Annotated in this window: 30 protein-coding genes; 13 read left to right on the forward strand and 17 right to left on the reverse strand. The window is 46.8% G+C overall.

The genetic code is table 11. The features are described 5' to 3' along the window. Positions 1 to 121: 121 nt before the first annotated feature. The 5 genes from QT990_RS23600 to rpoD all read left to right on the forward strand — a co-directional run bounded on the left by QT990_RS23600 (position 122) and on the right by rpoD (position 3,560). Positions 122 to 745: a DUF4276 family protein gene (locus QT990_RS23600; protein WP_333283523.1), complete on the forward strand. Its 624-nt coding sequence runs from the start codon at positions 122 to 124 to the stop codon at positions 743 to 745. A gap of 342 nt (positions 746 to 1,087) precedes the next feature. Next, positions 1,088 to 1,342, forward strand: a complete 255-nt coding sequence (locus QT990_RS23605; protein ID WP_333142346.1) for a hypothetical protein — start codon at positions 1,088 to 1,090, stop codon at positions 1,340 to 1,342. A 201-nt stretch (positions 1,343 to 1,543) separates the two neighbouring features. Beyond that, positions 1,544 to 1,708 carry a hypothetical protein gene (locus QT990_RS23610; protein WP_333054806.1) on the forward strand — a complete coding sequence of 55 codons (165 nt, stop codon included), beginning with the start codon at positions 1,544 to 1,546 and terminating at the stop codon, positions 1,706 to 1,708. 116 nt (positions 1,709 to 1,824) lie between these two features. Next, positions 1,825 to 2,118, forward strand: coding sequence for a hypothetical protein (locus tag QT990_RS23615; RefSeq protein ID WP_333142348.1), 294 nt, complete (start codon positions 1,825 to 1,827; stop codon positions 2,116 to 2,118). A 275-nt stretch (positions 2,119 to 2,393) separates the two neighbouring features. Beyond that, positions 2,394 to 3,560 (forward strand): RNA polymerase sigma factor RpoD, encoded by a 1,167-nt coding sequence (gene rpoD, locus QT990_RS23620; protein ID WP_333142349.1) that lies wholly within the window; start codon positions 2,394 to 2,396, stop codon positions 3,558 to 3,560. Positions 3,561 to 3,770: 210 nt separating this feature from the next. Here the strand turns inward: rpoD and QT990_RS23625 are convergent, their stop codons facing one another. The 3 genes from QT990_RS23625 to QT990_RS23635 all read right to left on the reverse strand — a co-directional run bounded on the left by QT990_RS23625 (position 3,771) and on the right by QT990_RS23635 (position 8,276). Continuing rightward, complete coding sequence (locus QT990_RS23625; RefSeq protein ID WP_190735352.1) at positions 3,771 to 3,923, reverse strand: chlorophyll A-B binding protein; 153 nt, start codon at positions 3,921 to 3,923, stop codon at positions 3,771 to 3,773. 125 nt (positions 3,924 to 4,048) lie between these two features. Beyond that, a complete protein-coding gene (locus QT990_RS23630) occupies positions 4,049 to 5,536 on the reverse strand; it encodes an ATP-binding cassette domain-containing protein (RefSeq protein ID WP_333142350.1) in 1,488 nt (495 codons plus the stop codon). A 187-nt stretch (positions 5,537 to 5,723) separates the two neighbouring features. Further along, the gene (locus tag QT990_RS23635) at positions 5,724 to 8,276 is read right to left on the reverse strand and encodes a DNA topoisomerase (ATP-hydrolyzing) (protein ID WP_333142351.1); all 2,553 of its coding nucleotides are present in this window, start codon (positions 8,274 to 8,276) and stop codon (positions 5,724 to 5,726) included. Positions 8,277 to 10,183: 1,907 nt separating this feature from the next. Between QT990_RS23635 and QT990_RS23640 the strand changes: the two genes are divergently transcribed. After that, entirely contained in the window at positions 10,184 to 10,579 is a 396-nt protein-coding gene (locus tag QT990_RS23640; RefSeq protein WP_006632892.1) for a response regulator, read from the forward strand. Between the two features lie 90 nt (positions 10,580 to 10,669). Here QT990_RS23640 and QT990_RS23645 read toward each other — a convergent pair whose 3' ends face one another. The 5 genes from QT990_RS23645 to rpoB form a co-directional block, all read right to left on the reverse strand. Continuing rightward, positions 10,670 to 10,864 (reverse strand): hypothetical protein, encoded by a 195-nt coding sequence (locus QT990_RS23645; RefSeq protein WP_333142352.1) that lies wholly within the window; start codon positions 10,862 to 10,864, stop codon positions 10,670 to 10,672. A gap of 18 nt (positions 10,865 to 10,882) precedes the next feature. Continuing rightward, positions 10,883 to 15,007, reverse strand: a complete 4,125-nt coding sequence (locus QT990_RS23650; protein WP_333465822.1) for a DNA-directed RNA polymerase subunit beta'' — start codon at positions 15,005 to 15,007, stop codon at positions 10,883 to 10,885. 277 nt (positions 15,008 to 15,284) lie between these two features. Then, positions 15,285 to 17,159, reverse strand: a complete 1,875-nt coding sequence (locus tag QT990_RS23655) for a DNA-directed RNA polymerase subunit gamma (RefSeq protein ID WP_333142354.1) — start codon at positions 17,157 to 17,159, stop codon at positions 15,285 to 15,287. Between the two features lie 83 nt (positions 17,160 to 17,242). Next, positions 17,243 to 18,331, reverse strand: a complete 1,089-nt coding sequence (locus tag QT990_RS23660; RefSeq protein WP_333142355.1) for an HNH endonuclease — start codon at positions 18,329 to 18,331, stop codon at positions 17,243 to 17,245. Between the two features lie 149 nt (positions 18,332 to 18,480). After that, a complete protein-coding gene (rpoB, locus tag QT990_RS23665; RefSeq protein WP_333054817.1) occupies positions 18,481 to 21,867 on the reverse strand; it encodes a DNA-directed RNA polymerase subunit beta in 3,387 nt (1,128 codons plus the stop codon). Positions 21,868 to 21,969: 102 nt separating this feature from the next. Between rpoB and QT990_RS23670 the strand changes: the two genes are divergently transcribed. Next, positions 21,970 to 22,113, forward strand: a complete 144-nt coding sequence (locus QT990_RS23670) for a hypothetical protein (protein WP_333305303.1) — start codon at positions 21,970 to 21,972, stop codon at positions 22,111 to 22,113. Positions 22,114 to 22,318: 205 nt separating this feature from the next. Here the strand turns inward: QT990_RS23670 and QT990_RS23675 are convergent, their stop codons facing one another. The 3 genes from QT990_RS23675 to rpsT all read right to left on the reverse strand — a co-directional run bounded on the left by QT990_RS23675 (position 22,319) and on the right by rpsT (position 23,908). Then, complete coding sequence (locus QT990_RS23675; protein ID WP_333305306.1) at positions 22,319 to 22,501, reverse strand: hypothetical protein; 183 nt, start codon at positions 22,499 to 22,501, stop codon at positions 22,319 to 22,321. Then, the gene (locus tag QT990_RS23680) at positions 22,470 to 23,249 is read right to left on the reverse strand and encodes a TatD family hydrolase (RefSeq protein WP_333411016.1); all 780 of its coding nucleotides are present in this window, start codon (positions 23,247 to 23,249) and stop codon (positions 22,470 to 22,472) included. Before QT990_RS23680 ends, QT990_RS23675 begins: the two co-directional genes overlap by 32 nt. Before the next feature lie 356 nt (positions 23,250 to 23,605). Further along, positions 23,606 to 23,908 (reverse strand): 30S ribosomal protein S20, encoded by a 303-nt coding sequence (rpsT, locus tag QT990_RS23685; RefSeq protein WP_333066838.1) that lies wholly within the window; start codon positions 23,906 to 23,908, stop codon positions 23,606 to 23,608. Positions 23,909 to 25,196: 1,288 nt separating this feature from the next. Here rpsT and hisD point away from each other — a divergent pair. The 3 genes from hisD to QT990_RS23700 all read left to right on the forward strand — a co-directional run bounded on the left by hisD (position 25,197) and on the right by QT990_RS23700 (position 29,670). After that, positions 25,197 to 26,510 carry a histidinol dehydrogenase gene (gene hisD / locus QT990_RS23690; protein ID WP_333305308.1) on the forward strand — a complete coding sequence of 438 codons (1,314 nt, stop codon included), beginning with the start codon at positions 25,197 to 25,199 and terminating at the stop codon, positions 26,508 to 26,510. 322 nt (positions 26,511 to 26,832) lie between these two features. Then, positions 26,833 to 27,261: a universal stress protein gene (locus QT990_RS23695; protein ID WP_333107034.1), complete on the forward strand. Its 429-nt coding sequence runs from the start codon at positions 26,833 to 26,835 to the stop codon at positions 27,259 to 27,261. Positions 27,262 to 27,627: 366 nt separating this feature from the next. After that, a complete protein-coding gene (locus QT990_RS23700) occupies positions 27,628 to 29,670 on the forward strand; it encodes an ATP-binding protein (RefSeq protein WP_333142360.1) in 2,043 nt (680 codons plus the stop codon). Between the two features lie 180 nt (positions 29,671 to 29,850). Here QT990_RS23700 and QT990_RS23705 read toward each other — a convergent pair whose 3' ends face one another. From QT990_RS23705 to QT990_RS23715, 3 genes are all read right to left on the reverse strand, one after another. Continuing rightward, on the reverse strand, positions 29,851 to 31,119 hold the full coding sequence (locus tag QT990_RS23705) for a carbamoylphosphate synthase large subunit (protein ID WP_333300890.1): 1,269 nt from the start codon (positions 31,117 to 31,119) through the stop codon (positions 29,851 to 29,853). 202 nt (positions 31,120 to 31,321) lie between these two features. Next, positions 31,322 to 32,215 carry an isoaspartyl peptidase/L-asparaginase family protein gene (locus QT990_RS23710; RefSeq protein ID WP_333142362.1) on the reverse strand — a complete coding sequence of 298 codons (894 nt, stop codon included), beginning with the start codon at positions 32,213 to 32,215 and terminating at the stop codon, positions 31,322 to 31,324. A 607-nt stretch (positions 32,216 to 32,822) separates the two neighbouring features. Then, positions 32,823 to 33,455 carry an alpha-ketoglutarate-dependent dioxygenase AlkB gene (locus QT990_RS23715; protein WP_333465823.1) on the reverse strand — a complete coding sequence of 211 codons (633 nt, stop codon included), beginning with the start codon at positions 33,453 to 33,455 and terminating at the stop codon, positions 32,823 to 32,825. A gap of 342 nt (positions 33,456 to 33,797) precedes the next feature. Between QT990_RS23715 and QT990_RS23720 the strand changes: the two genes are divergently transcribed. Beyond that, positions 33,798 to 34,070, forward strand: coding sequence for a hypothetical protein (locus tag QT990_RS23720; protein ID WP_333465824.1), 273 nt, complete (start codon positions 33,798 to 33,800; stop codon positions 34,068 to 34,070). On the opposite strand, the gene QT990_RS23725 is transcribed toward QT990_RS23720, so the two are convergent. The 3 genes from QT990_RS23725 to QT990_RS23735 all read right to left on the reverse strand — a co-directional run bounded on the left by QT990_RS23725 (position 34,042) and on the right by QT990_RS23735 (position 46,402). Continuing rightward, the gene (locus QT990_RS23725; protein WP_333465825.1) at positions 34,042 to 39,888 is read right to left on the reverse strand and encodes an AAA family ATPase; all 5,847 of its coding nucleotides are present in this window, start codon (positions 39,886 to 39,888) and stop codon (positions 34,042 to 34,044) included. The genes QT990_RS23720 and QT990_RS23725 overlap by 29 nt on opposite strands. A 138-nt stretch (positions 39,889 to 40,026) precedes the next feature. Then, positions 40,027 to 40,290, reverse strand: coding sequence for a hypothetical protein (locus QT990_RS23730; protein WP_333465826.1), 264 nt, complete (start codon positions 40,288 to 40,290; stop codon positions 40,027 to 40,029). Further along, positions 40,271 to 46,402 carry an AAA family ATPase gene (locus QT990_RS23735; RefSeq protein WP_333465827.1) on the reverse strand — a complete coding sequence of 2,044 codons (6,132 nt, stop codon included), beginning with the start codon at positions 46,400 to 46,402 and terminating at the stop codon, positions 40,271 to 40,273. Before QT990_RS23735 ends, QT990_RS23730 begins: the two co-directional genes overlap by 20 nt. Before the next feature lie 567 nt (positions 46,403 to 46,969). On the opposite strand from QT990_RS23735, the gene QT990_RS23740 reads away from it, so the two are divergent. Both QT990_RS23740 and QT990_RS23745 read left to right on the forward strand, forming a co-directional pair. Further along, on the forward strand, positions 46,970 to 50,890 hold the full coding sequence (locus tag QT990_RS23740) for a CHAT domain-containing protein (RefSeq protein WP_445305448.1): 3,921 nt from the start codon (positions 46,970 to 46,972) through the stop codon (positions 50,888 to 50,890). 419 nt (positions 50,891 to 51,309) lie between these two features. Further along, on the forward strand, positions 51,310 to 54,387 hold a 3,078-nt coding region (locus QT990_RS23745; protein ID WP_333465829.1), incomplete at its 3' end, for a DUF4347 domain-containing protein.

Here is a 54,387-nt window from a genome sequence, read left to right on the forward strand (position 1 = left end):
AATTAATAATTAAATGGGGTCGCAAAATCAAAAATAAGGGTAATGATTGTATCACAGTTTAAATGTGCAACAGCTTACACCGCAATGATTTTACACTTAAAATAAATAGAAGGTGAGGATTTTGCATCTTGAGCTTTTAGTAGAAGAAGCATCCCTAGAATCAGCTTTGACCCAGCTTTTGCCGAAAATAGTGCCATCGACTGTTAGCTCTAAGATTCATGCTTTTCGAGGAAAACCAGATTTACTTGCTAACTTGCCTAATCGTTTGAAAGGTTATCAAGCATGGCTTCCGCCTGATTGGAAAATTGTTATTTTAATAGATGAAGATCGAGAAGATTGTCTCAAATTAAAACAACAACTAGAAATAATGGCAATATCATCGGGATTAATCACTAAATCTTCCTGTCAAAAAGATAAATCATTCCAAGTCTTAAATCGAATTGTAGTTGAAGAATTAGAAGCGTGGTTTTTCGGCGATGTTGAAGCAATTCGCCAAGCTTACCCTAAAGTCTCTCCCAATTTAGCTACTCAACAACCGTATCGCGACCCCGATGCTATTAAAGGGGGTACATGGGAGGCTTTGGAAAGAGTCCTGAAAAAAGCTGGATATCATCCGGGAGGACTAGAAAAATATAAAGCCTCTAGCGAAATTTCTCAATATATGAATCCTGAATTGAATCGCTCTAAAAGCTTCAAAGTCTTTTATCAAGGTTTATTAGAAACCATCAATAGTAAGCAAGTATAATCAACTTTATAGACAATTTTCGCTCTCGTCATTGCTGAGCTAGGAGCCAGGAATGATTTAGAGATCAAACCTAGATCAGCGCTTTCTGATGACACGCTGTAAATAATAACAAAATTTTGAGCATCGCACCAGCGTCCTACCCCTCCACATCTTTAAGCGCATCCTGCTGTTTAGGCCTTCTATAACCATAGCAAGCACATCGCTAACTGGGTAAATTTTTCTTCCCGGGCGGAGTTATTATCTGCAGGTAGTTGCAGCAACGTCCGCTGGGGATTTTTTTGCGTCTGCTTGAAATTATCAAGACAATTCGGGAATGCTACCTAAAATTAATTAAAGGGCTTTATGGAATCTTTACGCTGTCACGATATATTTAAAGGAATCGTGAAGTTATACTTCCGGGAGATGTCTAATTGTATGGTTTGTGAGAACGTGCGATCGCGTAAGTGCGAACCGAAAGCCAAAAATTTTAGAGAAGTCCGCAGCCCAGAGTTGCGCGGCGGCTTAACTCTCAGTAGAATTTATCCGGGTGGTTTTTGCCACGGACGCGACAAACTCGTGTCGAACTGCTTAAATAAGAATGTGACGTTAAGAACTTAATGTGATTTAACGTGAAAATTAAACCCAATTTCTGAGATTTGAGCTAACTTAACAATTAAAGCCCCTGTTGCACTACTCAACCCGCAACGCTTCATTTGGGGTCAGAGTCGGTCTCTAATCCAGAGTTGCCGGCTTAAAACTAAAGCTACGAGCTTTATTCAATCGCAGATTGCGTATGATTCAATTCAGGGAAACAGGGTAATGATGGGTGTATCTACACGGATGGTATTGGTTCCAATTTGGGCAACTCAAAAATTGTCTGCTAACTGTCTGGCCAACTACGCCGCAGCCGTTCACCCAGATATACGCAGAAAACAGCGCCGTTCGATCGTGCCAAAGTTTTTGCGGGCCGTTCTCAGGATTTAGCAGAGCCGGACATGAGTTAGTATTGTCAAGCTAAGCTGACAGAGTTTTCCTAGTTCTTGACCAACAATGGAAAACAACTTCCATTTTTTGTGAGAAAGGCTACAATCGGAAAGGTCTTGGCAAGATCCGATTCTCCCCGTTTGGTGCTTCAACCCTCTGCTGTTGCATTTGAGGCAGCAGACCAGCATCCAAGGTGGCGAAAATTTGCCGTGCAACTGTCATGTCTGACAACCAGAGTGAAAGCAAGGCGCATCAAAAGTTCGACACCTCGAATACAAAAGTTAGAGGGTTCCGTGCCGAAAACTTGTACGGGTAAAAGCTCGAAGTACCGAGTAAAAAAGCCAGTATTTTTGGAAGTGCGATCGATCGCACTTCATGGTTTGCTTCTGGACGCCAGGTATCGCAGATGATGTGATAACTCGCTCCGAAAGAAAAAGCCTCAAGCTCAATTCAAGGTCGCGATGTTAAAATCTGCGATCGATTGAATGCCCTGGCTGCTTCAGACCAGAACTCGAACTGTGACTCATAAAACAGGTGCAGTTTCGGTAACAGATTCAGGTAGCCGACCGAAAATCCCACTATTTTTTCCTGCGGGAATGTCAATACTGGCTAACTTGTCTAAACTACAAACAGACACTATTCCACTGTTATTTATTCTTTAATTCAGGAGCATGAGGAAGACGGCATGATCCAGGCTAACACCGTACTCGCAACCACAATTACACCGGAAATGGAAACACTCGAGTTGCTTCGGGGCGCCGAAAGCGTTCTACCTGAGAGCGAGTTGGAACTCTTTATCGACGAAGAAGACGATCGAGAAGAATTCTTAGACTCTCAATCTGAGGAAGACCCTAAATCTGGCAAAGGCGCCAAAGCCCGCCGTCGGGCACAGGCAAAGAAAAAGCATTATACTGAAGACTCTATTCGTCTTTACCTGCAAGAAATCGGTCGGATTCGATTGCTGCGAGCTGACGAAGAGATTGAACTAGCGCGCAAGATTGCAGATTTGCTGGAATTAGAGCGAGTTCGAGAACAACTGCTCGAAGAGTATAACCGCGAACCCAAAGACAGCGAATGGGCTAATGCTGTAGATATGGCACTTCCTGCATTCCGTCACCGACTCCACGTCGGCCGTCGGGCCAAGGAGAAAATGGTGCAATCAAACCTGCGTTTGGTGGTGTCGATCGCCAAAAAATACATGAATCGCGGTTTGTCTTTCCAAGATTTGATTCAGGAAGGCTCTTTGGGTCTGATCCGGGCCGCTGAAAAATTCGATCATGAAAAAGGCTACAAGTTTTCTACCTACGCAACTTGGTGGATACGTCAGGCCATCACCCGAGCAATTGCCGACCAATCCCGCACTATCCGCCTGCCGGTTCACCTTTACGAAACCATTTCGCGGATCAAGAAAACTACCAAACTCCTGTCTCAGGAAATGGGCCGCAAGCCTACGGAAGAAGAAATCGCCACTAAGATGGAGATGACGATCGAGAAGTTGCGGTTCATTGCTAAGTCCGCACAGTTGCCCATCTCTCTAGAAACTCCGATCGGCAAAGAGGAAGACTCGCGTCTGGGAGACTTTATTGAATCTGACGGGGAAACGCCAGAAGATCAAGTCTCGAAAAACTTGCTCAGGGAAGATTTGGAAAGCGTTTTGGATACTCTCAGCCCCCGCGAACGGGATGTACTGCGACTGCGTTACGGCTTAGATGACGGACGGATGAAGACCTTGGAGGAAATTGGTCAAATCTTTAACGTCACCCGCGAGCGGATTCGCCAAATCGAGGCTAAAGCCCTGCGGAAGTTGCGCCATCCCAACCGGAACAGCATCTTAAAAGAATATATCCGCTAGAGTAATTTGCTAGCATCACCCGAAAGAGTGATTATCACTCTTTTGGGGGGGGAACCCCCCGACCCGGTTTGAGCTATAGCTGTTAAATTTTGTGCTGCTAACTGCAGGGAGCAATTGGCTATTTGTGGCCCAAATCGCGCTGTCAAAATTTTGGGAGTCCGTAACGGAACTCCCAAGCTTTGCATTGGCACAAAAATCTTAACTAGAAAATTACATCACGCCCCAAAAGTGAAGCAGACCTTGACCGGAAACCAATTCGATGATGACAGCGGCAGAAAAGCCAATCATAGCGAAACGACCGTTCCAATTTTCGGCTCCTTCGCTGAAGCCCCAGTTCCAAGCGTTGCGTTTTTGTTCTTGCATAGTGCGAACTCCTTTCGTTAACTTGTGTAAGGCTTATGTAAATAAATATAACATTCCTTGAAAAAAATGCAAGCTTGTGATTAGTGATATCGGTCACAACGGTCGATCGACCTTGATGATTTTGCCTAACGAGGAAAAATAGCCAACTCGGTATCAGGGTCGAACAAGTGAATCTTGTCATGGGCGATGGCCAACCAAAGCTCCTCGCCAACTCGGATCGATCGCTCCGGAGGAACCCGCACTTGCATCCGCACGGCCGGAGCATCCGTCAAACAAACTCCCAAATAAGTTTCGTGTCCCAAAGCCTCTACAATTTCCACTTGTACCGAAATATTTTTGGTAGCCGGAGGGTTAATGCTCAGATGTTCCGGCCGAATGCCCAAAATTAGCCCTCGCCCGTCATATTGTTGTAGACTTTTTGCCCAAATATCGGGTAAAGTAAAGCGAAATTGCGGGTGAGAAATCAACAAGGGGGCACTAAATTCCACCAACAAGAAATTCATCGGCGGAGAACCAATAAACTCAGCAACAAACAGATTAGCCGGCTTATTGTAAAGCTCTAGAGGTTGAGCTACTTGCTGAATCTGGCCGACCTTCATAATAGCAATCCGATCGCCCATAGTCATCGCCTCAGTTTGGTCGTGAGTTACATAAATAGTTGTAGTTCCCAACTGTCGCTGCAACTGCACAATTTGCGATCTCGTTTGGGCCCTCAATTTCGCATCCAGATTCGATAACGGTTCGTCCATCAAAAAAACTTCAGGATTTCTAGCCATCGCCCTACCCAAAGCTACCCGCTGCTTTTGCCCTCCCGAAAGTTGTTTCGGCAAGCGATTTAAAAGAGATTCTATTTGCAATAATTCAGCTACCTCCCGCACTCTTTTTCCTACAGCCTTTTCCCGTTCCGACAAGTAGCGCAAACCCGGAGGCAACTTGCGAGTCGCTCCTACCAAAAAATCCTCCCATAAAGCATATATTCGCTCGTTGTTTAAAGTATTAGAAGCTAAATAATTAATAAGCTCTTTTACCTGATTCCTGATTTTTTCTGCCTTCTCCCTGCTTCCTTTTTCTTTTTCTGTCTCTTCTCCCTTCTCTCTGCTCCCTTCTAGCTGCTTCCTTCTAGCTGCTCCCTTTTCCCTTGTTCCTTGTTCCTTCTTCCTTCTATCAGTTACATCCGTTACATCCGTTACAGAATCCGTTGCCGAACTTCCTTCTTCCTTCTCCCTTTCCGAGCGGCGCAATCCAAAGGCGAGATTATCGTAAACTGTTAAGTGAGGATAGAGAGCATAATTTTGAAATACCATAGCGATATCTCGGTCTTTAGGAGGCAAATCGTTAAGGAGCCGATCGCCAACCCAAATATTGCCGGCAGTCAAAACTTCCAAACCGGCGATCGATCGCAGCAAAGTGCTTTTTCCGCAGCCAGAAGGCCCCACCAGCACCATGAATTCCCCGTCTTCGACCGTTAGGTTAATGCGCCGCAAAACGCTGTTAGACGAAGGGCGATCGGCTATAGGCGAGACACTTTCTGCGACGGTGTTTGCTTCTTTTTCCTGTTCTCCTTGGCGGAGCGGAAAACTTTTGTAGATATTTTCTAATACAACTTGCGCCATTAAACAATTTTAGATTTTAGATTTTAGATTTTAGATTGGGGAATTGGAGGCAGAGCCTCCGGGTATGTATTCCCAGGCAGAGCCTGGGAACAAGGCTGAATGGGGAATAGAATTGGACGTAGACGCTCGAAGGCAACAAGGCCAAGTCTCAATCGAGGCACAGCGAATAATGACCAATGACTAATGACTATTGACTGCTGATAACTTTGATAATTTTTTCACCTGGATTGAGGTCAAAAACTCGATCGCCCGCAGCATCTTTCCCCCAAAAAGCTATAGCATCAATAGTCGATCGCAGCAGGCGGCCAGAATTAGTAAAAAGTTTGACATCCGTACCCGGAACAGCCTGCAGCAAGCCAACTAAAGCATCTTTAGGCTCTGAGAAACGAAAAGCTTGAGTGCCAATTTCGCCCCTGTTAGTAAGTCTGACAGAACCTGCAGGCATTCGTTTTGCCCAACCCAACTCGGAAAATAGTACCAGACTGTCGTTCGCGTCGAGAGTGATGCAACCCACCAACTCTTCCTGCTTCCGCAACCTGGTTACTTGAGATCCCTGGGCCGCGCGGCCCATTGGCGGCAGTTGTTCATCATCGATCTCAAACCGAAGGACTCGGCCTCCTGAAGTTGCGATCGCCACTTGCTCGCCGACTTTACCCAGACTCGCACAGCGCAGCCGATCGTCCTCCTTGAGTTTAACAACAGTAACGCCGCGATTAGTCAAATCAGCAAATTCCTGCATCGGCAAGCGCTTAATTTTCCCTTGCTGAGTCAGAGTTACTAAATCTGCCGCTTCCGAATTTTCCGGCAAAATAAAGTGTGCAACTGTGATTTCCGACAAAGCGCGACCGGCACTTTCTTTAGTAGCACTCGGCGACAACAAACTAACGATCGGCGTTCCCCGGTCTTTGGCGCTACTACTAGGAATATCGGCCACTTTCAGCGGGTAAGCTTTGCCGTTAGGAGTTAAGACGACCAAAGTGCGATCGGTTTTCGTCAGATCTGCCGTCACAATAAAATCTTCATTTTTTTCTAAAGCTGAAACCGATTTTTCGCGACTTTTCGAGCGTGGTTTTTCCCCAGGCGGCAAGCGTCGCACGTACTGCTTGTGCGAAAATTCAACAATAGTTTCCTCTGCCTCTAGAACGGGCAATAAGTTAGGCTGAATCGTTGCCGGCGACAACTGCTTCACCCCAGAATTTTTCTTGCCCGCAAATTGTGATTCGGCGTTTGCTGCGCGTGCAGTTCCATTGGCGAATTTAGTGCGGCGGGGGTCAGCGTACTTGCGTTTGAGCGATCGAAATTCCTTCTTTAAAGCCTTCAAAAGTTCGCGTCTGTCGCTCAACAACCGCTGCAATTCTTGAATATTAGCCATCAACTCATCAAACTCAGACTGCAAATTTTGCCTTTCCAAACCAGTCAGCCTACGCATAGGCATCGCCAAAATCGCATCAGCTTGACTTTCGCTCAAATTGAGGCGAACTTGGAAAGTTTGCTTAGCAGTAGAGCCGTCAGGAGAATTTCTGAGAATGTCGATCGCGGTATCGAGATTTGTCAAAGCCAACATTAAGCCTTGGACAATATGACAGCGGCGTTCTGCAGCTTGCAACTCGTAATTGTAGCGGCGGGTAAGAGTCACTTCCCGGAAATCGAGAAATTCTTGCAACAATTGTCTCAGCGTCAACTGTCGCGGTTGACCGTTGACAATTGCCAGCAAAATCGCGCCAAAATTTGTTTGCAGGTCAGTTTGTTGGTAAAGACGAGCCAGAACCGCTTCAGGGGTAAATTCCCGCTTGAGTTCAATCACCACTCGAATGCCTTCGCGATCGCTCTCGTCACGCAAATCAGAAATACCGTCGAGGCGGCCAGCATTGACCAACTCCGCCACCTTTTCAATCCAAGCCGCCTTATTTACCTGAAACGGAAACTCCGTCACCACGATCGCCGTTTTAGTACGCACCTTGCGATTACCTGGCACTTCTTCCACCCCGGCCACACCCCTGACCGCAATGCTGCCTCGACCCTTAGTGTAGGCGTCAACAATGCCCTCTGTAGCGACGATTTCCCCTCCGGTTGGAAAATCAGGACCTGGAATCAGTTCTATCAACTTCTCGTCGGATAGTTCCGGGTTTTCAATCAAAGCAATTAAACCGTCTACCACCTCCCCCAAATTGTGCGGCGGGATATTAGTTGCCATCCCCACAGCAATGCCCGTACAGCCGTTGAGTAACAGAAACGGCAACTGAGCAGGCAGCGCCGTCGGTTCCTGCTGGGAACTGTCAAAGTTAGCAGTAAAATCAACAGTTGCATCGCCGACTTGGGTTAGCATAGCTTCGTGGGCGATCGGTGCTAGCCTCGTTTCCGTATAGCGCATAGCAGCCGCCGGATCATTGTCCACCGAACCGAAATTGCCGTGACCCGCCAGTAAAGGATAGCGGCTCGAAAACTCCTGAACCATGCGTACCAGAGCGTCGTAAACCGATTGGTCGCCGTGGGGGTGATATTTTCCCAAAACATCTCCAACTACCCTGGCGCACTTACGGTAAGGTCGGTCTGGCGTCAGACCGAGTTCGTGCATCGCATATAAAATTCGACGGTGAACTGGTTTTAAACCGTCGCGGACATCAGGCAAAGCTCGCCCGACGATCACACTCATGGCATATTCGAGGTACGATTGCTGCATCTCGGCGTGCAGAGGCGTAGAAATTACTTGCCCGGAAAGTAGGTTGAGTTGTTTAGCCATGAGTCCTTGTGTCCGTTAATTCCTGAGTGAAAACAGCCTCTGTCAATAATGCCGAGGTTCCCTGTCTCGATTTAAAAGCCTTTGCAGCAGGCGAACCGAAAGTTCGACCCAACCGCCCAGTTGAAGAATAAAAATAAACTTAACTTGTGAAAGCAGAATCAGAGTCCCGAAGACGGGCCACACTGGCCTCTTACTCTCCACTCTTACCCTAACCTCTATGTTGCCTTCATTTGTGTCTACCTGTCTATTTACCTTCTGCCGTGAGAAGGTTGATTCACAGGAGAACACGGAATGCCAGAAACTCAGAACGTAGTGAGGCTGTAGCTCTTCCTAGGAAAGCATCACGAGGGACTTGAGTCCCCGTCAATCCATGATAGAATTTAATTGCAATTAGGAATAACCATCTACACGAAGAAATATTATATTCAGGAGAAACCCCAGATTGATCTCGTCTCGGTATAGTCGTAGCTTGGATCGAGCAGCAATGGTAGACGATCGAGCTTACCGTATTTTGGCAAGCGTGATGGACTCCGAAAGTATTACAAAAGAAAAGTAAGCGGAATTGGAATACCTCTGGTACTGGTACTTGTTCTGATCGTGTAGAGGCGACTGGACTGTCAGTAACCCCGGTCTAAAGACACGGGGCTTGCAAGAGAAATCTGGCAAGCCGTACTGACCAGACTAAGGCTTAATTGCCTACGTTTTGAGAGTCACGACACCCTGTGGATGTGTAGCTAGTCCCCTGCTCTGTCCGAAGCAATTAAACAGTTCTAAGGTCACGCTCAACAGTGTTGCAGGTCTAACAAGCTCTCGAAACATTGTCGAAGCTAACATTACCCCATTCATGGGAGGCACAACCAGTGCAAAATACTATGCGTACAGGATTGGAAGATTGGAAGCGGTAATTGTCCCGTTGAAAGTGCAATACAAAAGTACACTCCCGTTAACCAATCCCAAGGCGGTAGTAAATCAAAAATATAAAGCCGTGCTTCTAGCACGGGGTTTCTACCCATTTTTTCTGATGAGGGAAGTCCAAGTTTTGGGCTTATTCAACCATAGAGCGTGGCCCTGACTCGCTGAGAGTGTCAAAAATGCCGATATTGATGAATTCATCAGTCAAAAGCTCTCCTGGCGATATCTCCTAGTCTGACATCCCCTTGATGAACGCAAGCGTCGATATTTTCAGCCGTTTTGAGGGGTTAAAACTGAGTATTAGGAATCTCCAACAATCCCCGCTCGATTCGCTACTCCGAATGCTGTGGCGACGGGAGTATGTGAATAAACATGGCTTGATTCTAATGAGGAAGAAGGAAAATAATTATCACACATTCCCGAATCTAATACCAGTTCAAAAAATAGTGCAACTGTAGGCCCGTGTTCCAAACGGATATCCAGTCAATCAGTTCCCATCTAAAATCTAAAATCTAAAATCTAAAATCTAAAATCTAAAATCTAAAATCTAAAATGGTAGAAGCCGAAGGCTTGACCGAAAGAGAGGATACTATAGTCCAGGACGCACGGGTAGTCAGAAACCGGGTTTTTTCATAGCAAGAGTTCGTTATAGCCCGCCGAAACGATCAAAAACCCGGTTTCGAGGCGTCGTCCATCCGTCCTGGATTGTACTAGAAACCTGCTACCTGAGAATCAGGAGACTCTCACCAGTTCCAGGTCTAGTTATAAAAAAGAACTAAACTGTCTGTGTGTAGTAGTCTAAATGATGGTACTGGATGCTTCTAAGCATCTGTAAACCCTCTCACAGCTAGTGGCTCAAGGATATACATACGGGTTTTGCAGGGTTCCCGGCTGATGGCGCTAAAAACTCTGCATTTTTGACGGGGATGTAGTCCCTGTGCCGTGTTCCTCTTTGGACTAAAGTCACAAAGTTTCTATACTTCCCATATTTATTTATGAAAACCGTTCTGATTGTAGAGGACGATTTGGTTAATGCTCGGGTTTTTTCCAAAATTCTGACTAAGCGGGGGGGCTTAGCCGTAAAGCACACGGAAAATGTTGAAGAGGTGATGCAGATTGCTGCCAACGGCGAAGCTGATTTGATTTTAATGGATGTGTCTCTTTCGCGCAGCGTGTACCAGGGCAAATCTGTTGACGGCATTAAGATTACTCAACTGCTCAAAGCTGACCCGCAAACGGCCTCGCTGCCGATTATTTTGGTGACTGCTCACGCGATGGCCGGTGATAAAGAAACATTTCTGGATCAAAGCGGTGCCGACGGTTACATCTCTAAACCTGTGGTAGACCATCAAGAGTTTGTTAATCAAATCAAGGCTTTGCTGCCTGATTGAGTGAACCATATATGCAGAAGGAAGAAGGAAAAAGGAAGAAGGAAGAAAGAATTGTTTGTTTGAACCAACAAACAATTAAAACTCTCTTATTTACAAAGTTTTCTTGAACTCTGAATCTTCCTTCTTCCTTCTTCCTTTCGATGTCCGATCGCACAAAGCTATGAGTTCGGACTTGTAATTTCTGAGGACAAATTTGAGATTTTTATGACGAGTGAAATAGGAGTGTGCGTTGCGACGAGGAACGAAATTATCCTCAGCGATCGCAACACCATTCACTCGCTTCATGCAACCTCAAAACTATGATTAGTCTTCGTCCTCATCGAAATCAAAACCAATATCATCTTCATCGTCAGCATCAGGCCCCAAGGCATCGTCTTCAGACTCAGCGACAAACTCGTCTTCATCAACCTCAACTTCCTCAAAATCCTCATCGGGCTCAAGATCGGCCCCGCGCCCAATTTCATAGCCGCTTTCGATCGTATAAGCACGACGGGCAGTGCGATCGTCAAGTACAACATCCTCCTGTAAATCGTGGATGTCGTCATCAAATACGGCACCATCAAAACCCGCATCCTGAACCCCAGCATCCTCATAGGCATTGAACCCAGTACCGGCAGGAATCAGGCGGCCGATAATCACATTTTCCTTCAGGCCTCGCAGCCAGTCAGACTTACCTTCGATCGCAGCCTCAGTCAACACCCGCGTAGTCTCCTGGAACGAAGCAGCGGAAATAAAGCTATCAGTATTCAGCGAAGCCTTAGTAATCCCCAGCAACACCGGAGTATAATCCGCTGGCGCCCCACCAGTAATTGACATCGCCTCATTCACCTGCTCTACCTGCCGCAACTCTACCAACTCGCCCGGCAGCATGGTAGTATCGCCGCCATCCTCCATCCTGACTTTGTTGGTCATCTGGCGGACGATTACCTCGATGTGCTTGTCGGAAATATCGACGCCCTGAGACTGATAAACCGACTGCACTTCGTTCACCAAAAAGGTCTGCACCTGTTGGAAACTCTCCAAAGCCGCCTCAAAAGTAGACTGCCGCTCCTTGAGCACGTGGAAGAACACCTCCAGAATCTCGTGAGGGTTAGCAGGCCCATCGGTCAAGGCTTCGGCGACGCCTACGCGCTGTCCGTCGGAAACGATGGGGTTTTGACCGGGCAACAAGGGATATTCTTCAATCCGGCCGTCATCCTCTATGACGGCAAGTTCGACAACATCGTCGTCTGTCACCACACGAGCTGTGCCGGGCCGCTTGGCTAAAATACAGGCTTCTTTGGGCTTCCGTCCTTCCAGAAGTTCTTCAATCCGGGGCAAACCTTGAATGATGTCTCCAGTTTTTGCGCGCTCAAATACGAGAATCACTAGGTTGTCTCCCCGCTGCACTAGGTCGCCGTCGTCTACGTGCAGGACTGCACCGGCGGAAACCCGGTAAGGGCGGGCTACCCTGAGCACAAGTTTGGCGGGTTCTGTCTCGGAGGCGGGGACTATTTTTACGACTTGGCCGGATTCTTCGAGAATAACTCCGGGGGCTATTTCGGTACCGGCGACGAGCAGTTGACCGGGACTGACATCGGGGGTACCGGCTACGGAGATGGAAATGGAGTCGGCATCTCGCATGACTAATAGGCGGCGTACTGGTTCGCCGTGGCCTTCGCGGATGCCTCGGACGATGCCGGCTTCTTTGCAGAGAATTTCGGTGCGGGCGACTACTGCTCCGGGGGCGATCGACTGTCCATCTTCGACCAACAGCCGTGTGTGGGTGCTGCCTTGGGTGGGGTCGGCGGAGACATCTCGCCGAATCACGAGGGATTCCAAAATTACTAGCTGCAAGCGGAAAGTCTTGGAGGTTCGATCGCTCCCATCATCCACGGCTACCGCCAACTCCTGCGACACATCTTCGGCGGAACCCCAAGCGGGCCCAGAACCATCGGCGCCAAAAGCTGTAGCATCTTCTTCGTCTGGCAATAGCTCGATATCTGCGGCCAGTTGCGGAGCTCCGGAGCCAATTTCCAAGATAAGCTGAGTCCGCAGTAGTTCCAATCCTTCGACTGATTTGACGCGCTCTCCATCTTTGTAAGGAAGTCGCTGCACTGCTTTCAAGGAGATGGACTCGTTGAGGGCGGTCTGTGAGGGTACGGGTGGCTTGTCGGGTACGGGAAATTCGACGACGGGCCGCAGCAATAAGGCGGGGCCTTCGGGGGTTTCGATATATTCGGCATAGCCCAATTCTTCGGCAATCAAGCCTGGGAAAATTTCTTGACCGGCGTTGACGATTTGACCTTCGCCTAATGTTAGGGGGGGGCGGTCTACTACATGGAGGGTGCCTGGTTTGATGACTATTTCCCGGAGGATGTCGTTTTTCTGGGTGATTTCTACTGCTCCGCTGGTTTGGCAGAAGATGTCTTTGACGACTTCTGTGCCGGCTTCGACGTATTGGCCGTCTTCGACTAGGAGGAGGGAGATGTCTTTGTTGACTTCGTGGCACTCTTCTGGTATCCAGAGCAGGGTGCCGCCTTTGACGACTTCGTAGCCAAGTTTGGCTTTGCCGCGCTTGTGGACTTCGACTCCGCCATATTTGACGATGCCTCCTGTGGCGGTGCGGTAGCTGTCGTCGAGCAGTTCGGCGACGACTTCTCCGTTGATGACTTTGCTTCCTGGGGCTGTTTTGAGGGAAAACCGCTGTTTGGAAGATGTTTCGATGGTGTAGTGGTCGCGGCCGCCTGCGCTTTCGGCGCGGACGACTGCTTGGTCGAGGAGGACTTGGGCGGTGATTATTTCGATTTCTCTGGGGTCGGCGATGCGGACTACGCCGCCGTGTTCGGAGACGAGTTTGGTTTCGGCTATGACGCTTTCGGCGGGGATGCGATCGCCGTTTTTCACTGCTGGTTCGGCGCCGGGGGGGAGGTTGTAGACTTCTCCTGAGAGGATCCAAATGAGTCCGCCTTTGCTGGCGGTGCGGGTGGTGTTGCCTTGGCGATCGGTTTTTTCTTCTGGTACTAGGTCGGCAAATTTGGCTTCTCCGGCTAGGTCGGAGGCTACGTCTGTGGTGACTTTTTCGGTGGTTTTGCGGGCTGCGCGTCCGACGATGGGTACTTCTGCTAATACTTGGCCGGGTATGGCGCGCTGTCCGTCTTTGACCATGAGGGTGGAGCCTTGGACGATCGCTAGTTCGATTTTGAGTTTTTGATTTTTGGCGCTGGTTTTCCCTTCTTCAAATCCGTCGCCTTCAAATACAAGTTTGCCGTTGTTTTCGGCGACGAGTGCTTCTTCGCCGTGTCTGGTGCGGAAGGAGCGGGTACGCAGGTTTTTGAATTTGACTACGCCAGGGAAGGGGGCGCGTTCTTGTTTGGCGACTTCTCCGGTGAATACGCCGCCGGTGTGGAAGGTACGCATGGTGAGTTGGGTTCCGGGTTCGCCGATGGATTGGGCGGCAATAATCCCGATGGCTTCTCCCATGTCTACCATTTTCAGGTGGGCGAGACTCCAGCCATAGCAGTGCTGACATACGGATCGGGTAGATTCGCAGGTCAGGGGCGATCGTAGGTACACTTCGCCTACTCCAGAGTTACCAATTTCTCCTGCTAATTCATCGGTGATTGGCTGATTTCGGACTGCTTTCTCGCTGCCATAGGTGACAATTTCTCTTGTTTTGGGGTGCAGGACATCTCTGGCCAAGACGCGCCCTAGCAGCCTGTCTTTGAGGGGTATGAGCACTGTTGCTCCATCGGTCATGGGTCGGACTCGAATTCCTCGCTGGGTGCCGCAGTCTACTTCCCGGACGATTACGTCTTGGGATACATCGACTAAGCGGCGAGTGAGGTAGCCTGAGTCTGCTGTCCGCAGTGCTGTATCGACTAAGCCTTTGCGTGCTCCGTAGGAGGAGATGATGTATTCGGTGACGGTGAGTCCTTCGCGGAAGTTGGTTTTGATTGGTAGGTCGATGATTTCTCCTTGGGGGTCTGCCATTAATCCGCGCATTCCGACTAGCTGTCGGACTTGGGAGATGTTTCCCCGTGCTCCGGAGAAGGCCATCATGTAGACGGAGTTCAGGGGGTCTGTGGCTCGGAAGTTTTTGACTACTTCGTCTTTGAGGTCTTCTGAGGTGCTGTTCCAGGTGTCGATTACTTTTTGGAAGCGTTCGACTTCGGTGATTTCGCCTCTGGTGTATTTTTGTTCGGTGATGCGGATTTCTTCTTCGGCTGCGTCTAGGAGCGATCGTTTTGATGGGGGCACTTGTAGGTCGTCTACGCTAATCGAAACTCCCGCTCGTGTCGCAAACCGGAAACCCAGGTCTTTGAGTTTATCGGCCATTTGCGCTGTACGGGCCGTTCCGTAGTGCATAAAAGACCAAGAAATTAATTTTTTGAGCTGACCTTTGTCAACAACTCGATTGCGAAAAACAATTTCCTTATTTTCTGTCATTTTTCTGAGTAGTAGTAGTAATTGGTAATTGGAGTATTGACGCAGGAGGCTCTCTTGCTGCGAGGCAGAGGGCAGTAGTAAGTAGTAGTAAGTAGGTTGGGCCCGTGGAACTAACCCCAACATTTCACCCACCCAACATTTCACCCACCCCTTCTTAACCCAACCGTATTTATTAGTAATTAGTAAGTAGTAATGGGTAACTTTTCTAACTTCAATCACCATTATTTATTAGCGATTACTTATCAGTCATTACCCACCACCCCTTACCCATTACTTCCTAATTATTTATCACCGACTCAATAGTTTGGTGATAAATAATCCTGCCCGGAGTAGTGCGAATAAACTGATTAATCACCTTACCCTCCCCATCTTCCCGAACCCGGCGGAACTTATATTCCTTCGTCACTATGCCGTCAGTCGATCGTTCTACTTTCAGCGGTTCTCCTTCCGGTTCTGTGTTTTCGATAGCGCCTTGAAACCTCACCCACACATAAGAGTGCAAGTCAACAACTCCTTGCTCGTAAGCTACAACTGCGTCGGTGAGGTTGGAGAAATAGTGACCGGCTCCTTTTTGAGCGTCAGGATTTTCGGCTGTCAAGTAATAGCAACCGAGCACCATATCTTGAGAAGGAGTAACGATCGGTCTCCCAGTAGCCGGCGACATAATGTTGTTAGAAGCCAGCATGAGCAACCGCGCTTCGGCCTGAGATTCCAGAGACAATGGCACGTGTACGGCCATTTGGTCGCCGTCAAAGTCGGCGTTAAAGGCCGGACAAACCAGCGGGTGAAGCTGAATTGCTCTCCCGTCTACCAAAATCGGCTCAAAGGCTTGAATCCCCAAACGGTGCAGGGTGGGGGCCCGGTTTAGCATTACTGGGTGTCCTTCAATCACTTCCTGAAGCACGTCCCAAACACTAGGATCGTTGCGCTGAATCAGTTTTTTGGCTGCTTTGATGTTGTTGACTAATCCTTGGCGGATTAGGCGGTGGATGACGAAGGGCTGGAAAAGTTCGATCGCCATTTCCCTCGGCAATCCGCACTGATGAATCTTCAGCTTCGGCCCCACCACAATCACGGAACGCCCGGAGTAGTCAACCCGTTTACCCAGCAAGTTTTGCCGGAAGCGACCTTGTTTCCCTTCAATGATGTCCGACAGCGACTTCAGCGGCCGATTATTTGCCCCCACCACTGTCCGGCCCCGGCGACCGTTGTCAATCAGCGCATCCACTGCTTCTTGCAGCATCCGCTTTTCGTTACGGATGATAATCTCCGGCGCCAGAATTTCTTGCAGTCTAGCTAAGCGGTTATTGCGGTTGATGACTCTCCGATAGAGGTCGTTGAGGTCACTGGTTGCAAAACGGCCGCCGTCTAACTGCACCATTGGCCGCAAGTCGGGGGGAATCACGGGAATCACGTTGAGAACCATCCAATCGGGTTGAGAACCCGTAGCGATGAAGTTGTCAATAACCCGCAAGCGTTTAATTAACTTTGCCCGTTTTTGACCCTTAGCATTAGCAATATCTTCCCGCAACTTTTCCGCTTCACTTTCTAGCGGAATATTTTGCAGCAAAACTTGCAAAGCTTCAGCACCTATGCCTACTTCTACGCCCGTCAGCGTGGAATCTTCGCTGTAAAGTTCGTCTTCTATTTCCAGCCAAGCATCTTCGGTGAGCAATTGCTTGTATTGCAGCTTTTCTGCATTACCTGCATTGAGGACAACGTAGGCATTGAAATACACGATTTGTTCGACATCTCGCAGCGGCATATCTAACAGAATTGCCATGTAACTCGGGATGCCTTTGAGATACCAAACGTGAGCTACGGGAGCCGCTAATTTGATAAATCCCATCCGGTGACGGCGGACGCGAGATTCAGTGACTTCTACACCGCATCTTTCGCAAACAATGCCTCTATGGCGAACTCGTTTGTACTTCCCACAATGACATTCCCAATCTTTTGCAGGCCCAAAAATGCGCTCGCAAAACAAGCCATCCATTTCAGGTTTTAACGTGCGATAATTAATTGTTTCTGGTTTTGTCACCTCTCCAGTTATCTGACCGTTGGGTAAAGTCCTCTCTCCCCACTGTCGAATTCTTTCGGGTGAAGCTAACCCGATCTTGACGTAATCAAAGCGTTGTTCTATTTTAGCCATTCTTGACTCCAATTGATAATTTACAGTAGATTATTTGGGGTGGTTTATCTTTTTTCTGTGCTTTTTTTAGGTTTAAATCACTCTTATACTCCTTTATAAGTGATATTATTTTTAATATCATAGATAACACTTGAGGATACTTTTAAGTCATCAGCTATTTGAGAGATTGATTCTCTATCTCTAATCCTTTTTCGTACCTCAAGAGCTTGCTCGAAAGTCAATTTTCGATCGAGATATCCACCCATGCGAGGAACTGGAACCTCTTCGCCTGCTTCCTTCCAAGTGACGTGATATTTAATATCGTGTATGGTTTTGCGGCCGACACTGTATTCCTGTGCTACATCCTTCATCCTCTCTCCTGCTGCTAGCTTTTGTCGAATTTCTCGCACCTTTTCCCAATCTAATTTGGCATTGGAAAGAGGATGACTTTTTCCTTGAGTGCGTCCTTTCTTAGAAGCATCTAACAAATTTTGAGTGCGAGTACCTGCCCAAAGGTGTTCTGGATTGATGCAACTGGGATTGTCGCAGGTATGACAAGCATCCATCGAAGTCGGAAGTTCATATCCTAATTTCTCGGCTAAAACAGCACGGGTAACTGATTTTAATTTCCCATTTTTCCAGTATCTGCCATAACCTTGACCATCCTTTCCACCTGAGAAAATGATGCAGCCGCTGTCTTGAATTTCTCCTAAAAAATTGGGTGAAACTGTAGTGAAGTTATCGGGAATATTTGTCTGAAGTATCTTAGTAATAGTTTCATGTTGTACTCCATACTCTTTTGCTAGGTGGTTCTTGATGGTTCCAGATAAATATTTAGTCTGAATTTCCCGTAGTTGTGCGATCGACAATATGCCAATACCGGGAATACTTTTGCGTCTGGGAGTTTTGCGATCGCGCCCAATCATCTGCCCGGTATTCTCAGCAGCAGTACCTACTACCAGATGTGCCGGGTTGATGCAGCTTCGATTGTCGCAGGTATGGCAACCAAAATAACCGGAACCGAGGAACCCTGCTATTTTCGACTCGAGGACTAAACGGTGGACTAATACTGTTTTGCCATCGATCCACTTGCGCCCGTAACCGTTGCCAAACTTGCTCCCTTGCCAATTAATACAGCCCGTCGCCCGGTCAACTTCTCCTTGAATTCCTGGGACAACTGTTACAATATTCATGTTCAGCGTCTCTCCTGTTTAGAGCGTTGATTCGCCTCAGCAGTGGTACGAACACTGCTGAGGCATTTTAATTTGAGATTGTCGATTAAAGATTAAAGAATTGAAGGCTGTCAAAAAATCTTTAATCTTTAATCTAAAATCTTTAATGCCTAATCCTCGTCAAGTTCGTCACGAGAAAGCGATTCGTAAGTAGGCCGGGAGGGCGATCGCTTGCCCCCAGCATCTGCCATCAAATCCACCTCAACGTGCTCGCTGCCCTCGTCGGACGTATTCACCTTGTGCACGGCAATATCCAAGCACAAAGACTGCAACTCCCGCATCAGCACCTTGAAAGATTCCGGCGTACCGGGGCGCGGAATAGCTTTGCCTTTGACGATCGCATTCAGCGCTTCATTCCGCCCCTGCATATCGTCCGACTTCACAGTCAGCAACTCTTGCAAAGTATAAGCTGCGCCGAACGCTTCCAGAGCCCAGACTTCCATTTCTCCGAACCGCTGACCCCCTTGCTGCGCTTTGCCGCCCAAAGGCTGCTGCGTTACCAGCGAGTAAGGGCCTGTGCTACGGGCGTGGATCTTGTCGTCTACCAAGTGCACCAGCTTCAGCATATAAGCGATGCCGACTGTGATCGGACGATCGAACGGTTCCCCAGTTCGGCCATCGTAGACAATAGTCTTGCCGGGGTGCTTTTCATTAAACACCCAAGGCTTGCCGGTTTTTTCGCGTGCCTCCTGTAGCTTGCCGTGTACGGTTTCGCGAGACTTTTCAGCGCCGTGCATTTCATCAAAAGGCACCATCTTGAACCGCATCGACAGATTTTCGCCCGCCCATCCCAGCAAGCACTCAAAAATCTGACCCACGTTCATCCGCGACGGTACGCCCAAGGGATTGAGCACTATGTCAACGGGAGTCCCGTCGGGCAAATAAGGCATATCCTCCATCGGCAGAATCCGGGACACAATACCCTTATTCCCGTGGCGGCCGGCCATTTTGTCGCCGACTTGAATCTTCCGCTTTTGAGCCACGTAGACGCGGACGACCATGTTGGCGCCGGGGGGCAGTTCGTCACCCTGTTCGCGGGTAAACACCCGCACGTCCACCACGCGGCCTTTTTCGCCGTTAGGGACGCGGAGGGAATTGTCGCGCACATCGCGGGCTTTTTCGCCGAAGATTGCCCTCAGCAGTTTTTCTTCCGGCGGTTGGTCGGATTCGCCCTTGGGGGTGACTTTGCCGACTAGGATGTCGCTGGCTTCTACCCAGGCACCTTTGCGGATAATTCCTTGTTCGTCTAGCTGGCGCAGCGCGTCTTCGCCGACGTTAGGAATTTCACGGGTGATTTCTTCGGGGCCGAGTTTGGTTTGACGGGCTTCGATTTCGTATTTTTCAATGTGGATCGAAGTGTAGACATCTTCGTACACCAAACGCTCGCTAATTAGCATCGCGTCTTCGTAGTTGTAGCCTTCCCAAGGCATATAAGCTACGAGGATGTTGTGACCCAGAGCGAGTTCTGCCCCTTCCGTGGAGGAACCATCAGCGAGCACTTGACCTGCTACGACTCGATCGCCCTCATAAATCAGCGGACGCTGATTTAAGCAAGTATCCTGGTTAGAACGCTGATATTTTTGCAGTTCGTGTTCGATGCAGCCAGCATATTTTTGCTTCCAAACCGAGGGCTGTTTGACTTTGAGATCGTCGTATTCCTTAATCAGGAAATGTTCTTCGCTGGAATTCGATTCGGCATCTACAGCCAGGGGTTTGACAATAATCCGGGTAGCGTCGATGTAAATCACCTCGCCGTCGATCCGGGAAACCACAACCATCCCGGAATCTCGCGCCGCCTGAGCTTCCAAGCCCGTACCGACGAGGGGCCGTTCTGGTTTCAGTAGCGGCACAGCTTGCCGCTGCATATTCGATCCCATCAGAGCTCGGTTGGCGTCGTCGTGTTCCAAGAACGGAATCAGCGATGTCGCTACGGAGACGATTTGCACGGGCGAAATCGCCATGTAGTCCACCTGCATCGGAGTGGTGGTAGTGAATTCTTGGCGGTAGCGGACGGCTACGGTTTCGCCCAAGAGGTTGTTGTTTTCGTCGAGGCTGATGTCTCCGGGGGCAACGCGCAAATCGTCTTCTTCATCGGCTGTCATGTAAACAGGCGCTTTGTCGCGCAGCACCCGTCCTTTTTCTACTGGATAAAAAGGAGTTTCGATGAAGCCGTAGGGGTTGACGCGGGCGTGGGTTGCTAAGGAACCGATCAGACCGGCGTTCGGGCCTTCTGGTGTTTCGATCGGGCAAATCCGGCCGTAGTGGGACGGGTGAATGTCCCGCACTGCAAACCCGGCCCGTTCCCGAGTCAGACCTCCAGGGCCCAAGGCGGAAAGCCGACGTTTGTGCGTTAGTTCTGCCAGAGGGTTGGTTTGATCCATGAACTGCGATAGCTGGGAGGAACCGAAGAATTCCTTGATTGCTGCTACCAGCGGTTTGGGGTTGACCAGAGAAGCGGGGCTGAGGGAGTCGGCATCCGAGACGGTCATTCTTTCGCGGATGATCCGTTCTAAGCGGTTGAGTCCGACGCGGACTTGGTTTTGCAGCAGTTCTCCGACACTGCGGACGCGACGGTTGCCTAAGTGGTCGATGTCGTCGGTGGAACCGATGTCGAATTCGAGGTTAATTAAGTAGTCGATCGCCGTCAAGATATCTTGCGATGTCAGCACCCGCGTGGTATCGGGGACTGTCAAGCGCAATTTTTTGTTGAGTTTGTAGCGGCCGACTCGGCCCAAATCGTAGCGTTTGGGGTCGAAAAAGCGCGAGTTAAGGAGCTGTTCGCCGCCCGCCACGGTGGGGGGTTCACCGGGACGGAGTTTGCGGTAGAGCTCCATCAAAGCTTCTTCTTCGCCGAATTGTCCTTCTTTCTCGATCGTTTTTTGGAAGTATTCCGGGTGGCGGAGTGAGTCGTAGATTTCGCCGTCGGTGAGGCCGAGGGCTTTGAGCAGCACCTGGGCTGAGAGTTTGCGGGTTTTGTCGATTCTGACCCAGACTAAATCGTTTTTGTCTGTTTCAAATTTCAGCCAAGCGCCACGGTTAGGGATGAGCGAGGCGTTATAGGAACGGCGACCGTTTTTGTCGGTTTCCGATTTGTAGTACACGCCGGGGGAACGCACGATTTGGTTGACGATGACCCGTTCTGCGCCGTTGATGATGAAAGTGCCGCGCTCGGTCATCAAGGGCAAGTCGCCGATGAAGACTTCTTGTTCTTTGATTTCCCCTGTTTCTTTGTTAATCAGGCGGGTGGGGACGTACATTTGCACCGAGTACGTGCTGTCCCTCCGCTTGGCTTCGTCCACATCATATTTGGGGCGCTTGAGTTTGAAGTCTTTGCCCATGAAGTGGAGTTCCAGCTTGCCCGTGTAGTCTGTAATCGGGGAGAAGCTGTCGAGTTCTTCGATCAGTCCGGCTTCTAGGAACCAGCGAAAACTTGCCCGCTGGATTTCGATCAGGTCGGGCAAGGTGAAGGCGAATTCTGTGTAATCTTTAGTGGTCATGGGTGTCCTTTTTCCGCAGTGGCTCTAGCTTTTTACATGGCGCCAAGGCTGGGCTTTTTTACCTTGTTGCGTTTTTTTGATGGATTGTGTGAGAGAATTTATATGATGTTTTCGATCGCCTGCCAACTGATGCAACGGTTATTTTTGCTGGTGGCTCGCAGTATTTTTGTGCGGATTTTAGTTTCGATCGAGATGCTTTTAGCTCTGATCTCGTGGTATCCCTGGGTGAATTCCCTACACTTTTGACTCCTAAAATTGACTTGACAGCTATTGCCAAATTGCTGAGGTTCCAAGTTTCTTCTGATGTGTAAGTTTGAGTGTGTAAGTTTGAGGTATTGCGTGAAGTTTTGACCGATCCCGAAGGTTAGCGTACTCGCGTTGTGTTGGTAGTTCCTGGGCGACATCGCAGTCGCGGAGACTAAGCCAACGCCCGATCGGTCGGTTCTTTTTATTATAGGACGCAAATCCGATCGCAACAGGCAACGCCAAAAGAATCTCCAATAAAGGATGAATCCGGTTTTTCTGGCTGGATAGAAATGGGATTGTCCCGATCGCTGGCTCCTAAACCAACCTGTTTTCCTCGTTTCTCTGTTCTGCTATAACTAAACAGAAAAGCCGAATAGCTGACAGGCATTTTCGGTTGTCTGCTGGGACAGAGTTAAGAGAGAAACTCCTCTCAATTTAGCAACTTGCTCGGCTACGTAGTAGACGTAGGCTGGTTCGTTGCGTTTTCCCCGCTGGGGTACGGGGGCGAGAAAAGGGCAATCTGTCTCGACTAGGATGCGATCGCTATTTACCATACAAGCTGATTCTTGTATTTGCAAGGCTTTTTTAAAGGTGACTGTTCCGCTAAAACTAATGTAGAAACCTAGGTCTAAAAACCACTGGGTTTCTTCGGGTGTGCCTCCCCAGCAGTGCATGACCCCGCGCACTGGCCCGCGTGTTTGCCAAAAGTTCCTCAGCATTTCGGCCATTGGGGCGGCGGCGTCGCGACAGTGGATAATGACTGGTTTGTCAAGTTCCTGGGCGATTTCAAGCTGTGCCTCAAACACTTTAAACTGGTGTTCTCGATCGTCAGCTTTATAAAAGTCCAGTCCGGTTTCGCCGATCGCCACTACCCTAGAGTCCGAACTTGCTAATTCCCTAATCTGGCTGGCAGTCTCGTCTTTCCACTTGTCCGCATCTAGGGGGTGGAGTCCAATCGCAAACGAGACTTCTGCAAACTGATTGGCGATTGCTTGAATACCGGCAAACTCTTCTGGCTCTACACAAGAATGAACCAGCCGAACTACACCAGCTTCGCGCCAGCGTTCTCGAATGGCTTCTAACTCAGATTTGTAGGTCTCAAAGTTGATATGAACGTGAGTGTCGATGAGCTGCATGGGGGAAGCAGATTAGAGGTGATACGGGAGAGTCTTGGTGGGATAGGGCGAGGGGGGAGTGAGAGAGTCTGGGAGTGGGAGTGGCAGAGAGTGTGCGGGAAAAATCTTCCGTCTTCTTTCTTCCTTCTTCCTGCTTCACGCTTGACAATCAAGCATCCAGGATACCCGCCACGTGATTCATCCGTCCAGAAATAAAAAACCTGTATCCGATGAAACTTGCCCCCCGAATTTATCTCGCGCAAGTCAATGCTTCAATCGAAAATCGAAAATCGAAAATCGAAAATCGATTGACTTCTTCCCTCAACATCCATCCCTTCAATCTTGTACACTGCTTCGTTGCCGAACTTTCTGCTTCCTTAAGACGCTACCGAGGATGTTTCGTGTGGCTTGAGGGTTCTTGCCAAGCGGGACTTTTTACGAGCGCCGTTGTTGCGGTGGAGTACACCTTTTTTGACAGCTTTGTCAATTTTGCTGTAGGCCTCAGACATTCGCTGCTGGACTTCTTGCATTAATTCCGGGCTCGGAGCTGCGGCGTACTTGTCTACGGCCGCGAAATACTTCTTCATCAAAGTTTTGACCGCTGACTTGTAAGATTTGTTGTACAAGCGGTTACGTTCGGCGATTTTGACTCGTTTGACGGCGGACTTAATATTTGCCATAGTTCAGTTGCTGGAAGTAGGTATTCATTGATACACCCTAGTCTCAAGACAGTCCCAAGACACGGGGATTTTGAAGGACAACCTTTTCGGGATCGATCCGCAAAAAGCTTGATTTTTAATGGCGGAGTGAGACAGCCACTTTCCATTCGCTCAGATTGAGATTCAGATTGAGCTGAGTCTGTGGCTACTTTTTGGCGGCGCCCGCGCAATAATTTTTTATTGACTCATTTAACTGCCTGTTCTTTACCCCTGACAATACCCACAGGTATGACACGGGTGTTACGGAGGCGTTTTGCGGTGTTTCCACCGTCACGAGTTAAAGTCACGGTTTCTTGCGCGCAATTTTCAAGTATACAATAATTTGGCGTTTTTTTATAAAAAAATTATCAGGTGTTGGAAAAACTAATATAGCACCTATTTTGCTTAAAATCCAATTCTCTGAAAAATCCAAGTTAAGCTATAAGAAAGAATACGGGTTATTTGGGCTTCGGCAAGAAGCACTTACCGAAGGTAGAAGGTAAAAAGCTGAAGGTAGAAGGTAGAAGGTAGAAGACAGCCGGATCAGAAGGTAGAAGGTAGAAGGCAGAATCAAAATTCTCCCCCTCGAACACTCTCCCTCTCGGATCATATCGGGGTCTGACACTCTCCCCCTCTGCGTTCCCACCCTCTCCCTCCGCAACCGGTTCTCTGGCGGGCAATTCCTAGAGTTGGACTTGCATAGCCAAAAAGTTTACTAAAATTAGTCATACTTAACTTGAATGGTTAACATTCGGGGCGGTATGATTACATCAGTGCCGAAAACAAAGGCTTAATTATCTGGGAGAGTAAACCAGCGTGCAAGTCAAAACTGACCAGCCTATTACAAGGTCGAACGGGAGTCCGCGTTTCGTTAAATGGGTTGAAAATATTGGATGACTCATGGCTAAAAGCTTCAACTAAAATTAACTCAATTAGGGTGGGCTACACCCGAATTAACGCCTGTGGACAAGAAGGAGCCGACTCCCTTGGGTGAAACAGGAAGCAGACCCTTCAGGAGCAATCCTGATTGAATGGTGAGACTTAAATAAGTTTAGCCAAGTTTTGTGTAGCAGAAGGTTGTGACTTGTCCTCAGTGTTGCAAAATCCTCGACAGAGATTTAAACGCTGCACTGAAGCCTTGGAAAATGCCGCGACTATCGCGGTTTAAGCTTGTGGACTGGTGGTGGCCTACTTCTCTAGGAGATAGCCACAAAAATCCCCAATTGTCAAGCAAATGTTAGTGAAGTTATAGACGGCATTCCTAATCTCCATGCTGCGAATCATTACTCAGTGGGTTGAGGCACAAGCTGAACTGCGACGGATCTGCGATCGCACCCATGACGAACTTGTCGTTCACAAAGAAGCCACCGTGCGGGAGGTGCTGCAAGCTGTAAGGCGCAGAGGCGATCGGGCTGTGCTGCACTACACTGCTGAATTTGACCGCATGACCCTAAATGTGGAAGATTTACGGGTGACAGGCGCCGAATTGGATGCTGCTTACCAGCAGGTGTCAAAAGAATTATTAAATGCCATCCGGCTGGCTTGCAAACAGGTAGAGGCGTTTCACCGACAGCGCGTACCCAAGTCTTGGGTGCAGTTTGGTGATGACGAGATTGTTTTGGGCAAGCGCTACACGCCGGTCGATCGAGCGGGAATCTACATTCCTGGCGGTCAGGCGTCCTATCCAAGCTCGGTGATCATGAATGCGGTTCCTGCGAAGGTCGCCAAGGTGCCGAGACTGGTGATGTGTACTCCCCCCGGACAGGAGAAGAAAATGAATCCTGCGGTGCTGGTAGCGGCTCAGGAAGCGGGAGTTGATGAGATTTATCGGGTAGGCGGGGCGCAGGCGATCGCGGCTTTGGCCTACGGTACGGAAACTATTCCGAAGGTGGATTTAATTACTGGGCCGGGGAATATTTACGTCACCCTGGCTAAAAAACTGGTTTACGGGACTGTGGGAATTGATTCTCTGGCTGGCCCGTCGGAAGTGTTGATTATTGCGGATGCTTCGGCGAATCCTGTACACGTGGCTGCGGATATGTTGGCTCAAGCTGAGCACGATTCGATGGCGTCGGCAATTTTGCTGACGGCGGATTCGGTGCTGGCTAGAAAGGTGGTGGCTGAGGTAGACAGACAGTTGGCAAATCACCCGCGCCGAACTTTAACAGAAAAGGCGATCGCCAACTATGGTTTAGTCGTGGTAGTTGACTCGCTCAAAGCGGCGGCGGAACTCTCTAACGAGTTTGCGCCCGAACACTTGGAATTGCAAGTGGCAGATCCCTGGGCTTTGCTCGACCAAATTCGCCACGCTGGGGCGATTTTCTTGGGCTGCTCGACGCCGGAAGCTGTAGGTGATTATTTGGCTGGCCCGAATCACACTTTGCCGACTTCTGGGGCTCCGCGCTATGCGTCGCCGCTGGGTGTCGAAACTTTTATGAAGCATTCGAGTTTGATTCAATATTCGCCGGCTGCACTTAAGAAGGTGAGTAGGGCGATTAATGTTTTGGCAGAAGCTGAGGGGCTTCCTTCTCACGCTGATTCGGTGCGGCTGCGGACTGAAAATGAGGGAAAGGGTGAGTTTTAGATGGTAGATTTGAGATTGGCGATCGGCAAAATACATAGGTAGTCAAAAGCGAGTGAAATGCAATGAAAGGAAGCAATTCTCTTGCGATTATGGTAGCTTTACATTCTGTGACAAGCGACCCAGTTTATTTGCACCTACGGAGTTACGCACTGCGGGCTTAAGAAACCCGGTTTCTTCCAGAATCTTGCTTAAATGACGCAATTATGTTAAGAAACCGGGTTTCGGGGTAGGTAATAATGATGTTGGTGGGAAGGGCGAAATTGTGGAAAGTAGGCGACAATCAGCGAAAAGTTAAAGTCTAGTATCTGAAATTTAAAGGTGCATGGTATTGAATACTGTTTTGGTAGCGATCGACAATTCAGAGTTAGCGACTCAGGTATTGCAAGTTGTAGGGCAATTTCAGCTAGAACCGACGGCAAAGGTGATTCTAGTTCATGTTGTCAGTTCTGGTAGGTCGGATTTTGACGCGGTTGTCGATCGACCTCACGCTCAGGGAGATGAGATTGCTTACCGAGAGGTGGAGAAGTTACTGCAATCTTATCAGGAAAAGTTGCCTTGCCAGAGCGAATTGGAGATTGTTTCGGGACAACCAGCAGAAGAAATTGTGCGTTTGGCTCATATCTATAAAGCCGATTTAATTGCGATCGGCTGTCGGGGTTTGACTGGTTTAAAGCGAATTTTGGAGGGTTCGGTGAGTGCGGAGGTTGTGGCTGAGGCTCCTTGTTCGGTGTTGGTGGTGCGGGCGAAGTAAGTAGGCCGGTAAATGCGATCGACTATTGCATTTACATAAACCAAGATAGCTATTAATATCATTTGTTAGTTGAATGTAAAAATTAACGACTTATCAAATATATGCTATTTGGTCAATTTACCGACCAACGGAAAAATAAAAAACTTCCAGTAAGCGATCGCTTGTAACCGCAGATTAACGGGGCTACAAAAAGGGCGAGTCACGATCGGGATAGCTCCGCTTCAGGCTTCTTTGATGAATTGATATTATGATAGACAAAGAACCAATGGCTAAGCATTATCATCTATGCCTCCAACTGCGAATTGTCTAAAAATTCCTCTGCGCGGTGTTCTTGTTGTTCCATTTGTTCTACAAATCTTTACAGCAGTGAGCTTAACAGGTTGGCTTTCCTTACGCAATGGACAAAAAGCGGTTAACGATGTGGCGGCTCAACTTCGTCAGGAACTAATAGCACGCATTGAAGGAGAACTCAAGCAATATATCAACAAACCTCATGATATCAATCGTGTGAATTCAGTCGCTTTTGCACAGGGCCACATGGACATGGTGAATGGCCGCAACGCTAAGCAATTGTTGACCCAAGTGCAAATCTCCCCTTTTGTTTTTGGCTCCTATTGTGGCGATGCCCAAGGACATTATCTAGGGGCCGCTCGTCGAGAGTCAACAATCGCGATGACTGCGAGTAATCAAGAAACAAACTATCATTTTACTTCTTATGAAATGGATAATAGAGGCGATCGGCAAAAATTCCTAGAACAGGTAAACTCTTCTTACGATCCTCGCCAACGCCCCTGGTATCTTTCTGCTGTGAAAGCAGGGAGGCCTACTTGGAGCAATATTTTTGTGAATATTGTCAACAATGGTAAGCCTGCAATTACTGCCAGCGAACCTGTCTATGACTCAGAAGGTAAACTTGTGGGTGTCTGTGCCACTCTTGTTGTCCTCTCAGAAAATTTAAGGGAATTTCTGGGAAGTTTGTCTATTGGTAAAACAGGTAAGGCTTTTGTGATGGAGCGATCTGGTTCAATGATTTCTAGTTCCACCAAAGAGCCACTAATCAAAGGACAAGGTAAAGCTCAGAAGATGATTTACGCCGTGGAAAGTAGCGAACCATTTGTGCGGGAGACAGCTAAATATTTGCAGAAATATTTTGGTAACTTTGACCAAATTCATAAATCTGAACAGTTAGAATTTACCCTCAACAGTGAACGGCAGTTTGTTCAGTTGCTACCGCTGAATGATGGTAGAGGTATAGATTGGCTAATTGTAGTCGTCGTGCCTGAATCGGATTTTATGGAGCAAATAAATTATAATAGAAATACGACGATTATCCTTTGTCTGTTATCACTGGTAATCGCCACAGGATTAGCAATTATCACTTCACAATGGATAGCTAAACCTATTCGGCAATTGAGTCAAGCCAGTCAGGCGATCGCCGGTGGAAATTTCGAGCAAAATGTTTCCGACACTCTCGTAGAGGAATTGGTAAGTTTATCAGTATCTTTTAATCAAATGAGTCACGAATTAAAGAACTCTTACCAAACCCTTGAACAAAAAGTAGAAGAACGCACTCAAGAACTACGGGAGACTCAAGCCCAACTCATCCAAAGTGAGAAAATGTCATCTCTGGGGCAACTGGTAGCCGGGATTGCCCATGAAGTGAATAATCCCGCGAATTTTATTCACGGTAATTTATCTCATCTTAGCCAATATACCCAAGATTTACTAGAGCTAGTACAGCTTTATCAAAAGTATTATCCCCAGCCGGTATCGGAGATTCAAGCCAAGTCGGAAGATATTGAGATAGAATTTTTGAGCGAAGACTTATCAAAACTGCTCAAGTCTATGCAAGTAGGTTCTGAACGTATCCGCGATATTGTTAAATCTCTACGGAACTTTTCTCGATTGGACGAAGCAGATATCAAAGCAGTCGATATCCATGAAGGCATTGAAAGCACCCTGATGATTCTGCAAAATCGTCTCAAGGCCAGACACACACATCCAGAGATTGAAGTGATCAAAGAGTACGGTAATCTGCCGCAGATCGAATGTTATGCAGGACAGCTTAACCAGGTATTTATGAATATTCTGACAAATGCTCTGGATGCTTTAGATGAGCGAGATCGGGTGGAGAAAAAGACAATTCGGATTAGTACGAGTCTGTATAACTCAGAATTGATCAGAATTTGTATTGCTGATAATGGGTGTGGCATCACAGAGGAAGTCAAAAAACGGCTATTTGACCCATTTTTTACCACCAAACCGGTAGGAAAAGGTACGGGAATGGGGATGTCTATTAGTTATCAAATTGTGATCCAAAAGCATAAAGGGAAACTGTGGTGTACATCAGAACCCGGAGAAAGAACAGAGTTTTGGATCGAAATTCCCCTCAATCAAAGTGTTATTTAGTTGAGGATATTCGCGAAGTGTGGCATTATCTTGCCGAACCCGATGAATCTGGTCACTTCAAAGCTGTGGAACCTTCAATTTTGATTTTTGATGGCCCGTTTGCCGATATCACCGAAGCCTGCGATCGAGATGAGCGGGAAAACCGCATAACCGCTGCAATCGGTAGAATAGATATTAACCCTATTGCTGCAATCCCTTACTGTGCAACTTCTGCTCGATGTGCTGCATATCCTTCATATCCTCACCAGCAACTATCCCGTAAATTTCCGTGTAGATTTTCCCGTATTTAACCTTCTCTAAAGCTGACAAGATTATCAAGTCCTTGCGATCGAGTTCGGGTTTCAGGGTGACAAGAATCGATTCCAAAGTCCCATCCATTCGCCAGTCACTCGAATATTTAGCCACCTCCTTTCCCAGCCCCAGTAAGGTATGGCGCTGCACACAAAGCGGAGTCGAGCCATTAACTCGGAAATTGGCATCAATGGCATACAACTGTCCCTCAGAATCTTCCAGCACGTCGAAGCCAATAACGCCGAAATAACCCTGTTGGTGAGCATATTTACCAATAGCGGCAATCATCTCAAAAAACCTACTCATGTCGGTTTCGCGGTAGTGAATCAGTCCCCCTAAATAGCTGCCCTCTGGAGTGACAAGTTGGCCGGTAGTGCCGATAAGCGTGATATTTCCCGTTTTGCTTACATAGAACTGCACGCAATAGTTCTGCACTTCATTCTTGACGAATTCCGAGACAATAATCGTATCCAGCAACTTAATATCGAGATATTTCCTCACTTCCTGCAAGCAGTAGTTCAGATCGCTGGCGCTTTTGATAATATAAGTGCCTTCTCCAGAAAGTCCGTGGGATGTTTTAATCAAGTAGGGGAATTGCTCTGGTAACTGAATGCTTTCGAGATTGACTTCGTGCAGATTGTAGCTTTCGTATTTCGGACATTGCACGCCTAATTCTGCTAGCGTTGCTTTGCTGAGCAAGTGGTAGTGGATGTCGGGATGAACGGCGTGTTTTTCGGGTTTGAGATTGTCGAAGGGAAATAGAGTCAGGAGTTTGTCAAAGCGATCGCTTACGCTGAGATCTTCGAGATAAGTTGAGCAGTCTATCATCTCCATACTGCTGTTGCTGAAGCCCAAATGCTCCCGCCAATAGTCAATCAGCGAGTTCGGCGGGTGATTAATCACAATTCCTGGGATGGCATCGCCTAACACTGCCAGATTTTTCCAAGGTTCCTTCTGGCCAATCTTGTCGAAAGAAGTTTTGGTGGCTTCACTGCTGCCGTCTTGAATAAAGTATTTTTCCCTGTTGGGGTAAGCAGCCCAACTGGCAGTTGCAGGGTAATTGAGGATGAACGCATAACGTGCATCTGTGATGTCTGGAGCAAACAAATCGGAAAGAGAATTACCCTGAAAGTAAGGAAAGTCGTATGTTGAGTTCATAGGAATATCCAAGTCTAGTTTGAATTGAACTGTTTTTCCGGCCACTAAGTAGCTCGACATAATTAAAAGTAGGGTGGGCAATGCCCGCCCTACAAATTGAAAAACTGTTTATTGATGTCCAGCTACTTAATACCTAGGAAACAAGATATTAGTTGCGGAATTTTAACTCTCTGCAACTAGAGAGACTTTAACCTCAATAATTTCAACGATGGGCGAGTTGTTTTTTCTTAGTGAACACAGCCACCTTGTCCATTTCTGAGGTTCTATAAGCACAAGCCATGTCGGTTGAGTTATGCGCCCAGCCAACCCGCCCTTGAGGGTCTATGAGGATGCACCCAGCTTCTCCTGCCACCTTAGATGCCAGAGTCTCAATTGCCATCTTCGCTGCTTCGTCTGGGTGCTTGCCGGACGCTAGAATGTCGATCGCAGTCTTAGCTAGAACTACTGGCATAATGGACTCGCCATCGCCTGTGGTCGAGCAAGCGCCCTGTTGATTCTCCGCAAACAAGCCTGAGCCGATAATGGCGCTGTCGCCGACGCGACCGGCGGGCTTATTCATAGTGCCACCTGTTGAGGTACCGGCAACTAAAGTGCCACTACTATCCAAAGCTACACAACCAACGGTATTGGGGCGGTCAATAACTTCTTTTTCCTCCTCCCACTCTTCCTGTTGCTCATCTGCGATTAAGTCTTCTTTTGCAGACATCTCGGCTCCATTTTCTGCTGCAAAATGTTCGGCGTGATCCGCTACTAAGAACATGGGTTTTTTATCCATAATCTTTCGCGCCACGGAGATGGGATGGCGCACGCCTTGAACATTTGCGAGAGCTCCCCAAGCTAATGAACCGCCTTCCATCATCCCTGCGTCTAGCTCTACCTCTCCCTGGTTGTTGAGAACCGATCCAAAGCCTGCGTTAAATGTCTGGTCAGCTTCCAGAACCCGGATAGCTGCCTCAACAGCTTCTGCTGCGGTACCCCCGCTTGCGAGCACTGCCCAACCAGCTTCTGCTGCTGCGGTACAGCCTGCATTGTTGGCTGCAACCTTCTCTTCTGAGATGGTTTTTGCTCCACCGTGAACAATAATACTCAGTACCATAAATTTCCTTTTTTTAATAATCTTAAGCTCTACTTAAAAATTTATTACATTAATCAATTTTTAAGTAGTTTTTTCTCCTTCATAGTTTTATACATTAGCTGTGTTTAATTTGGGGTTCTTCTATCTTCAGAGATAATTATTTTTGTCGAGCTTGGTGTTCCTTCAGGCCTAGCTATTTACAAATTATTAATAGATATCTGAGCAAATTTATGTCAATAGTGTGAGGTAATTTGGCTGCGAGTTAGTTAAGGAAATTGAAAGATTTAGGGAGTAAAGAGGGGGTAAAATTTAAGGCGATGCACTACACATTAACAGGCAAAATGGGTAAACCTGAAGGATGAGACTTTGAGATAAAATAAGTGCGATCGGGCTTCACATCACTCTGAGCCTTTCTGCTTACCCGCCAAAAACCCCCGCAGCCGCAACAAACTAGCCGTTTGACCCAAATTCAGCCGTAGCAGCGGCACTCCCGTGCGATCGCTAATTCGGCGGTACTGTTATTGCTGTGCCAAAATCGCTACTTTTACTGTTAACAAAAGTTGCATTTTTTTTATTAAAACCGCAAGTAAAAGCCGATAAACGCATAGGCAAATTACCATTAATTCAGTTAGCTTACTTTCCTGAAAGTAAGGTTGATTCTTGCTTCAGTAACTTTGGCTGCTTTCGGGATTTGGTGTTGCCAAAAATGCTGGGTTACTCCTTTCATCAGCAGGAAACTTCCAGGAGTTAATTGAATTTCTAATTTCATTTGTTTTTGGTATTTGTGCCTGAGCATAAAACGACGAGTAGCCCCAAAACTTACAGAACCGATCGCTGGGTTTTCACCAAGTTCTGATTCATCATCACTGTGCCAAGCTACACTATCTTTGCCGTCGCGATATAGATTAAGCAACACGCTGTTAAACAATGTACCTGCTATTGCTTCTATTTTAGATTTGATTGTTATGAGTGTAGGTGTCCATAGATTAGGCTCCATTTTTATTTGGGAATAAGTGTAAGATTTACCTGCATCTCCGTACCATGCGCTAAGTCGCGGTATAGCGACTTGCTTGCCAAAAAGCAGGGCCACCTCTTGCTTCCAATTAATAGTGCTGTACAATTGGGCAAATATCTGGTTGCTCTCATTGTTATTGAAGAAGTCGCGGTACATGATTATTTCGGCATCAGGCAGAGATAATTGCTGACCATGCTTCTGGCTTTCTGCTTTCGGGTCTTCCCACAATGAAAGTTGAGTGTACATAAATCTGCTCGATGATTACTTTTTACTGAATTTTATAAATATAGCAATCCTAAATGATTCAGATAAATTTGTAGGGGTAGTGCTAAGAGTGCCTACCCCCTATCTATAGGGCAACCACGGGGGATTGCCCCTACCATAATTATGAGAATGATTTAGGATTGCTATATACAGTTGTTGACACAAGCACTGCCCAGCTTTACCATTAATCATGTAAAGCTAATTTTAGCATTTTAACAAGACAAGGATAATTACTTTTTGTAACCTACATAAGTTTTTATGTGTTCACAAACCCAATCCTGAATCGTGATTTAAGATTTGGTTGGTGTCAATTAGCTATGTACTATGAATTGCTTTCCAATAATTAAATCTGTTCTTGATGAAGCTTATGTCCAAATTCCAGGAGATGAAGCTAAAAAGGATGAGGTAATTAATGACGCGCTAGAAGACTTGCGAGGAGAATATTCTCACCTATCGCAGGAAGGTAACATAGATTATAGCGCTCCGAGGTTGACGGGGTTGTCACCCCGTCAAATGAAAATGATCTCCCCCTCTAACAATGTAGCGATCGAGCTTTGGACTTTTAAGATTAATCTAAATTGTATAGCCTGTCTTTGATTTTTGTGCGAGTCCTTAAAGTAGACTGACAGCGTTCCCAATAAATTTTAGCGACGGCATCGCCCGGATTCTGACGCCAACACTCTTCAAAAAGCCGCGCCGCTTTAGCTAACTTCCCTTCCGAGTAAATTGCCCTCGCTTCTGCAAACAATTCCAACGTAGCTAACTTGCCCTCTTTAATTTCTGGCGGATCAGCATCAAATACCTCATAAACCGTCACCGCTTCAGATTTTCCCTTAACTTTTACCGTATCGAGAGTGCGGATTGCGTACTGAGATGGATTTTCTAAGCGCGAGTAAGTTGACTCGGTGATTAACAGCGACACCCCATAATTTTTCGTCAAACTTTCCACCCGAGAAGCTAAATTCACCGCATCGCTGATTACCGTCCCGTCCATGCGATTTGGTCCGCCCACGGTTCCCAGCATCAAAGAACCCGTATTAATCCCAATCCCAATCTGAATCGGTGGATAACCACAAGTGGCGCGATTTTGATTGTATTCAACGAGGGCCTGCAGCATGGCAATTCCCGCTTTCACCGCATTATCTGCCTCGCCACTAAACAGCGCCATAATCGCATCGCCAATATATTTATCAATAAACCCGTTATTTTCATTAATAACAGGTTCCATGCGACTGAGATAGGAATTGATAAATTTGAAATTATCCTCCGGCGTCATGCTTTCCGAAAGCGTGGTGAAGTCGCGAATATCGGAAAATAGCACCGACATTTCTAACTGCACTTGGTCGCCCAATTCCACATCAATAATGCTTGATTTTTGTAAAAATTGGAGGAATTGATTGGGAACGAAGCGCTCATAAGCTTTGTTGAGTTGAAATAATTCATCTGTAAATCTGATTCGCTCTGTTTCGGCTTTTTTGCGCTCGGTAATATCTTGAAAGGCTACAAGTGCATAAGAAATATTGTCCTTTTCATCATAGATGGGCGTACCCCAACCCTCGATCGGAATAATCTTGTCGCCTTGGTGGATTTCCATATCGTCAGCGGTGGCACTCTCGCCCTTCAACGCTCGCACAATCGGCAAGTCACCATAGGGATATTCCTGCTCTGTTCCCGCTTGATAGACTTGATAAACCTCTGGTATTTGCTCGCTGGCGACTTGAGGAATAACTCCTTTACCTAATAATTTAATAGCAGCTTGATTACTATAGTAAGGTTTGCCAGAAGCATCCAGCACTGACACCCCGACTGGAATTGCTTCTAAAAATTGAGTCAGTCTGTTCTCACTTTCGCGGACTTCTGTATAAAGCTTAGAATTTTGAATCGAGATCGCCGCCTGTCCAGATAACACTTTTAATAGTTCCACTCTTTCTGGCGTAAAAGCTCCGGCTGTGAGATTGTTTTCTAGGTAAACAATACTAATGATTTGAGATTGATTAATCAATGGCACACATAAAATTGATTTGGGCTGATGCTTTTGGATGTAGGAGTCGTTGGTAAATTGTCCCGATCGGACAGCATCATCTAGTACCACGCTTTCTTGAGTGCGGGCCACATAATTGATAATTGCGGAGGAAAGTTCCTGACAATTTTCAACTGAGATTGACTGCAACACGGTAACGGGATTGTCATCTATTTTCCCTTCAGCTTCAATTAACATTTTCCCCTGAACAGACAAAATCAGATATCCTCTTTGCGCCCCGGCACTTTCCATCAGAATTTTCATCAAGCTAGACATTAGCTTGTCTAGCCTAATTTCACCGGAAATAGCCTGATAAGCTTTCATTACTGTGGTGATATCTAAGTTAGAACCAGAACCAGCGGTCGTCAATGATGCCGTAGTTTTAGTGGTTTTATTAGCCGATTGAATTGGTTTCAATAACTGGGAATATCGCGTTTCTAAATCTGTTAGCTTCGCAGTGGCTCCCCATTGAACATAACAATAATACGCCTCAATAATGTAGGTTTGAGCAATTTTTTCTTTGCCCCATTCTAGATAAAACTTGGCGGCTAGTTCGTTGGCCAGGGCTTCTTCATTGAGGAATTGATTTTGTTTAGCTCCAGCAATGGCGCGATCGTACATTTCAATCGCCTCAGCTTTATTGCCCAAAACGCGATGTTTTTCGGCCTCAACTAAATACCATTTATGCAGATAATTCATCGGAGCATTTTGCGCCCATTGGTGCAGAGTGGTTTGATGGGTTTCCACAGAGGCGAGAAGATCAGCTTGCTCGGTTTCTGGCTGTGTAGGGAAAAGTGCCAAGTTCGTCAGGGCGGCATAAAAATGGAAAATGGGAATATGAAACATTCCCGATACTCCTATTAAAAACTCCTTGGCTTGGGCGATGTGATCTAGGGCAGCCGTGTAATTTCCATAGCAGTAGGCAAGTAACAGTTTGTAGATGTAGGCACAAGAGATAGCCGTGAATTCATTATCCTGATAGTGCTTGGGAATCATTACCGTTTCATCGTAGGCAGAGCCTATTAATAAATCCGGCCGAATACGGGTTTCCCTCAAGTTAGACACCATCTGCTGCTTCATATCAACATAAACCCGACCCGAATATTGCTTCACCTGAGCCAATACAGCCCTGTAACCTGCTAGTTCTGGTTCCCAAGAGTCTATTTCTACCCCACCAAAAAAGTGGGCATCAAAGTAAATACTTATGCTGTAGCCAGCGTATAGAAAATCACCTGTTTCCATGCCAGCCGTATAGCCCTCTTTCAGCGTCGGTCTCGTTGCCAAGAGAGCTTCTTGATGATGCTGAATCCAGCCACCAAACACCAAGAGAATTATAGACTTGAAGTCGGGCACATTGAACCGATCAAGCAATAAGAGTGCCAATTGCCCAAAGCCATAGCCGGTTTCCACCTCTCCCAAAAAGGCACACAACACCAACCCGTGCATTGCATACCCCACCGTCGATGCGGGGGCATTCCCAAAGGAGAGCGATAAACTCACCATCATGGAGCTAACTAGAGGTGTTAAACTCGGCATTCCTTGAAAAATGGGTGCAGATAACATTCCTAACATTTGTATGGCTGCCTGAGCTTTGGCATCAGTCATCATCGGCAGATTAGCTAGTTCTTCAATCCGTTTATCCTGGAGTTGGTCGGCAAGGGCTTGTAGCGCTTTACTAATCAAGGCTTCGTCAGGTGCTGTGGGTAGTTCAACACCCAGTTGTAAGAGTGCATTTCTGCCGACTGCGATCGCTTCTAACACCTTGCTCTGGGCTGTCTGAGCGGCAATTTGAATTTCGTAAATTTTAATTTTGTCTAAAATGGTTTGCGCTTTTTGCAAAACCTGCGCTGCCATCTGTTCCATACCCTCAATGTCACCATTCAAATAGGCTGTTTCGGCAGCAGCCACATACAGATTTAATGTCAATTCATACTGACTTTGCCAGCAGTTTGCTGTCAGTAGGTCAATTCCCGTTTGTAGATAGACCATTGCGGCTGCGTAGGCGGTAGAACTTCTTGCCTTACCTCCCGCTTCTAAGTTGAGTTTTGCTAAAGCTTCTCGTTCGCTTAATTGATTGATTAACTCAATTCCTTGATTCAAATGCCCCACAAGATCAAAGAGTTTTTCTTCTATTTCTATATCCGAATAATTTTGGACAAGTAACTGTCCGATTTTCAGATGAGTAGCTTGTTTTTGGTTGTCAGGAATCAAGGAATAAGCCGCTTGCTGGACGCGATCGTGCAGAAACTTATAAGTGGGATTAGTGATAGACTCAGTAGGGGATAGATCCTGTGTTTTAATGAAGCATTTATAGCCTTCTGTAATGGGTAAAATGAGTCCTTCTTGCAAGGCTTTCCATAGTGCTGATGCTGTTTGTTCGGGTAATTCTTCGTTGACTATTGCCAATGTATCTAAATCAAACTGCGCCCCAATGCAGGCGGCAAGTTTGAGAACCTCCTGAGTAATGGCCGGCAACTTCTGCAATTGCACCGCCATAAACTCCACCACATCCGAGGCGTGGGTAAGTCTAGCTTGAGCAATATCGCACTGCCAATGCCCTAGATCCCAGTCAAAGATAATTTGACCATCTTCATACAGCGACTTGAGGAATTGAGTAGAGAAAAAGGGATTACCTTTGGTTTTTTGATAAACCAGTTCTGTCAATGGCCCGGCAAAGGATAAATTACAAATCAGTGTATCTGCTACCAACTGATTGAGATATGCTAAACTCAACGGTTGCAAGGTAATCGTATTCACTACTGCCCCAGACTTCACAATCTCATCCACAGTCAACATAAACGGATGAGCCGGTGACACCTCATTATCCCGATAAGCACCCAATACTAACAGATGCCCCGTATCTTCCATCAATAGTTGTAATAACTTCAAAGATGCTGAATCTGCCCACTGCAAATCGTCCAGAAACATCACTAAGGGATGTTCTGCTTGGGTAAATACTTGCACAAATTTCTGCATCAGCAGATTGAAGCGATTTTGGGCGGCACTCCCGGACAATTCTAGTGCAGGACTTTGAGCGCCAATGATGTGTTCTAATTCAGGAATCACCTCAATCAGCACTTGCCCACTCTCGCCTACTGCGGTGAGAATCATGGTTTTCCATCTGTGTAACTGAGCGTCACTTTCTGATAATAATTGTCCCATCAATTCCCGAAATGCTTGTACAAATGCAGAGAAGGGAATATTGCGCTGAAATTGGTCGTATTTGCCTTTGATAAAATAGCCACGCTGTCTGGCTATCGGCTTATGGACTTCGTTCACTACTGCGGTTTTACCAATACCTGAGAAGCCAGCTACTAGCATCATTTCACTGCCGGATAAATGCGAGCCCCCCCCGCCCAGGGCGGGCACGGGGGCACCGCCCCTACTAAGGGGGGAGTCACATGAAGCCCCATTTATTAAGGGGGGTTGGGGGGATCGTCTTGATGCAATCCGTTCAAAGGCAGCTAATAGATGATCGACTTCACTTTCTCTGCCGTAGAGTTTTTCGGGAATCAGGAAACGGTCTGTAATATCTCGCCTTCCCAAGTCAAATTCTTCTATGCTGTCGGTTTGTTGTAATTGCAGCAGACACATTTCTAAATCATGCTTGATCCCCAAGGCAGTTTGATAGCGGTTTTCGGCATTCTTCGCCATCAATTTACTGACAATTTGCGAGAGAATTAGGGGGATTTCTGGCTCGATTTCGTGCGGAGGAACTGGCTGTCTAGCAATATGGCAGTGAACTATCTCTAAAGCATCTTTTGTCTCAAAAGGCAATTTTCCTGTCAGCAATTCGTAGAAGGTGACGCCGAGGGAGTAAAAGTCAGTACGGTAATCGAGAGTGCGATTCATCCTGCCAGTTTGTTCTGGCGAGATATAAGCAAGGGTTCCTTCCAGAACGCCGGGGTTTTTCAGGGTTGGCGTTTCTCGCGTTAACTGAGTAGAAATACCAAAGTCGATAATTTTTAATTTTTTTGTGTCGGGGTTGTAAACAATATTTGAGGGGTTAATATCTTTGTGGATGATGTTGGCGCTGTGAATTTGCCCTAAAATTTCTGTAGTTGCGATCGCAATTTGTAAAAATTCCTCCAGAGTAAACTTTCGCTGCTGCATCCAAATTGTCAAGGATTCCCCGCCAAAGTCCTCGACAAACATCACGAGGCTGTTTTGGTATTTTTGCAAGTCATAGACTTGCACGACTCCCGCCTCTTTCAACTCTTGGGTGATGCAGTATTCGGTGCGGTAGCGCACCAATTCTTGAGGTGTGGGGTAGTTTTCTTTGAGCAGTTTGAGGATAATCGGCCCTTTATCTGCTTCCCGAATCGCCCGGTAAACCAGAGAGTTGACACTTTCGTAAAGCAGCGTCTCGACAGCAACGCCTGGAAGAGAGAGCATATTGATTTTTTTGCTAAAAATTAACGATAAGTCAAAAGGCACCAGCTTTGTGTATAGAATAGCACGTTAGAAAGGTAATTTTTTTTTGTAACAAATGTTTAGTTTTTCATGTAGCGATCGAGCTTTGGACTTTTATCATTAATCTACATTGTGTAGCCTGTCTTTAATTTTTGTGCGATTTCTTAAAGTAGACTGACAGCGTTCCCAATAAATTTTAGCGACGGCATCCCCCGGATTCTGACGCCAACACTCCGAAAACAGCCGCGCCACCTCAGCTAACTTCCCTTCCAAGTAATTTGCCCTCGCTTCTGCAAACAATTCCAGCGTAGCTAACTTGCCCGCTTTGATTTCTGGCGGGTCAGCATCAAACACCTCATCAAGGTCACATAACTGCCATTCCATCAATCATAGCTGACTGAATAATTGTATAAGCCTCTACCCAAGCTTTCTCAGTTTCAGGTGTCCACTCTAAACCCATCTGCGCTTTCAGAGATTGAATGAGTGCATTGGCCACAACAGGAAAATGTTCTACTGAAACGCCATATTTGGCATGAGTTGCACCTAATCCTTTAGCAAAAACATTAATTAACTTAGGTTTCCGTAAATTTTCAATAATGATTTCTAAGCTTTGCCAAAGCTTTTCTTTTTGCTGTGCCATTCTTGTATTCATAAAAAGAGCTTTAATCTGAGAAGACTCATTAAAAAGTATTTCATAAAAGTTACTTACAAATTCATCAGAGTGAGGTTTTATTAATGCTAAACTTCTCTCTAAGAGTTCGATGTTTAAACTGATAGTTTTTTGTTCACACCAATCCCAATAAATTTGAGCAACTTGATCCGAAGGGCAGAGTTCTAAACATTGAGCAAATAAGGCTGTGGCTTCGATAAATTTCTGTTGCCGATATAAGCTCAAAGCTTGATTAAATAAATCTTTAGTTGCTAATTTTCCTCGCTTTGTTTCAGGAATATCTGCCTCAAAAACTTCATAAATTGTAGATAAGTCTACTTTTCCCTTCACACTAATTTGAGCGATCATGCGAATAGCATAGTTGCTAGGATTAGCTAACTTATTAAAAGTCTGCTGTGTAATCAGTAAAGCAACACCATAATTTTTTGTTAATCCTTCCACACGAGCAGCTAAATTCACCGCATCACTAATTACCGTCGTATCCATGCGATTTGGCCCGCCCACCGTGCCTAACATTAAATTCCCAGTATTAATGCCAATGCCAATCTTAATCGGGACATAGCCAGAATTAACCCGCTCTTGATTGTATACTTGAAGTTGATGCAGCATGGCAATACTGGCGTTTATTGCATTATCAGCATTACCGCTAAATAGGGCCATAATCGCATCACCAATATATTTATCAATAAAGCCATTGTTTTCAATAATCGCCGATTCCATCCGAGATAAATAAGCATTAATAAACTGAAAATTATCCTCCGGCGTCATACTCTCCGAAAGCGTAGTGAAGTCGCGAATATCAGAAAATAGCACCGACATTTCTAACTGCACTTGGTCGCCCAATTGGACATCGACAATGCTTGGTCTATCTAAAAAATGGAGGAACTGATTCGGGACGAAGCGCTCGTAAGCTTTGTTGAGTTGAAAAAGTTCATTGGTGAACCTGATCTGCTCTGTTTCGGCTTTTTTGCGCTCCGTTATATCTTGAAATGCTGCTAGTCCGTAGGCAATATTGCTCTGATTATCATAGATAGGCGTTCCCCAAACTTCGATGGGTACAACCTTGTCAGGCTGGTAGATTTCCATATCATTAACAGTGGAACTTTCGCCATTTAATGCCCGCACTCCAGGCATTTTTTCAGCAGGATACGGATTGGAAGTGTCCGCAGTATATAGTTGATAAACCTCTGCGAATTGCTCGGACGTGGCATCAGGCGCAACTCCTTTTCCCAGAAGCTGCTGCCCCTTCTGATTAACGTAGTAAGGTGTACCACTGGGTTTGATTACAACTATCCCTACTGGCATAGCTTCTAGGAATTGAGTCAGCCTGGTTTCATTTTCGCGTACTTCTGTATAGAGTTTAGAATTTTGAATCGATATAGCCGCTTGTCCAGATAACACTTTTAATAGTTCCACTCTTTCTGGGGTAAAAGCTCCGGCTGTCAGATTGTTTTCTAGGTAAACAATACTGACGATTTGAGCTTGGTTAATCAGTGGCACGCATAAAATTGATTTGGGCTGATTTTTGTGGATGTAATGGTCGTTGGTAAATTGTCCCTCTCGGACAGCATCATCTAGTACCACGCTTTCTTGAGTGCGGGCCACATAATTGACAATTGCGGAGGAAAGTTCTTGACAATCTTCAACGGGGATTGACTGCAACACGGTGACTTGTTGGGAATTTATTGCCCCTTCAGCTTCAATTAACAGCTTTTCCTGGGTTAATAAAATTAGATATCCTCTTTGCGCCCCTGCACTTTCGATCAAAATTTTCATCAAGCTAGACAGTAGCTTATCTAGCATAATTTCTCCAGAAATTGCCTGAGAAGCTTTCATTACTGTGCTGACATCTAAGTTTTTAACCAAACCCGTGGTCGTTACAGTTCCGGTAGTTTTAGTGTTTTTTCTTCCGGCTTGAATAGGTTTTAATAAGTGGGGGTATCGCGTTTCTAAATCTTTTACCTTAGCAGTGGCTCCCCATTGGATATAACAATAATACGCCTCAATCATGTAGAGTTGGGCAAATTTTTCTTTATTCCATTCTAGATAAAACTTGGCTGCTAGTTCGTTGGCTATTGCTTCTTCATTGAGGAATAGATTTTGTTTAGCTCCAGCAATGGCGCGATCGTACATTTCAATCGCCTCAACTTTATTACCCAAAACGCGATGTTTTTCGGCCTCAACCAAATACCATTTATGCAAATGATTCATCGGAGCATTTTGCGCCCACTGTTGCAGAGTCGTTTGATGGGCTTGGGCCTGAGTAAGAATTTCAGCTTGCTCGGTTCCTGGCTGTGTGGGGAAGAGTGCCAAGTGCGTCAGAGCTGCATAAAAATGGAAAGCGGGAACAAAAACCGATCCCGATACTGCCATTAAATACTGTTGACCTTGGGCAATGTAGTTTAGGGCAGCCGTATAATTGCCATAGCAGTAAGCAAGCAGCAGTTTGTAGATGTAGACAGCAGCGATCGCTGTCAGGTCATTGTTCTGATGGTGCTTAGAAATCATCACGGTTTCATCGTAGGCAGTTCCGATTAAGCAATCCGACAGAATACAGGCTTCCCTCAAATTCTTCACCGTCTGCTGCGTCATATTCAACAAACCCTGGGCAGAATATTGCTTTACCTGCGCCATGACAGCGCTGTAACCTGCTATTTCTGATGCCCAACTGTCTAGTTCTACCCCACCGAAGAAATGGACATAAAAGTAACCACTTATGTTGTAGCCAGCATTTAGAAAATCACCAGTTTCCATGCCCGCCGTATAGCCATCTTTCAGCGTCGGTATCGTTGCTAAGAGAGCTTCTTGGCGATGCTGAATAAAACCCCCAAACACAATTATAATTTGAGACTTGAATTCCCGCATATTGAACCGATCCAGCAATGAGAATGCCAATTTACCAAAGTCATAGCCCGTTTCGACATCTCCAAAAAAAGCACACAAAACCAGTCCGTGAATCGCATACCCCACGCTTGATGCGGGTGCATTCCCAAAGGAGAGCGATAAACTCACCATCCTGGAGCTAAGTAGGGGCAGCAAACCCGGCATTCCCTGGAAAATGGTTGCAAACAATATTCCTAACAATTGCATAGCTGCCTGAGTCTGGGAATCGGTCATCACAGGCAAGTCAACCAGTTCTTCAATCTGTCTACCCTGGAGTTGGTTGGCAAGGTTTTGTAACGCTTTGCCAATCAAGGCTTCATCAGGTTCGGTGGGTAGATCAATCCCCAATTGCAAGAGTGCATTTCTGCCTACTGCGATCGTCTCCAACATCTTGCCCTGGGCTGTCAGGGCGGCAATTTGAATTTCGTAAATTTTAATTTTGTCTAAAATCGTCTGAGCATTCTGCAATACCTCTGCTGCCATCTGTTCCATGCCCTCAAAGTCAGCATTCAAATACGCAGCTTCGGTAGCAGCAATATAGAGATTCAGGGTCAATTCATACTGACTTTGCCAGCAGTTGACTGTCAGTAGCTCAATTCCTGTTTGCAGATAGACCATTGCGGCTGCGTAGGCGGTAGAACTTCTGGCCTTACCTCCCGCTTCTAAGTTGAGTAGGGCTAAGGCTTCTCGTTCGCTTAGTTGATGGATTAACTCAATTCCTTGATTCAAATGCCCCACAATATCAAAGAGTTTTTCTTCTTTTTCAATATCCGAGGATTTTTGTAGCAGTAACTGCCCAATTTTGAGATGAGTGGCTTGTTTTTGGTCGTTGGGAATCAATGAATAAGCCGCTTGCTGAACGCGATCGTGCAAGAACTTATAAGTTGGATTAGCAACAGACCCAGGAGGGGATTGAGCATCTGCTTGAATCAAGTTATAGCCTTCTGCCATCACTAAAATGAGTCCTTCAAGCAAGGCTTTCCATAGCACTGATCCCGTTGGATCGGGTACTTCTTCGCTGACTACTGCTAATGTATCTAAATCAAACTGCGCCCCAATGCAAGCCGCCAATTTTAGAACATCCTGAGTTTCTTTCGGCAACTTCTGCAATTGCACCGCCATAAACTCCACCACATCCGAGGCGTGGGTAAGTCTAACTTGAGCAATATCGCACTGCCACCCCCCTTGACTGCCCCCCTTACTAAGAAGGGATTGAGGGCGGTCAAAAATAATCAGCCCATCTTCATGCAACGCCTTGAGGAATTGAGTAGAGAAAAAGGGATTTCCTTGAGTTTTTTCATAAACCAATTCTGTCAAAGGTTGAGCAAAAGATAAATCACAAATCAGCGTATCTGCTACCAACTGATTGATATCTGCTAAACTCAACGGTTGCAGGGTAATCGTATTCACTGCTGCCCCAGACTTCACAATCTCATCCACTGTTAACATAAACGGATGAACAGGTGACACTTCATTATCCCGATAAGCACCCAACACCAATAGATGCCCTGTATTTTCCATCAATAGTTGTAACAATTTCAGAGATGCTGAATCCGCCCACTGTAAATCATCCAAAAATATCACTAAGGGATGTGAGGCAGTAGTAAATACTTGCACAAACTTTTGCATCAACAGATTAAAGCGATTTTGGGCGGCACTTCCCGACAATTCTAGTGCAGGATTTTGAGCGCCAATAATGCGTTCTAACTCAGGAATCACCTCAATCAGCACTTGCCCGCTCTCGCCTACTGCTGTCAGAATCTTGGTTTTCCATGTTTGTAAATGAGCCTCGGATTCTGATAATAACTTCCCCATCAATTGCCGAAATGCTTGCACAAATGCACTGAAGGGGATATTGCGCTGGAATTGGTCGTATTTGCCTTTAATAAAATAGCCTCCTTGTCGGGCTATAGGCTTATGGACTTCGTTCACTACTGCGGTTTTACCAATTCCCGATAAGCCAGCCACCAACATCATTTCGGCGCTACCTGTACTGACTCCTTCAAAGGCTGCTAATAGATGAGAAACTTCCATTTCCCTACCGTAAAGCTTTTCGGTAATTAAAAAACGGTCGGTAATATCCCGCGTTCCCAAGGCAAACTGCTCAATGTTACCCGTTGCTTGTACTTGAACCAGACACATTTCTAGATCGTGCTTTATCCCCCCTGCTGTTTGATAGCGGTTTTCCGCATTTTTAGCCATCAATTTACTGAGAATTTGAGACATAATTACGGGAATTTGTGTCTCGATTTCGTGCGGCGGAACTGGTTGTCTGGCAATATGGCAGTGAACTAGCTCTAAAGCCTCTTCTGTCTCAAAAGGCAATTTTCCTGTCAGCAATTCGTAGAAGGTAACGCCGAGGGAGTAAAAGTCAGTACGGTAATCGATAGAGCGATTCATCCTACCAGTTTGTTCTGGTGAGATGTATGCAAGGGTTCCTTCCAGAATGCCGGGGTTTTTCAGTATCGGTGTTTCTCTGGTTAGCTGAGTGGAAATGCCAAAGTCAATAATTTTTAATTGTTTCGTTTCCGGGTTGTAAACAATATTCGAGGGGTTAATATCTTTGTGGATAATATTGGCGCTGTGAATTTGCCCTAATGCTTCCGTGGTGGCGATCGCAATTTGCAAAAATTCCTCTAGAGTAAAGGAGGGCTGCTGCATCCAAATTGTCAAGGATTCCCCGCCAAAGTCCTCCACAAACATCACGAGGCTATTTTGGTATTTTTGCAAGTCATAAACTTGTATGACTCCCGGCTCTTTTAGCTCTTGGGTGATGCGGTATTCGGTGCGGTAGCGCACCAATTCTTGAGGTGTGGGGTAGCTTTCTTTGAGCAGTTTGAGGATAATTGGCTCTTGATCTGCTTCCCGAATCGCCCGGTAAACCAGAGAGTTGACACTTTCGTAAAGCAGCGTCTGGACAGCAACGCCTGGAATAGAGAGCATATTGATTTTTATGGTAAAAATTAAAGCTAACTCAAAACGCAGCAGCTTTCTGTATACAATAGCGCGTTAGAAAGGAAAAAAAATTCTTTTTGTAACAAATGTTTAGTTTTTCCGGTACCAGCCTGCAAATACTTTGTGGTAGCCCCGATCGCGATCGCCTAATTTGTAGGATGCCTCAACAGTCGATCGCACTTTTGCTTTGATTTTCAGCCCACATTACGCAGCCTGGGCTGTGACACAGCATAATTACGCATGAAACTCTATTTTTAAAGTAATAAATTATGGCTTTAAAACGTTTTTTATCAGTCAATCTACGGTAAAAAACTATAAATCATAGCTTTATTGCTGGCTAAAACTAAGTAAAAACCGATCGTGACATTTGAGGGTGCAGAATTTGGGTTTTATGTATAGCAACCGCCCTGATGGTGACGAGGTTCTTAATCGCTAAGTCTACGCCGCTGTTGACCGCACTGAGCGGCCAATACCTTAAAGTTATAATTGTCCGATACGTGCTCTGCCAGCTAAAAGCTAATGAAACTAGCCTTCTTTTCTATACATGGTGCTGCAATGCTAGCGAGCGCAGCCACTATTGTCAGTACAGCGGTGGTACAAGCACAACCCATTGTTCCTGCACCCAATGACACTGGCACTACTGTCACACCCGACGGCGATCGCTTGAATATTACAGGCGGTCAGACTTCTAGAGATGGAGCCAATCTTTTCCACAGTTTTCAACAGTTTGGGCTTAGCGAAGGGCAGATTGCTAATTTTATCTCTAATCCCGCTATTCGCAACATTCTGGGTCGGGTAGTAGGCGGCAATCCTTCTATTATTAATGGTTTAATTCAAGTAAGTGGCGGCAATTCCAACCTGTTTTTAATAAATCCTTCGGGCATTATCTTTGGCCCTAATGCTAGCTTGAATCTTCCGGCGGGTTTTACAGCTACTACTGCTACTAACATCGGTTTTGATTCCGTTTTGTTCAATGTGGCAGGGGCAAACGATTACAGTACGCTGATAGGAACTCCCAACACTTTTTACTTTAATCTCAGCCAACCGGGAAGTATCGTCAATGCAGGTAATTTAGCTGTTGTGCCGGGACAAAGTATAACTTTAATCGGCGGTACTGTCGTCAGCACTGGTTCTATCCATGCTCCCCAAGGTAATATTATTGTCGCTGCTGTCCCCGGTAAAAATGCTGTTCGTATTAGTCAAGAAGGGCATTTATTAAGTTTAGAAATTGGGGTTGTTGACGGGGGATTGTTGGCACAGAATGGGCAATTATCTCTGCCTTTGTCTCTTCCGCAATTGCTTGCGGGCCCAGGTGGGAACTCTGCTACTGGTATCTCCGTTAACGGTGCAGGAGAAGTGGTTTTGACGGGGGGTTTGAGGGTGGAAAGCGGAGATGTGGCGATCGCTAGTTCTACTGTTAATAGTCAGAATGCTACACTCTCGGCTGCACGTAATCTCACTTTGGTAGAAAGCCAGCTACTTACTGAGAACAATTTGTTTCTGTTGGCAGGAGATACGGTGCGGGTGAGGGATGGCAGTTATCCTTTCAGGGCGATCGCAGGCGGCAATCTTACTATACAAGGTAATCAAAATATTGATATCTTCGCCCTAAATTACCCTAACCCTGCATTCCAATCCTCCGGGGATATCACATTATTTAGCAATGGCAATGTTTCGGGTGATGCTCACTTCGCTGCGCGTGGTAATTTTTCTATTCTCACATTGTCTGGCAACGGCGCCAGTTTTGTGAGTTTGTACGACCCGATTATTAGCTCGGATGGAGATGTGAGATTTGGGGATTATACTGGAACCTCACTTAAGGTAGAAGCAAAAGGCGCGATCGCGGCGGGAGATATTACCATCAATGGGCCAGATACTACTTTGTCAGGTTCCGCCGATCCAGATGCGGCGGTGCTTTCAGGTAGTGCAGCTTTAATTTTGCGATCGGGCGTTTCGACTCTGGCGAATGCTGCCAATTTGCCGCCGAATGTCACCGCAGGGGAGACATTTTTTGCTTCACCGGGTGTTGCTTCGGGCAATAGCATCGGAGTGGGAGCGATTTCGACAGTAGGCGGGCCTGTGATTTTGGAGTCAGCAGGGGACATTGCGTTGGATGCGATCGCCACTTCTGGGGGTAATATTACTCTCAAAGCTGCCAGCGACATCGCCGTTACAGGCACTCTTCAGTCTACTGGCGGCAGTATTGACCTCACGGCTGGCAATCTTCTCACAGTCAGCGGCACTTTTACAGATAGTAACGGTGTAAATGCGAGCATTTCCAGCGCTAATGGCACAAGTGGCGGCGCGATTACTATTCGCCACGCGGGGAGCACGACTACACCTTTTATTGTCGGCGATGCGACAACGAATGGGACGACGGGAGCCATTACATCAGGTTCGGAGACTATTTCGCCACAATTCCCGGTGCCGGTGCCGCCAAGCACTTACACTCAGGGCAATATTGCGATCAGTTCTTCCGCGCCATCTCCAACACCGGAACCAACACCATCGCCGACACCGGAACCGACACCGGAACCGACACCGGAACCAACGCCGGAACCAACGCCGGAACCGACACCGGAACCAACGCCGGAACCGACACCGGAACCAACACCGGAACCGACACCATCTCCTACACCATCTCCTACACCATCTCCTACACCGGAACCAACACCGGAACCGACACCATCTCCTACACCGGAACCAACACCACAACCGACACCATCTCCAACCCCACTACCAACGCCGGAACCGACACCACAACCGACACCATCTCCAACCCCACTACCAACGCCGGAACCGACACCACAACCGATACCATCTCCAACCCCACTACCAACGCCGGAACCGACACCACAACCGATACCATCTCCAACACCACCACCAACACCATCTCCAACACCACCACCAACACCATCTCCAACACCACCACCAACACCATCTCCAATATCAGAACAAACACCATCTCCAATATCAGAACAAACACCATCTCCAACACCACCACCAACACCATCTCCAATATCAGAACAAACACCATCTCCAACACCACCACCAACACCATCTCCAATATCAGAACAAACGACATTACCGGATATTTCAATTACCAATGCGATCGCTCAATCTGGCAATTTGAATATCATTAATAGAATTGAATCTCTTTTTAACTACAGATCCGATTGGGTAAGCGAAATTGTCCAAACGGCATCGCCTCTAAATATAGTTAGCCGCAGCGATATCACACGGCTAATCGATAGAGGCGATATCCCACAAGCCATTTTCTTTATCGATATCTTCTACAGTGAACAAGTGGGCTCATACATTAATCAGGAAATCAGGCGCGATTTGCAATCTTTTACGGCCATACAGAAAAGAACTAGAATCATCGCCAGCCAAACTGGTAAAAAACCAGCCATTATCTACGCCTTCTCCCGCCCTGAACAATTAGACCTGATCGTAGTCCCCCCTAGCGGCATCCCTATTCATAAAGCCATCCCCGCCGCCCGACGCGAAACTTTGATGCAAGTCGCAGCCAATTTCAGCTCTGAACTCACTACTTCCAGAAACATCAATACTGAGAGCTATTTGCCAGCATCCCAACAACTTTACCAGTGGATAATTGCGCCCTTGGAAGCTGATTTGAAAGCTCAGGGCATCGATACGCTAGTTTTTAGTATGGATGCAGGGTTGCGATTGCTCCCCTTAGCCGCCCTCCATGACGGTTCTCAATTTCTAGTAGAAAAGTACAGCATCGGACTCATTCCCAGCGTCAACTTAACCGATACTAGCTATGCAAGTGTTAAAAATGCTGAAGTTTTAGCAATGGGAGCCTCACAATTTACTAATAACCCACCCTTGCCAGCAGTGCCTGCAGAACTTAACGCTATTGCCTCCGAATGGAAAGGCGAATCCTTCCTCAACCAAACCTTTACTCTCAACAATCTTAGGTCACAGCGCAAAGACAGACCCTATGGGATTATTCACCTCGCCACTCACGGATACTTTAACCCAGGATCACCGAGCAATTCTTACATTCAGTTATCAGATAGCAGGTTAACACTCGATCGCGTGCGGCAACTAGGGTGGAATCAGCCACCTAAAGTTGAGCTATTGGTGTTGAGCGCTTGCCAAACTGCTGTGGGTGATGATGACACCGAATTAGGTTTTGCGGGGTTAGCTGTGCAAGCGGGGGTGAAGTCAGTTTTGGCGAGTCTTTGGTATGTCAGCGATGAAGGTACTTTAGGGTTAATGGCTGAATTTTACCATCAGTTAAAGGTCGCGCCGATTAAAGCCGAAGCCTTACGGCAAGCTCAAATCGCCATGATCAAAGGTCAAGTTCGCATTGAAAATGGTCGTTTAATTTTGTCAAACTTAAATAAGGAGTTAGAATTACCGCCAGAATTAGCTCAACTGACTAATGAAAATCTCTCCCATCCTTACTATTGGTCTGCCTTCACGATGATTGGGAGTCCTTGGTAATGTCATTGCGAGGAACAAAGCAATCGTAAGGACTTTAGGCGTAGCTCGCAATCAGATGCTAGTTGATGAAGTGTAGGGACAAAGGCAATGCCCATTGGTGTCAACTTAAGCCTGAAACCCTTGAAAAATATCGCTTTTACCATAGTTCAGATCCCCCTAAATCCCCCTTAAGAAGGGGAGTAGGGGTTGACTTTGAGAAGACTCCTGTCCCCCCTTCTTAAGGGGGGCTAGGGGGGATCTGGCCCTAATCGTCAAACAACAGTCTCTGACTGGGTTTGAGCTTAAGTTGACACTAATGGGCTTTTGGAGTGTCCCTACGGGGATAAAACGATAGGCGGTGCTACTTCATGAAGGTGGAATTTGCTGTAAGTTATATTTTAGTGAAATCTATAAAGTTTAACAATTAAAGAGGTTGCATAATGATACAGCAAAAATTTGTTTCAATTCTAGTTTTTATTGACTCAAATGTTGAAAATTACCAGAGTTTAATTAGCGGCATTTCCCCAAATGCTGAGGTAATTATCCTAGATGAAACGCGGGATGGCATTGAGCAAATTACCGAAAGGCTAGCAATTGAACAAAATATAGAAGCAATCCACATCATCTCTCACGGTAGTCCAGGTGCAGTACATCTCGGTGTAAATACACTCAACAGCAGCAACATAGAAAGCTTCGGCCCTCAACTCAAACAGTGGCGCAAAGCATTAATTCCCGGTGCCGATATTCTCCTCTACGGGTGTAATGTCGCGGCTGTTAATCAGCCCCGGCGAATAGAATTCGCGGCTATACAAACAAAGTCCGGATGGTGCGCGGACTATGGAATTTCAACCCGCGCAGGCGGGTTTAGTTTGTGTAGTAGCGGTTTTAACCGCCCAGTTGAAAGTGCTACAAAGCCCACAAAACCTAACCAATTCCTCCAACGCCTGAGTGAGTTAACTGGCGCGTCGGTTGCAGCTTCCAAAAAGCTGACGGGAAGTGCTGCAAAAGGCGGCGACTGGGAATTAGAAGTGAGAACCGGAGAAATTAAAACACCGCTGGTATTTGAACCCGAAGTATTAGCCGCTTACGAGTATGTTCTCTCAACTTTCGGCGCTGCAACCAACTTTGGCGTGGGGACAAATCCCTACGGTATTAATATAGGGGATTTCAACGCTGATACCTTCCCCGACTTGGTAGTGACAAACCAGAATGACGACAACATTTCCATTTTGTTAGGGAATGGCACAGGGGGTTTTGGCACGGCTACCAACTTTGCCGTAGGTTCAAGTCCGGTTTACGTCACATCGGGACTGTTTAACAATGATAATTTCCCCGACTTAGCAGTAGCAAATGGTAGTAATAGTAATATCTCTATTCTGTTAGGAAATGGCACGGGAGGCTTCGGGGCAGCTAGCAATTTTAGTGTAGGTAACACTCCATTTTCAATAGGTGTCGGGAACTTTAACGCCGACACTTTCCTCGATTTAGCAGTGGTAAATGCTGACCCTCAAGGTACTGGTAGCGTCTCAATTTTGTTGGGAACGGGTACAGGAAGCTTTGCGGCTGCCACTAATCTCAATGTTGGTGCGATTCCGGCTGCGGTTGTTGTAGGCAACTTTAACGCTGACAGTTTCCCCGACTTAGCCGTTGCCAACAGCCTCTCTAATAATGTCTCAATTCTGTTAGGAAATGGTACGGGCGGATTTGGTGCAGCTACTAATTTTGGCGCTGGGCAAAATCCAAATTCGATAGCCACTGGGGACTTTAACGGAGACACTTACCTCGACTTGGCCACAGCTAACAACGGATCTAACAATGTTTCAATTCTCTTGGGAAATGGCACGGGCAGCTTTGGTGCAGTCACTAATTTTAGCGCCGGGACAGGGCTGCAAGGCATTGTTGCGAATGACTTTAGCAGAGATGGCCAACTTGACTTAGCAGTAGGAGGCACCGGCGGCGCTGCAATTTTAGTAGGCAACGGCAATGGCGGTTTTAGTTCACCCATTAACTTTGCTGCGGGGACAGATCCAACTTCCATTATTAGCGGCAACTTTAATGCTGACACTCTCCCGGATTTGGCATTAGCGAACAACGGTTCAGACAACGTTTCTGTGCTGCTAAATACACCCAATACAGTTAATTTCGGGGCTGCCACTTACAGCGGTACAGAAGGAACAACAGACACAGTAGTTAATATTCCCGTTACCCTCAGCGGCGGCACTCCTTTTGCTGATGTAACTGTGCCAATTGCGATCGACCCCAGCAGCACAGCCACCGAAAATTCCGACTACGCCTTTTCGCCTACCTCGATTACATTCCCCGCAGGTGCAACAGGTGCCGCACTCACCCAAAATGTTGCAGTTACTATCAAACCTGACAACATAGCTGAAAACGCCGAAACCGCAATTCTCAACTTTGGCACAATTACTGGTGGGGTTGCAGGTACAACGGCTCAAACCACACTAACTATTGCTGCTAACGGTACTGTTTCTTATGCCGTCGCCGCTGGTACTGCCAGCATTCCTGAAGGTAATAGCGGCACAACTCCTCTAACTTTTACGGTGACTCGTAGCGGCGGTGCTGGTGTAGCGAGTAGCGTCAATTATGCGATCGCGGGAACTGCTACCAACGTCAGCGATTACAACAATATCGGTGGCACTTCTGGGGCAACGGGTACGACTGGCACGATCAATTTCGCCACTGGTGAGACATCCAAAACGATTACTCTCGATGTATTAGGCGACAGTGCGATCGAACCTGACGAAACTGTTACCCTCACCTTGTCTAATCCTGTCGCACCAGGTTCAACTCCTACTATTACCGCTGATGCGGCCGCAACAACTGTCACTAATGATGACACCGCAGGTTTCACCCTTAACACTACCACCACGACTGCGACTGAAGGCGGTGCAACTGGAAGTTACAGTGTTAAGTTAAATACTCAGCCGACTGCACCTGTTACGATTAGCTTTGATACAGGCAGTCAAATTAATCCGATTTCGTCGATAAATTTTGACAGCACTAATTGGAATGTTGCTCAAACTGTTGCGGTTGTTGCTGTTGACGATAATTTAGTTGAAGGAAATCATACAGGTGCGATCGCGCCTACTTCTACCAGTAGCGATGTTAATTATAACGGCATCACAATTTCGACTGTTAGCGTCGCTATTACTGATAACGACACTGCGCCAACTCCGACCCCAACGCCAACTCCGACTCCGACAACAACTCCGACTCCGACAACAACTCCGACTCCGACAACAACTCCGACTCCGACAACAACTCCGACTCCGACAACAACTCCGACTCCGACAACAACTCCGACTCCGACAACAACTCCGACTCCGACAACAACTCCGACTCCGACAACAACTCCGACTCCGACAACAACTCCGACTCCGACAACAACTCCGACTCCGACAACAACTCCGACTCCGACAACAACTCCGACTCCGACAACAACTCCGACTCCGACAACAACTCCGACTCCGACAACAACTCCGACTCCGACAACAACT

Origin of the sequence: Microcoleus sp. T3_B1 (genome assembly GCF_036700445.1) — a bacterium.
In the GTDB taxonomy this organism is placed as follows: Bacteria; Cyanobacteriota; Cyanobacteriia; order Cyanobacteriales; family Microcoleaceae; genus Microcoleus.

What these genes read in the sequence shown, in the direction of transcription:
- QT990_RS23740 (WP_445305448.1), top strand. Translation starts at nt 46,970, where the DNA reads ATGCTAGCGAGCGCAGCCACTATTGTCAGTACAGCGGTGGTACAAGCA.
- QT990_RS23660 (WP_333142355.1), bottom strand. Translation starts at nt 18,331, where the DNA reads ATGAATATTGTAACAGTTGTCCCAGGAATTCAAGGAGAAGTTGACCGG.
- QT990_RS23610 (WP_333054806.1), top strand. Translation starts at nt 1,544, where the DNA reads ATGATGGGTGTATCTACACGGATGGTATTGGTTCCAATTTGGGCAACT.
- QT990_RS23730 (WP_333465826.1), bottom strand. Translation starts at nt 40,290, where the DNA reads ATGGAATGGCAGTTATGTGACCTTGATGAGGTGTTTGATGCTGACCCG.
- QT990_RS23650 (WP_333465822.1), bottom strand. Translation starts at nt 15,007, where the DNA reads ATGACAGAAAATAAGGAAATTGTTTTTCGCAATCGAGTTGTTGACAAA.
- QT990_RS23645 (WP_333142352.1), bottom strand. Translation starts at nt 10,864, where the DNA reads ATGAAGCGAGTGAATGGTGTTGCGATCGCTGAGGATAATTTCGTTCCT.
- hisD (WP_333305308.1), top strand. Translation starts at nt 25,197, where the DNA reads ATGCTGCGAATCATTACTCAGTGGGTTGAGGCACAAGCTGAACTGCGA.
- rpoB (WP_333054817.1), bottom strand. Translation starts at nt 21,867, where the DNA reads ATGACCACTAAAGATTACACAGAATTCGCCTTCACCTTGCCCGACCTG.
- rpsT (WP_333066838.1), bottom strand. Translation starts at nt 23,908, where the DNA reads ATGGCAAATATTAAGTCCGCCGTCAAACGAGTCAAAATCGCCGAACGT.
- QT990_RS23635 (WP_333142351.1), bottom strand. Translation starts at nt 8,276, where the DNA reads ATGGCTAAACAACTCAACCTACTTTCCGGGCAAGTAATTTCTACGCCT.
- QT990_RS23675 (WP_333305306.1), bottom strand. Translation starts at nt 22,501, where the DNA reads ATGCCTGTCAGCTATTCGGCTTTTCTGTTTAGTTATAGCAGAACAGAG.
- rpoD (WP_333142349.1), top strand. Translation starts at nt 2,394, where the DNA reads ATGATCCAGGCTAACACCGTACTCGCAACCACAATTACACCGGAAATG.
- QT990_RS23625 (WP_190735352.1), bottom strand. Translation starts at nt 3,923, where the DNA reads ATGCAAGAACAAAAACGCAACGCTTGGAACTGGGGCTTCAGCGAAGGA.
- QT990_RS23705 (WP_333300890.1), bottom strand. Translation starts at nt 31,119, where the DNA reads ATGAACTCAACATACGACTTTCCTTACTTTCAGGGTAATTCTCTTTCC.
- QT990_RS23680 (WP_333411016.1), bottom strand. Translation starts at nt 23,249, where the DNA reads ATGCAGCTCATCGACACTCACGTTCATATCAACTTTGAGACCTACAAA.
- QT990_RS23695 (WP_333107034.1), top strand. Translation starts at nt 26,833, where the DNA reads ATGGTATTGAATACTGTTTTGGTAGCGATCGACAATTCAGAGTTAGCG.
- QT990_RS23715 (WP_333465823.1), bottom strand. Translation starts at nt 33,455, where the DNA reads ATGTACACTCAACTTTCATTGTGGGAAGACCCGAAAGCAGAAAGCCAG.
- QT990_RS23735 (WP_333465827.1), bottom strand. Translation starts at nt 46,402, where the DNA reads ATGCTCTCTATTCCAGGCGTTGCTGTCCAGACGCTGCTTTACGAAAGT.
- QT990_RS23655 (WP_333142354.1), bottom strand. Translation starts at nt 17,159, where the DNA reads ATGGCTAAAATAGAACAACGCTTTGATTACGTCAAGATCGGGTTAGCT.
- QT990_RS23670 (WP_333305303.1), top strand. Translation starts at nt 21,970, where the DNA reads ATGATGTTTTCGATCGCCTGCCAACTGATGCAACGGTTATTTTTGCTG.
- QT990_RS23640 (WP_006632892.1), top strand. Translation starts at nt 10,184, where the DNA reads ATGAAAACCGTTCTGATTGTAGAGGACGATTTGGTTAATGCTCGGGTT.
- QT990_RS23720 (WP_333465824.1), top strand. Translation starts at nt 33,798, where the DNA reads ATGAATTGCTTTCCAATAATTAAATCTGTTCTTGATGAAGCTTATGTC.
- QT990_RS23630 (WP_333142350.1), bottom strand. Translation starts at nt 5,536, where the DNA reads ATGGCGCAAGTTGTATTAGAAAATATCTACAAAAGTTTTCCGCTCCGC.
- QT990_RS23710 (WP_333142362.1), bottom strand. Translation starts at nt 32,215, where the DNA reads ATGGTACTGAGTATTATTGTTCACGGTGGAGCAAAAACCATCTCAGAA.
- QT990_RS23725 (WP_333465825.1), bottom strand. Translation starts at nt 39,888, where the DNA reads ATGCTCTCTCTTCCAGGCGTTGCTGTCGAGACGCTGCTTTACGAAAGT.
- QT990_RS23605 (WP_333142346.1), top strand. Translation starts at nt 1,088, where the DNA reads ATGGAATCTTTACGCTGTCACGATATATTTAAAGGAATCGTGAAGTTA.